Annotated in this window: 49 protein-coding genes (2 of these 49 cut by a window edge); 34 read left to right on the forward strand and 15 right to left on the reverse strand. The window is 70.1% G+C overall.

What is annotated here, in order from left to right; translation table 11 throughout:
- A protein-coding gene (locus tag WMF29_RS29005; protein WP_437323382.1) for an AgmX/PglI C-terminal domain-containing protein crosses the window boundary here: on the forward strand, positions 1–1,304 show its 3' portion. It extends 2,230 nt beyond the left edge of the window; the window shows 1,304 of its 3,534 coding nt (coding positions 2,231–3,534); its start codon lies beyond the left edge, outside the window; its stop codon occupies positions 1,302–1,304.
- Positions 1,305–1,448: 144 nt separating this feature from the next.
- Here WMF29_RS29005 and WMF29_RS29010 read toward each other — a convergent pair whose 3' ends face one another.
- Together WMF29_RS29010 and WMF29_RS29015 are read right to left on the reverse strand one after the other, a co-directional pair.
- On the reverse strand, positions 1,449–3,884 hold the full coding sequence (locus WMF29_RS29010) for a right-handed parallel beta-helix repeat-containing protein (RefSeq protein ID WP_437323383.1): 2,436 nt from the start codon (positions 3,882–3,884) through the stop codon (positions 1,449–1,451).
- A gap of 666 nt (positions 3,885–4,550) precedes the next feature.
- A complete protein-coding gene (locus tag WMF29_RS29015; RefSeq protein ID WP_437323384.1) occupies positions 4,551–5,591 on the reverse strand; it encodes a Gfo/Idh/MocA family protein in 1,041 nt (346 codons plus the stop codon).
- Between the two features lie 599 nt (positions 5,592–6,190).
- Here WMF29_RS29015 and WMF29_RS29020 point away from each other — a divergent pair.
- Both WMF29_RS29020 and WMF29_RS29025 read left to right on the forward strand, forming a co-directional pair.
- Positions 6,191–6,961 carry a hypothetical protein gene (locus WMF29_RS29020; protein ID WP_437323385.1) on the forward strand — a complete coding sequence of 257 codons (771 nt, stop codon included), beginning with the start codon at positions 6,191–6,193 and terminating at the stop codon, positions 6,959–6,961.
- A 179-nt stretch (positions 6,962–7,140) separates the two neighbouring features.
- Entirely contained in the window at positions 7,141–7,311 is a 171-nt protein-coding gene (locus WMF29_RS29025; protein ID WP_437323386.1) for a transposase DNA-binding-containing protein, read from the forward strand.
- A gap of 152 nt (positions 7,312–7,463) precedes the next feature.
- Here the strand turns inward: WMF29_RS29025 and WMF29_RS29030 are convergent, their stop codons facing one another.
- Both WMF29_RS29030 and WMF29_RS29035 read right to left on the reverse strand, forming a co-directional pair.
- Positions 7,464–8,501, reverse strand: a complete 1,038-nt coding sequence (locus WMF29_RS29030) for a hypothetical protein (RefSeq protein ID WP_437323387.1) — start codon at positions 8,499–8,501, stop codon at positions 7,464–7,466.
- 159 nt (positions 8,502–8,660) lie between these two features.
- Positions 8,661–11,666, reverse strand: a complete 3,006-nt coding sequence (locus WMF29_RS29035) for a PEP/pyruvate-binding domain-containing protein (protein WP_437323388.1) — start codon at positions 11,664–11,666, stop codon at positions 8,661–8,663.
- Between the two features lie 368 nt (positions 11,667–12,034).
- Here WMF29_RS29035 and WMF29_RS29040 point away from each other — a divergent pair, with 368 nt between their 5' ends.
- Entirely contained in the window at positions 12,035–12,958 is a 924-nt protein-coding gene (locus WMF29_RS29040) for a hypothetical protein (protein ID WP_437323389.1), read from the forward strand.
- A gap of 44 nt (positions 12,959–13,002) precedes the next feature.
- Here the strand turns inward: WMF29_RS29040 and WMF29_RS29045 are convergent, their stop codons facing one another.
- The gene (locus WMF29_RS29045; protein WP_437323390.1) at positions 13,003–14,223 is read right to left on the reverse strand and encodes a lanthionine synthetase C family protein; all 1,221 of its coding nucleotides are present in this window, start codon (positions 14,221–14,223) and stop codon (positions 13,003–13,005) included.
- Between the two features lie 57 nt (positions 14,224–14,280).
- On the reverse strand, positions 14,281–15,108 hold the full coding sequence (locus WMF29_RS29050; RefSeq protein ID WP_437323391.1) for an SDR family oxidoreductase: 828 nt from the start codon (positions 15,106–15,108) through the stop codon (positions 14,281–14,283).
- Positions 15,109–15,364: 256 nt separating this feature from the next.
- Here WMF29_RS29050 and WMF29_RS29055 point away from each other — a divergent pair, with 256 nt between their 5' ends.
- From WMF29_RS29055 to WMF29_RS29065, 3 genes are all read left to right on the forward strand, one after another.
- The gene (locus WMF29_RS29055; protein ID WP_437323392.1) at positions 15,365–19,663 is read left to right on the forward strand and encodes a CARDB domain-containing protein; all 4,299 of its coding nucleotides are present in this window, start codon (positions 15,365–15,367) and stop codon (positions 19,661–19,663) included.
- A gap of 110 nt (positions 19,664–19,773) precedes the next feature.
- Positions 19,774–20,145, forward strand: a complete 372-nt coding sequence (locus WMF29_RS29060; RefSeq protein ID WP_437323393.1) for a hypothetical protein — start codon at positions 19,774–19,776, stop codon at positions 20,143–20,145.
- Positions 20,146–20,203: 58 nt separating this feature from the next.
- A complete protein-coding gene (locus WMF29_RS29065; protein ID WP_437323394.1) occupies positions 20,204–21,061 on the forward strand; it encodes a hypothetical protein in 858 nt (285 codons plus the stop codon).
- A 16-nt stretch (positions 21,062–21,077) separates the two neighbouring features.
- Here the strand turns inward: WMF29_RS29065 and WMF29_RS29070 are convergent, their stop codons facing one another.
- Positions 21,078–21,632: an RBBP9/YdeN family alpha/beta hydrolase gene (locus WMF29_RS29070; RefSeq protein ID WP_437323395.1), complete on the reverse strand. Its 555-nt coding sequence runs from the start codon at positions 21,630–21,632 to the stop codon at positions 21,078–21,080.
- 448 nt (positions 21,633–22,080) lie between these two features.
- Between WMF29_RS29070 and WMF29_RS29075 the strand changes: the two genes are divergently transcribed.
- Positions 22,081–22,410, forward strand: coding sequence for a hypothetical protein (locus WMF29_RS29075; RefSeq protein ID WP_437323396.1), 330 nt, complete (start codon positions 22,081–22,083; stop codon positions 22,408–22,410).
- Between the two features lie 24 nt (positions 22,411–22,434).
- Here WMF29_RS29075 and WMF29_RS29080 read toward each other — a convergent pair whose 3' ends face one another.
- Positions 22,435–23,193 (reverse strand): SDR family oxidoreductase, encoded by a 759-nt coding sequence (locus tag WMF29_RS29080; protein ID WP_437323397.1) that lies wholly within the window; start codon positions 23,191–23,193, stop codon positions 22,435–22,437.
- 158 nt (positions 23,194–23,351) lie between these two features.
- Entirely contained in the window at positions 23,352–24,386 is a 1,035-nt protein-coding gene (locus WMF29_RS29085; protein ID WP_437323398.1) for a zinc-dependent alcohol dehydrogenase, read from the reverse strand.
- Positions 24,387–24,522: 136 nt separating this feature from the next.
- On the opposite strand from WMF29_RS29085, the gene WMF29_RS29090 reads away from it, so the two are divergent.
- Both WMF29_RS29090 and WMF29_RS29095 read left to right on the forward strand, forming a co-directional pair.
- A complete protein-coding gene (locus tag WMF29_RS29090; RefSeq protein ID WP_437323399.1) occupies positions 24,523–26,049 on the forward strand; it encodes a xylulokinase in 1,527 nt (508 codons plus the stop codon).
- Between the two features lie 76 nt (positions 26,050–26,125).
- The gene (locus WMF29_RS29095; protein WP_437323400.1) at positions 26,126–26,362 is read left to right on the forward strand and encodes a DUF433 domain-containing protein; all 237 of its coding nucleotides are present in this window, start codon (positions 26,126–26,128) and stop codon (positions 26,360–26,362) included.
- 24 nt (positions 26,363–26,386) lie between these two features.
- Here the strand turns inward: WMF29_RS29095 and WMF29_RS29100 are convergent, their stop codons facing one another.
- Positions 26,387–27,751 carry a serpin family protein gene (locus WMF29_RS29100; protein WP_437323401.1) on the reverse strand — a complete coding sequence of 455 codons (1,365 nt, stop codon included), beginning with the start codon at positions 27,749–27,751 and terminating at the stop codon, positions 26,387–26,389.
- A 303-nt stretch (positions 27,752–28,054) separates the two neighbouring features.
- Here WMF29_RS29100 and WMF29_RS29105 point away from each other — a divergent pair, with 303 nt between their 5' ends.
- From WMF29_RS29105 to WMF29_RS29140, 8 genes are all read left to right on the forward strand, one after another.
- Positions 28,055–28,450: a type II toxin-antitoxin system PemK/MazF family toxin gene (locus tag WMF29_RS29105; protein WP_437331178.1), complete on the forward strand. Its 396-nt coding sequence runs from the start codon at positions 28,055–28,057 to the stop codon at positions 28,448–28,450.
- A 373-nt stretch (positions 28,451–28,823) separates the two neighbouring features.
- The gene (locus WMF29_RS29110) at positions 28,824–29,273 is read left to right on the forward strand and encodes a HEAT repeat domain-containing protein (protein WP_437323402.1); all 450 of its coding nucleotides are present in this window, start codon (positions 28,824–28,826) and stop codon (positions 29,271–29,273) included.
- 62 nt (positions 29,274–29,335) lie between these two features.
- Positions 29,336–30,658 (forward strand): hypothetical protein, encoded by a 1,323-nt coding sequence (locus WMF29_RS29115; protein WP_437323403.1) that lies wholly within the window; start codon positions 29,336–29,338, stop codon positions 30,656–30,658.
- Between the two features lie 107 nt (positions 30,659–30,765).
- Positions 30,766–31,230 (forward strand): MarR family winged helix-turn-helix transcriptional regulator, encoded by a 465-nt coding sequence (locus WMF29_RS29120; RefSeq protein WP_437323404.1) that lies wholly within the window; start codon positions 30,766–30,768, stop codon positions 31,228–31,230.
- Positions 31,231–31,305: 75 nt separating this feature from the next.
- Entirely contained in the window at positions 31,306–31,845 is a 540-nt protein-coding gene (locus tag WMF29_RS29125; RefSeq protein WP_437323405.1) for a carboxymuconolactone decarboxylase family protein, read from the forward strand.
- Between the two features lie 9 nt (positions 31,846–31,854).
- Positions 31,855–32,058, forward strand: coding sequence for a DUF6210 family protein (locus tag WMF29_RS29130; protein ID WP_437323406.1), 204 nt, complete (start codon positions 31,855–31,857; stop codon positions 32,056–32,058).
- Positions 32,059–32,226: 168 nt separating this feature from the next.
- On the forward strand, positions 32,227–32,634 hold the full coding sequence (locus WMF29_RS29135) for a VOC family protein (RefSeq protein ID WP_437323407.1): 408 nt from the start codon (positions 32,227–32,229) through the stop codon (positions 32,632–32,634).
- Positions 32,635–32,730: 96 nt separating this feature from the next.
- Positions 32,731–33,360, forward strand: coding sequence for an SGNH/GDSL hydrolase family protein (locus WMF29_RS29140; RefSeq protein ID WP_437323408.1), 630 nt, complete (start codon positions 32,731–32,733; stop codon positions 33,358–33,360).
- A gap of 41 nt (positions 33,361–33,401) precedes the next feature.
- Here WMF29_RS29140 and WMF29_RS29145 read toward each other — a convergent pair whose 3' ends face one another.
- Positions 33,402–34,667 (reverse strand): WD40 repeat domain-containing protein, encoded by a 1,266-nt coding sequence (locus WMF29_RS29145; protein WP_437323409.1) that lies wholly within the window; start codon positions 34,665–34,667, stop codon positions 33,402–33,404.
- A 122-nt stretch (positions 34,668–34,789) separates the two neighbouring features.
- Between WMF29_RS29145 and msrB the strand changes: the two genes are divergently transcribed.
- Positions 34,790–35,188 (forward strand): peptide-methionine (R)-S-oxide reductase MsrB, encoded by a 399-nt coding sequence (gene msrB, locus WMF29_RS29150; protein ID WP_437331179.1) that lies wholly within the window; start codon positions 34,790–34,792, stop codon positions 35,186–35,188.
- A 99-nt stretch (positions 35,189–35,287) separates the two neighbouring features.
- On the opposite strand, the gene WMF29_RS29155 is transcribed toward msrB, so the two are convergent.
- Positions 35,288–36,034, reverse strand: coding sequence for an ATP-grasp domain-containing protein (locus tag WMF29_RS29155; protein ID WP_437323410.1), 747 nt, complete (start codon positions 36,032–36,034; stop codon positions 35,288–35,290).
- Between the two features lie 187 nt (positions 36,035–36,221).
- Here WMF29_RS29155 and WMF29_RS29160 point away from each other — a divergent pair, with 187 nt between their 5' ends.
- The 8 genes from WMF29_RS29160 to WMF29_RS29195 all read left to right on the forward strand — a co-directional run bounded on the left by WMF29_RS29160 (position 36,222) and on the right by WMF29_RS29195 (position 44,160).
- Positions 36,222–37,199, forward strand: coding sequence for a phosphotransferase family protein (locus WMF29_RS29160; protein ID WP_437323411.1), 978 nt, complete (start codon positions 36,222–36,224; stop codon positions 37,197–37,199).
- A gap of 6 nt (positions 37,200–37,205) precedes the next feature.
- Entirely contained in the window at positions 37,206–38,570 is a 1,365-nt protein-coding gene (locus WMF29_RS29165) for an MATE family efflux transporter (protein WP_437323412.1), read from the forward strand.
- Between the two features lie 205 nt (positions 38,571–38,775).
- Positions 38,776–39,399: a glutathione S-transferase family protein gene (locus WMF29_RS29170; protein ID WP_437323413.1), complete on the forward strand. Its 624-nt coding sequence runs from the start codon at positions 38,776–38,778 to the stop codon at positions 39,397–39,399.
- Positions 39,400–39,596: 197 nt separating this feature from the next.
- The gene (gene xseA, locus WMF29_RS29175; RefSeq protein WP_437323414.1) at positions 39,597–41,240 is read left to right on the forward strand and encodes an exodeoxyribonuclease VII large subunit; all 1,644 of its coding nucleotides are present in this window, start codon (positions 39,597–39,599) and stop codon (positions 41,238–41,240) included.
- A 4-nt stretch (positions 41,241–41,244) separates the two neighbouring features.
- Positions 41,245–41,562 (forward strand): exodeoxyribonuclease VII small subunit, encoded by a 318-nt coding sequence (gene xseB, locus WMF29_RS29180; protein WP_437323415.1) that lies wholly within the window; start codon positions 41,245–41,247, stop codon positions 41,560–41,562.
- Positions 41,563–41,580: 18 nt separating this feature from the next.
- Entirely contained in the window at positions 41,581–42,126 is a 546-nt protein-coding gene (locus tag WMF29_RS29185; RefSeq protein WP_437323416.1) for a tyrosine-protein phosphatase, read from the forward strand.
- 370 nt (positions 42,127–42,496) lie between these two features.
- Entirely contained in the window at positions 42,497–42,841 is a 345-nt protein-coding gene (locus tag WMF29_RS29190; protein ID WP_437323417.1) for a hypothetical protein, read from the forward strand.
- A gap of 230 nt (positions 42,842–43,071) precedes the next feature.
- Positions 43,072–44,160, forward strand: coding sequence for a HisA/HisF-related TIM barrel protein (locus WMF29_RS29195; RefSeq protein ID WP_437323418.1), 1,089 nt, complete (start codon positions 43,072–43,074; stop codon positions 44,158–44,160).
- Between the two features lie 73 nt (positions 44,161–44,233).
- Here the strand turns inward: WMF29_RS29195 and WMF29_RS29200 are convergent, their stop codons facing one another.
- Positions 44,234–45,784, reverse strand: a complete 1,551-nt coding sequence (locus WMF29_RS29200; RefSeq protein ID WP_437323419.1) for an outer membrane protein assembly factor BamB family protein — start codon at positions 45,782–45,784, stop codon at positions 44,234–44,236.
- Positions 45,785–45,875: 91 nt separating this feature from the next.
- Positions 45,876–46,145, reverse strand: coding sequence for a hypothetical protein (locus WMF29_RS29205; protein WP_272094323.1), 270 nt, complete (start codon positions 46,143–46,145; stop codon positions 45,876–45,878).
- A gap of 22 nt (positions 46,146–46,167) precedes the next feature.
- On the opposite strand from WMF29_RS29205, the gene WMF29_RS29210 reads away from it, so the two are divergent.
- From WMF29_RS29210 to WMF29_RS29230, 5 genes are all read left to right on the forward strand, one after another.
- The gene (locus WMF29_RS29210) at positions 46,168–47,037 is read left to right on the forward strand and encodes a hypothetical protein (protein ID WP_437323420.1); all 870 of its coding nucleotides are present in this window, start codon (positions 46,168–46,170) and stop codon (positions 47,035–47,037) included.
- Positions 47,034–49,232 carry a hypothetical protein gene (locus WMF29_RS29215; RefSeq protein ID WP_437323421.1) on the forward strand — a complete coding sequence of 733 codons (2,199 nt, stop codon included), beginning with the start codon at positions 47,034–47,036 and terminating at the stop codon, positions 49,230–49,232. Before WMF29_RS29210 ends, WMF29_RS29215 begins: the two co-directional genes overlap by 4 nt.
- A 5-nt stretch (positions 49,233–49,237) precedes the next feature.
- Positions 49,238–51,691 (forward strand): helicase HerA-like domain-containing protein, encoded by a 2,454-nt coding sequence (locus WMF29_RS29220; RefSeq protein ID WP_437323422.1) that lies wholly within the window; start codon positions 49,238–49,240, stop codon positions 51,689–51,691.
- A gap of 97 nt (positions 51,692–51,788) precedes the next feature.
- On the forward strand, positions 51,789–52,136 hold the full coding sequence (locus tag WMF29_RS29225) for a tetratricopeptide repeat protein (RefSeq protein WP_437323423.1): 348 nt from the start codon (positions 51,789–51,791) through the stop codon (positions 52,134–52,136).
- A 465-nt stretch (positions 52,137–52,601) separates the two neighbouring features.
- Positions 52,602–53,033: a hypothetical protein gene (locus WMF29_RS29230; RefSeq protein WP_437323424.1), complete on the forward strand. Its 432-nt coding sequence runs from the start codon at positions 52,602–52,604 to the stop codon at positions 53,031–53,033.
- Positions 53,034–53,177: 144 nt separating this feature from the next.
- Here WMF29_RS29230 and WMF29_RS29235 read toward each other — a convergent pair whose 3' ends face one another.
- Entirely contained in the window at positions 53,178–54,029 is an 852-nt protein-coding gene (locus WMF29_RS29235; protein WP_437323425.1) for a helix-turn-helix domain-containing protein, read from the reverse strand.
- Between the two features lie 471 nt (positions 54,030–54,500).
- Here WMF29_RS29235 and WMF29_RS29240 point away from each other — a divergent pair, with 471 nt between their 5' ends.
- Positions 54,501–55,751, forward strand: a complete 1,251-nt coding sequence (locus WMF29_RS29240) for a hypothetical protein (RefSeq protein ID WP_437323426.1) — start codon at positions 54,501–54,503, stop codon at positions 55,749–55,751.
- Positions 55,752–55,967: 216 nt separating this feature from the next.
- A protein-coding gene (locus WMF29_RS29245; RefSeq protein WP_437323427.1) for an alpha/beta fold hydrolase crosses the window boundary here: on the forward strand, positions 55,968–57,132 show its 5' portion. 509 nt of this gene lie beyond the right edge of the window; the window shows 1,165 of its 1,674 coding nt (coding positions 1–1,165); the start codon lies at positions 55,968–55,970; the stop codon falls past the right edge of the window.

The raw sequence follows: 57,132 nt of genomic DNA on the forward strand, positions 1-57,132 counted from the left end.
TGGGCGCCACCCAGGTGAGCGGCCGCCTCCCGCCGGAGGTGATCCAGCGCATCGTCCGCCAGAACTTCGGCCGCTTCCGCCTCTGCTACGAGCGCGGGCTCCAGCGCGACGCGGACTTGCAAGGCCGCGTCACCGTGCGCTTCACCATCGACCCGAGCGGCGCGCTCGCCAACGCGCGCGACGGCGGGTCCGATCTGCCCGACAGCGCCACGGTCTCCTGCGTGGTCCGCGCCTTCCGCGACCTCACCTTCCCCGCGCCCGAGGGCGGCAGCGTCGACGTGGTGTACCCGATCCTGTTCGCCCCGCCCCCGGACGCCGCGCCCGCGCCCGACGCGCCCGACGCGCCGGACGCGCCCGACGGCGCCGCGCCCCCTCGATCGGAGCCGTATACCGGCCGCTTCAAGCAGATCCACGACACCCTCGCCCGGGGCGACGCGCCGGCCGCGGTGCGCGACGCCCGGGCCTGGCACGCCGAGGCCCCCGGCGACGTGCTCGCGCTCGTCGCGCTCGGCGAGGCGCTCGAGGCGGCGGGCGACACGCCGGGCGCCGCCCGCGCGTACGGCTCGCTCATCGATCTGTTCCCGGCGCGCGCGGACCTCCGCCGCTTCGCCGGCGCGCGCCTGGAGCGGCTCGCGGGCGGCGCCGGCCTGGAGCTGGCGGTCGACACGTACGAGAAGGCGCGCGAGCAGCGCCCCGATCACCCCGCGAGCCACCGCTTGCTCGCGTTCGCCCGCCTCAAGCGGGGCGAGCACGCCGCCGCCTTCGACGCCCTCGAGGCGGGCATCGCGCGCCGCTACCCGCCGGGGCGCTTCTCGGGCGTGGAGGGCATCCTGCGCGAGGATCTCGGCCTGGTCGCCGCGGCGTGGCTCAAGGCGGAGCCCGCGCGCCGGGCGGCCATCCTGGCCCGGCTCGCGAAGGCCGGCGCCGCGCTCGAAGACGCGCCCTCGCTCCGCTTCGTGCTGAACTGGGAGACCGACGCCAACGACGTCGACTTCCACATCCGGGACGACCGCGGCGGCCACGCCTATTACGGCGACCCGACGCTGCCAGGCGGCGGGCACCTCTACGCCGACGTGACCACCGGCTACGGGCCCGAGTGCTTCACCATCCGCGCGCCCCGGGAGCAGCGGGCCAGCCGGTACACCCTGCAGGCGCACTACTACGCGCGCGGGCCGATGGGTTACGGCATGGGGAAGCTCCAGATCGTCGACCACGACGGCAAGGGCGGTCTGACCTTCGACGAGCGCCCCTTCGTGGTCATGACCGACGGAGCGTTCGTGGAGCTCGGCGCCGTCACGCGCTGACGCGCGATGGGGCGGGCGACCGTGGACATCCAACCCGGCGACCACGTGCACACGCACAACCTGGCCACCGCGCTCTCCGGCCTCCTAGAACTCCAGACGCTGGCGCAGCCCTGTTGCCGCCCGCGCCGCGCACACCGCGGCGCGTCAGCGCACCCGCAGCTGCGCCGCCGATTCTCCGAGCTTTTCGCCCTGCGCATCGACGACATACAGCTTGTACGTTCCGGCGCTGGCCGGCACGGCGATGGACGTAGCGTCTCCCGCCGCCTTCGTCATCGTCACGCCCTCCGCGAACGTGCCGGTGCCGGCCGGCGCGAGCCAGACGGCGTTGGTCGCCGCGCCGGTGCTCCTGATCTTGATTGTCTTGGTGCCGGATGCCACCGAGGCGCTCGCCGGGAACACGTAGTCTTGGACCGCGAGCAGGCTGCTGGGAACGATGCCCCGGTGCTCTTCCTGGACGCCGGAGCTCAGGCAGAGTTCGTATTGCGACGCCGGCCACATGTTGTCCGGCACCGCGACCGGCGGGTCGATCCTGCTATCGGGCGGGTTGATGCCCATCTTGTTCACGGTGGCGTACGTCCTCAGGATGGTGAGATGGTGCTTGGCCCCGAAATCCTCGCAGTTGATCGTGTATTTTACGCCGGGGTCGATGTCGAGCACGTTGTCGTTCTGCGTGATGTACGCGCTGCCCTCGTCGTTGTGCAGGCCGTACGTGGGGCCGCTCGTCGCGGGCGGAATGCCCTTGACGTAGTTCTCGTTGATGGTCGTGCCAGGCATCTGACCTAGCGTATAGATCGCGCCGCTGTCGTGCAGCCTGCTCAAGGTATCGATGAAGCGATTGTTGTTGATCGCGTTGTCTTTGCAGGTGGTCGAGTCGGGGAAGTTCCGCCAGCCCCAGCCCAGGTTGATGCCGTTGTAGGCCGTCTTCTGGATCTGGTTGTAGGTGATCTTCAGGCCATCGACGAAGAACGCGGTGATGCCCGAATGGCCACCGAAGCCCGGCAGTGAGCTCACGTCGTACAGCAGGTTGTTGCTGATGGTGTCGTTTTTACAGATGCCTTCGACACCCGAGCCGAACCTGTGGTGAGGGCCGGTGTCGCCCACGTACACGTGCTGCGGGTGGCCGACCGTGATGCCGCTGCCGGCCATGTCGGTGATGTAGTTGCCGAGGATGCTGGAATTCACGACGTCGTTGATGAAGGAAATGCCCTCATTACCGCTGTGCTTCACCACGTTGCCGATGAAGTCGATCGAGTCGGCGTTGTTGACCGTGATCATCCCGGGCAGCGTGTCGATGATCTCGTACTTGCTGTTGTGCCAGTTGCCGTCGCCGTAGGCGACGTAGACGGTGGCGCCCTGGACCGTCGCTTTGCCGCGCGACTCGTCCACGCTGTACAGGTTGTAGTCGGTGTTGGCGAAGGTGATGCCCTGGAAGGTGAGATTTTTGACGCGGCTAGCGGTGGAGGCGCCGGCGATGTCGATCAGCTTTTCTGCGATCGGCGCCTGCACGTCGGCTTGAGCCATGTCCTCGCCCTGCCGCGGGTAGTAGTAGAGGGTGCCGGTCGTCTTGTCGAAATAGAACTGACCGGGCGAGCTCAAGAACTCGCGCGCGTTGTAAATTGTGTGGGTACCGGAGACGCTGAAGCCCGAATTCCAACCGGGGGTCTGCGCAATGGCGCCGTAGGGCTGTTGAAAGAGCAGCGCGCGGAGGTTGTCTGGTGTGGTGGTGACATCGCGAACGCAAACGATATTCTCGTTCCACGTGGTGCCGTTCACGATCTCGAGGTCGTCTTTGTTGCTGGCGATGGCGGGCACCGCGTCGATATCGTACTTGGCGCCGTCACTCGCGCTGCCGCTCGCCCAGGCCCAGCTGTGTTGCCCGGCCGTCACGCTGTACGTCCCGACCCCTCCGCGCGACGTGACCCGCTTGCTCGTCATCAGGGCACGCGCGTCGTTCACGTACAGGTTGCGCAGCTTCGTCGTTCGGTCGAGCTTCGCCTTGTAGATATTGCCTGCGTCCGGCGTCCATCCGGTCACCTTCGTCGCGCCGTTCAAAACGGGCTTTTCCCCGGGGTAAGCCTGATAGTAGATGCGATGGCCGTTCGTGCCCGAGTCCGATGGCGTGAAGGCGATGGCCTCGGTGAGGCTGTACGTGCCAGCTCGGAGGTAAACGTAGATGTCACCGGTCATGTCGGCGTTGACGGTGCGGACGACGTCGCGCGCCTTGGCGACCGTCTTGAACGGCGCGCTGGCCGTGCCTGGATTGCCATCGCTGCCGGAAGGCGACACGTAGTACGCCGCTTGCCGCGTCCCGGTCTCGTCCGGAACCTCGCCGCCGTCGCCGGCCGCTCCGCCGCCGGCCATCGCGCCCGAGCTGCCGCCGCCCCCGTCCGCTACCGCCCCTCCGGCTCCTTCAGTGGCGTCGGCTCCGCCGGTTGCGCCGCCGCCGGCCGAGCTGCCGCCACCAGCCAGGTTGGGGCTCGCTCCGTCCGACGAACAAGCAGCCAACCCAGCGAACGCCGTGAGTGATGCGGCAACCAGCACCTTGACGTGACGAACGGTGGAATCGTGACGCTCACGCATGATTTTTTGCCTCGAATGCAAGGTGAGCCGGCCGCCGACGCGGAGCACAGCGCCGCTTCCAGATCACGTCAACTCAGGAAGGAACCGACCCGCAGCGATGCTGCCGGAAGCGCTGCTGGGGCCTCGCGAAGCAGCGGGATGTCACGAAGCAGCGATGCCAGCCGAGCGGGTGAGCCGGCACGCTCCTCCCCCTGCATGCGCCTCACCTGGAGCCAGCAGCCCGGCCTGCACGGTGAACGCGCATGAAGAGAAAGGCCTGGTGCGCATGACGCACCTCTCCGAGACGACGCGAAAGAATGACGGGGGCCAAATGTGAACGTTCACATAGCTGGTGTCAATCGAAATGGACGGCGCGCGGATGTCGTCGATCCGGAGGGGTGCGTAGCGGCGGCCGGCCGAGGCGCCCGCATGAGCCGTCCTACGAGCCCGGCTCGTGCGAGCTCGTGGGTTTCCGGGGGGACCTGGGCGGTGCTCGTGCGCAGGACCAGCTCGGCCTCGACGGCGGCGCAGCCGTCGAGGCGCTGTTCGGCCGTCGGGCCTGGACCTGCCTTCACCGTCGCCGGGGTCGCCGCCGCTGCCGCCTTCGCCCCCTCGCCGCTGTCGCCGCCGTGGGCGCAGCAAACGTTGGTGACCGCCTGGCTCGGCGACGCCGGGCGCAGCACGCCGCTAGACCCCCTCCCACCGCCCGCTCTCGGCGGAGCGGAAGAGCGCGTCGATGACCCGCATGTTGCCGACCGCGACCTCGATCGAGTTCTCGACCGGGCCTCCCGCGCGGATGGCGCGCGAGAACGCCTCGCTCTGCAGGTGGTACTGGTCGACGGCGGGGAACGAGGTGACCCTGGCCGAGCTGCCGTTCAGCGTCGAGCCGTCATCGAGGAAGGCCTTGCACGGCTGGTCGGCGGGGGCGTTGAACGGGATCTCGATCTCGATGCGGCCCTTGGTACCGAGCGCGTTCACGCGCTGGTAGGCCGCCGCCTGCGTGCTGCACGTGAACGTCAGGTGCGCGCCGCCGTAGTCGAGCAGGCCCGAGGTCAAGCGATCGGTGCCGAACTCGGGATCGCGCTCGACGAGCGCGATGGCCCGCACGGGCTCCCGTCCGAACAGGAAGCGCGACGTGTTCAGCGCGTAGCAGCCGATGTCGTAGAGCGCGCCGCCCCCGACTTCCTTCTTGTTGCGGATGTTGGCGGCGTCGCGGTTGAAGTACGAGAACGCCGTCTGGACGCTGACAAGGTCGCCTATCTGGCCGCCTCTCACCCAGTCCCTGGCCTGCTGCCACTGCGGGTGGTTGCGGATCATGAACGCTTCGGCGATCAGCTTGCCCGTCTCGCGCTGGACGTCGACCAGCGCCTCGGCGTCCTTGGCGCTGAGCGCGATCGGCTTCTCGCACAGGACGTGCTTGCCGGCGCGGGCCGCGCGCGCCGTCCACTTCACGTGCAGGTGGTTGGGCAGCGGGTTGTAGACGGCATCGATCTCCGGATCCTCGAGCAGCTCATCGTAGCTGCCGTACGCCTTCGGGATCCCGAGCGATCGCGCGGCGTCGCGCGCCTTGCCGGCGTCGCGCGACGCCAGCGCGGTGAGCTGGGTCAGGGGCCCCCGCTTCATGCCGGGTAGGCTGACCGCCAACGCGAAGGCGCTCGCCCCGAGGACGCCCCAGCGCACGGGGGTGAGGGATTGGTTGGACTCCGGACCTTGGGCAGATGTGGACATAGGCACCTCGCTGCTCGCGAAGCTAACGGTCGACGGCGCGCCTGTAAACGCTCGACTTGACGATGGCCTGATGTACGGGCTCGACGCCTTGGCGGCCTGCGTCATCGGAGGCGCCCCCGACACCAGGCGGCATCGGGACCGCCGGCGGCCTCCTGACCGGAGTGCTCCTCTTCGAGGTCCTCGACAAGGGCCCTGGCACCCTCGACATGTCCCCTCGCTGACAGCAGATCATCAACGCCATCCTCCTCGCGGCCGTCTCCGTCGAACTCCGCACGTGCCTGCAGAAGCGCCGGGGCGCCGCCGCAGGGAGCGGCCCTCGATCTCCTCGCTGCCAATGACGTACTCGAGATCGATCAGGGGCGGAACAGAGCACGCCATCGAGGTCCCCTTCACGCTCCAGACGTCTCCGTCCGTCGGACGTCAGGTGAATACTTCCGCTCTCCCGCTCGACAGCACCAGCAAACTCTGCCACTATTACCAAAATTGCAGCCTTTCAGTGGGGGACTGATATGGCGCGAAATTCCATGCTATGTCTCATACCGCTCATCGTTCTGGCCGGAACCGGATGCGGCGAGGACGGAGAGTGGCTGGAAGGGCCCTTGGGCGAAGCGAAGAGCGCGCTGGAGGCCGGAAATGCGCTGAACCCCAACGCGCTGAACCCCAACGCGCTCAATCCCAACGCGCTGAAGCCCAACGCGCTGGCTGTCGGCGCCTTGAGCCTCGTCGCCCTTGCTCCGCAGGCGCTGACCGCGATCCTGGACCCCGGGCCGGACGGCGCCCTCTCACGCGAGCACCTGAGGTACACCGTGGAATGCGCTCTCGAAAGCTCGCAATCGTTCCGTTTCGGTTGGATCGACGCCTCCGGCGTCTATCACGACGAGATCTACACAGGCGTGCTCGGACTCGTGAGGAGCTGGGCGTGGGGCCCGCTGGATGGTGAGGGACAGCGCTGGATCTCGGCGTGCCTCGCGGCGCGCACGAACTACTACAGTGTCCCCGTCATGCTCTCTTCGCGTGGACCTACCAAGGCGATCAACAAACAAAACTCGCCGGAATTGTCGACGTTCACGAGGGAGGAGGGTGCATTCTGGGGCAACCTCTACGGGAGCTCGCCGGCGCTCTATGCCTGCCATGTTCCAGAGAACGACGCGGGCTCACGCGCGGCCCTCCGTGACTGCGCCGCCGGGCACATCGACCCGACGACCGGCTCCATCCAAGCGTGCGGGGCGATCCAGCGTCTTGGCTCGTGTGACACCTATTGCGAGCCCATCGCCCCCAAGAACGGCATCTATCACCCTTCCTGTTTCACGGATCCGGCGAACCGCTCGGCCACCATGAACCTCCAGCCGATCACGGTCTTCCTCGAATGAGAGCGAGGCGTCGCGTCTAGAGCGGTTTCCGCCCACCTCTGCGACATGCAGAGCAGAGCGGCGGTCTCCCGCACAGGAAACGGGCCCAGATCGGCGTTTTCGGCGCGCAAGCGCACTCCGGTCTCAGGATCCTACACATCTCGCTTGATGTGTGCTGGGCGACGTGCTCAAAGCTGCGGATGGGTTCACCTGCAGCAGAGCACGCAGCGGCGCTCGCCGAGGAGATGAGCGACGCGCACTTCGGCGATGCGCGGCTGTCGAAGCGCCAGACCAAGCTGGTGCAGAAGCTGGCGCAGGCGCCGGACGCTGGAGCGCCGCGAGGGAGGTGGGGGAAATATGATCAATCCTGAGCCTGCTGTAGCCGACGATGCCGCGCTTCTCCTTGGTCGAGATCGTCCGGCTGAGCTCGCGTAACCTCTTGTACTGGCCTACTCCCCCCGCGGCGCTCCGTTGCACGAAACCACGGACGATCCAGCGGGAGGTGTGGGCGCGCCGGGCACGATCACAAGAGGTCGTTACAAGAGTACACGACACCGTTGTCGCAGGTCTTCGCGCACGAGCCGTTCGCGACGGCGATGGTGCAGCCGGCGTAAACGACGTCCTCGTACCCGCCTTCCTCGACGTAGACGGGCACGCATATCCTCGCTGATCCGGCCCCCGTGCCATCGGCCTCGACAGTGAAATCGTCCCAGGGAACGCACCACTCATAGACATGACGGATGTAGCGGTGGAGCGAGCCGTCGCGAGCGCGCGCGTCTGTGCCCCACACGTACTCGTCGCCCCAGTTTCTCTCCCAGTAGATCAGTGTGTTCCCGTCCGCGTCGCCGCTCCAGCTTTCATAGACATCTGACCAGCCGTACCGCCCCTCATAGGATTCGGTCCACGACCCGTCCGCCTGCAGGTGCCCGTCGAGCTGGATCCGCCCGCCGTGCGTGCGCGAGATCCGCTCCTGCGTGTAAGAGAGTGACGCGCCGTCCCACTCTCCCTGCTGCGTCAGCCAGTCGAGATCACTGCCGCCCGCACGGCGCGTCCTCCGCGTGAGCAGACAGCTCTGGAACGTCTCGCCGCCCTCGGTGCGCTCCACGGGTTGAAACGTCTCCTCAACCTCCGTGACGTGCACCGCGCCGCTGTCCTCGATCGTCTCCCGGTCGTACGTCGCCAAGGCCCCGTTCGCGGTCCGGGTGACGCTCCCCTCCGCCTTGATCTTGCGCAGATAGCTGTCCGCGGCGGGCGTCTCCTTCCAGCTGATCGCACCCCGGTGCGGCGTATAGCGGCCGTGGATGCGATCCACCGCGAGCCCGGGTGGATCATAGTCGAAATGAGCTCGCCCCACGTGCGGCAGGTGCTGTCCCACCGTCCCCGGGATCGCGCAGAGCGCGAGCGAGGCGGGCGTGACGCCCTCCTCCACGGAGCACTGGAGAGCCGTCGACGCCACTCCGCCGTCCTGCGTCGGCGCCTCGCCGCCGCAGCCCACGAGCATACCCGCCGCCGTCATCGCGCGGAGGCACATCCATCCCTGAAGACGTCCGCTGCTGGCCATGCGTTTCCTCGCTTTCCGTCCAAGAATGTCATCCAGCATACGCTAGATCGTGCGGAGCGGACACGCGAAACGGCGGCGCACATCCTCGGATAGGGTGACGCACATCCTCGGATATATCAGGTGCTGGAGGAGAGGCTGGTGCGCTGGCGGGAGCGCGGACTAGTATTCACGGCAGTCGCCTGGCGCCGCCAGCGTGCCGAAGCTGTAGGGCCGCGCCTGCTTGACCAGCAGCCGGCGCTCCGGGCCGATCAGCTTCCATTCGATCTGCATCGCGTAGAGGTGGTTCTCCCCCTTCGGGTCGACCAGCGGCCGGTAATGAGCGTGGACGGACTCGAGCACGCACCCGAGCCGCTGGATCTCCGGGAACGACAGCACGTCGCGCCCGCGCGACAGGCTCGAGCGCGTGTGGTACTCCGCCTTGATCGTGCGAGGCGGCGGCGTGTACACGATCTCGTCGCTGGTCACGCCGGGCGCGGGGTTGGTGACCGAGGCCTCCCCGATCTGCGCGTTGATGTAGTACTGGCTGTCGCGGGTGGCGTCGAGCGCGTTGCGGCTGATGGCCACGCCCTGCGCGCGCTCCGATTGCCAGGCCTGGTGCACAAGCACGGCCATGGCCGCGCGCGCCTGGTCGACGTGGCCGAACTCGCGCTCGTCGTAAGCGCGCGTGTTCCACAGGCTCGACCAGACCGTGCGCAGCGCGTCCTCGATGGAGCTCGACTCGGCGTCCAGGTCGCCGCTCGTCGACGTGTGCAGGCCCGCGCCGTTGAAGGTCGCGAGATCCTCGGTGTTGCTGCTGCTGCGCAGGCGCACGCGGTCGCCGCCGAAGCGCTGTTCGATCGCGCCCGTGACCTCGCGCAAAATCGCGGGGTCCACCGGGTGCGCAAGCATCCGCGCCCGCACCTCGGCCAGGCCCTCGGCGTGCGCGTGCGGATCGGCGCGGAACTCGGGATCCTGCTCGAGCTCGGCCAGGAGCTCCGCCGCGCCGCTCGCCTCGAAATGGTCCATGTAGTGCGAGAACGGGATCGCGAACGCGGCGGGCGGCACGTACAGCGGCAGCAGGTCGAGCGGGCAATACTGCCCCACGCCGCTCACGCGGTACAGCTCGGCCATGCCTGCCGCCTTGGAGCCGATGCTGTCGCCCATGGCGTAGCCCGCGGCGTCGAGCGGCACGATCCCGCGCACGGAGAGGTCGAGCGCCGGCGACAGCCGCTCGCCGGTCGGCTTGCGCTTCTCCCAGTAAGCGTCCGCCTCCTGCGCGGTGGCCTCGCGGATGTCGAAGTCCGACGCGCGCACCTCGAGCCGCACCAGCTTGCCGAAGAGGGCCTTGAGGCGCTCGTCGTCGCGCGCGCCGCGCAGGGCCATGTTCGGCGTGCCCCGGCCGCGCGCCAGCACGTTCACGTGCGCCAGCGGCGTCTGGAACGCTTCTGTGATGAGGCCGCCCATGAACGCGGTCTCGTTCGGCACGTCGTCGGTCACCACGATCACGTTCGGTCCGAGCTCGGCCGACTCCAGATCGCGCGCCGGGACGAACGTCAGCGTGCCAAAGCCCTCGGCCGGGTTGAGCGACTGGTACGTGAGCCCCTTGTACGGCGCGTTCGGCCCCACGATGGGCGCGGTCCCCTCGATCTTCCGCAGCTCGATGATCTGGCGCCCTTCGGTGGGCCGTATCGCCCACGCCTCCGGGTCGGGCACCGCCTTCATGGCCGCGAAGAACGCGCGCCGCATCTGCTCGCCGACGATCTGGTCGCCGGGCGAGAACTCGACGGTCCTGGCGCCGTTGGTGTGCTCGACCAGGGTGCCGAGGAGGTAGCGGCGGCCCTCGGACCGGAAGTACTCGGTCTGGCTGAACAACCCCCAGCCGACGTTGAACTCCGCGGCTTGCTCCGGGTCGCAGCGATCGAGGTGCGGCTCCTTCCGGATCTGCTCGCGAACCCAGGTGTAGTGGAGCGCCCACTGGCGCGTGCTCAGGAGGTGCACCGTGTCGTTCGCTGCCATGTCGACCACGAACTTGACGCCGAGCTCGCCGACCGCGGTGCCGCCCTCGGCCAGCTCGGCGAAGTCCGCCGCCGTCTCCAGCCGGTGCGCGCGCCCGCTCGCGAGCTCGCGCCCCGGGAGCTCGGCGCAGCCCTCGTTCGCGGCGCCGGGGCTCGCAGCCCCGCAGAAGCGCGGCGCCCCGGTGGCGTCGGGCACGCGGGCCAGCGACGCGCCTTCGGGCCAGGCCATGAAGTCGATGCGATCGCTCGGCTCCGGCGTGTCCTCGCGCCACAGCGTCGCCACGCCCTCGAACTCCGGCGAGGCCTCGAGGTCGGCCGTCTCGCTGGCGCTCACCGGGACGCTCACCCGCTCCCCGGGCGCGAGCGTGGCGGACGGCTCGGGCCACGCGATCAGCACGCCCGCATCGGCGCCGGGCAGCGCTTGCCCCGGAGCGAGCGCCGCGAGGCGCAGCGCGAAGCCGTCGAGCGCGACGGGCGCGCCGCTCGCGTTCAGCACCTCGACGAACCCCGCCGGCCGCAGCGAGAGCTCGGAGATGACCAGCGGCCCGGCGATGGCCGGGAACGGCTCGGGCCACTCGAAAGGCGCGAAGCGGATGCTGTCGTCGAGGTTCGGCGGATCCGGCGGGCCGCAGGTCTCGCCGTTCTCCCGGTCGGGCGTGGCATAGCGGCAGATCGACAGCTCGCCCGTGCCGTCGGGCAAGCGCGCGTAGCTCTCGGATCGCGGCAGCTCCGGCACGTTCACCAGGTCGGCGAGCTGGCACGACGCCGACCACAGCGCCACGCGCGCGCCCGAGTTCGAGAGCTTGAACGGCAGGTGCAGCGGGCCCTGCTCCGGTGTGTCGTCGGCCCAGAGCAGCACCCCTCGCCCCGGCTCGATCGTCATCCGCGGCAGCGGCGTCGCCTTGCCGGACTTGTCGCTCACCGAGTACTCGCCGAGATCGAGCGCGCGCTGGCCGATGTTTATCAGCTCGATGAAGTCGTCCGTCTCGCCGACCTCGTCGACCCAGGCGCCGTCGTTGCCCGTCATCACCTCGTTGATGCGGAGATCGCCGCTCAGCGCGGGCGCGGCGGCCACGGGAAGCTCGAAGTCGCACACCTCCGGCTTCGGCGGCTGCTCCTCCGTCGGGAGCTGGGTCTCGCCCGAGCAGCCGACGCCAAGGGCGAGCGACAAGAGGGCCGCACCCACGCGCGGCTGAGACAAAGGATGAACGTGGTGATTGCTGGGTGAGCGCTCCGTCATGTGTGCTCCCGTGGTGCCTGCTCCGTCATGCCCGCCCCATCATCTCCGCTCCGCCAGCACGCAGCGTGCCGCAACCACCGGCGCCTGGCCCGGCGCAGAAAACGCATGGAACCAAGCCGCACGGCCACACCGCCTGGCCCGCCCTGCGCCGGGCTGTGCCAGCCCCTGCGCCGTCACCGCCAGGGGGCTGCGCCGGCTCACACGGTCAACTGCCCATTCCGCCGGCGCGCGACTTGGATGCTGGCTTGAGCTCATGTAGCATCGCGCGCATGCGTGAAAGCGTGCCTGGACGAGCTGTGTTGATCGCTCTCCTCACCTGCGCCCTGGCCGCCTGTTCGGAGTCGCCGGCCGACGAGGGCGGCGCGGGCGGCGGCGGCGCGGGTCCAGCCGGCAGCGGCGGCTCCGGCGGCGCCGCGGAGGCCAGCTCGAGCGCGGCCGAGGGCGCGACCTCCAGCGCCGCGACGGGCGCCGGGGCCGGCGGCGGCGGCGGCGGCGGAGAGCCCGAGGGCGGGTGCGGGAGCGTCTCGGAGGTGCCGCCCGAGCTGGGATTCGACCCTTTCTACGAGAAGTACATCGACGCCGCCGGGATTCCCGTCATCAGCTCCGAGAAGGTGCCCGACGCGGCGCTGCTGCGCGCGTGCTCGGTGGTCGTCCGCATGCTCGGCCACCGCGACGACGTGCGTCAGGCGATGATCGAGAACCACACGCGCGTCGCCGTGATGGCGGAGACGGAGGTGACAACCGACATCCCCGAGCACAGCGACCTGTACGAGGCGTTCCCGGGGACGGACTGGGACACGCGCGCCCGCGGCCTCGGCGCGACCCCCGCCCGGCCCGCGAGCTCCTGCGCGGAGGAAAACGTCCTGTGTTATCCGAGCGATCCGTACCTCGGCGAGGACATCCTGGTGCACGAGTTCTCGCACGCCATCGCGATCATGGGCATCGCCTTCGTCGAGCCGACGTTCGACAGGGAGCTCGAGGACGTCTTCGATGCCGCGCTCCAGGCCGGGAAATGGGAGAACACCTACGCGGCGACGAACAAGGACGAATACTGGGCCGAGGGGGTCCAGTCCTGGTTCGACGCCAACACCGAGGCGATCCCCACGAACGGGATCCACAACGAGATCGACACCCGGGCCGAGCTGCGCGACTACGATCGCCCGCTCCACGATCTCATCGCCAGGTACTTCGCCGACGACGCGTGGCGGCCGAGCTGCCCCTGAGGCCTCGTGAGCCGGGCGAGAGCCGCAGTGCCTCCAGGGCTCCGCTACGCGGGCGGATAGAAGACATCGAGCGTCGGGAAAGCTGGTTTGGCCCGGATGCAGTCCCAGAGGTAGATCGCGAACCCCAGATCGCCCGTCCAGAGCGAGTAGCGCAGCTGTCCGTACCGGCGCGCGTCCTCCTTCGTCTGAAGGATGCCGTGCATCGCGAAGGCGCGCGCGCGATGGAGCCAGAGCGCGTCGCCCGTGCGCGCGTGGAGCTTGAGGAAGGCGTAGCCGTTTCCGCCCGTGCCATGGCAAAGGTTCGAGCCTTTGCAAAGCGGCCCGGCCGCCCACGTCGCCTCGCCGGCGGCCAAGAGGAGCTCGTCGAGCGCGGGGCCGGGGAGCTCGGCAAGACAGATGACGAAGCCGGGCGCGCCATGGCAGAACTGCATGAGCCGGGGGTACGGGGCATCGCTTTGTAAAGCCAGCTGCGCCGGCCAGCTGGCCATTCTGCCTTCTCGCGTGGCTGTCCGCCCGATCGTGGTGGCGATGACGTGCTCCCAGGCTGCCCAGTCGCCCGCGTCCAGCAGGCGCCGGCCGTGGAGGAGCGCGCGCGCGGTCGCGACGAACCCGTGGACGGCGTCGAGATAGGTGCTCCGGCGGCCGTAGAGGTCCTGCGACCAGTAATGGCAGCCGTGCTCGTCGGACCACTGGAGCTGCGACCAGAGGCGCGCGGCGGTGCGGCGGAAGAGATCGGCCCAGCGCGCGTCGCCGAAGCGCCCGTGCAGGAACGACGCCGCCAGCATGGTGCCGGGCGCCCCCCACATCAGCTCGCGCGCCGGGTGGTCGAGGTTGCCCTCGATGAGCGCCGCGAGCCGGTCGGCTCGTTCCTCGGTGGGCCGCTCGCCCTGCGCCATCAGGAGGATGGGCGTGTCCCCCATCATGAACGCGGCGCTCTCGTCACCCGGCATCGAGGCCAGCCATGCGCGGTTGCGAAGCAAGAGCGCGTCGAGCTGCCCCGTGGTGCGCCTCGCGCCCGGCGCCGCCCCCACCTGATGCAGGTAGCGCAGCGCCCAGATGACGCCTGCAGCGCCGTGGTAGAGCGGCAGCGCCGGCTGGCTCGGGTCGTCGCCGGGCTCGACGTCCTTCGGGTGCAGCGGCCAGTACGCGTCGTCCGAGGAGCGCCCCTCGGTGTCGCGAACGATGTCCTCGATGGCATCGCGGGCGACGTCCTCGTCCCATGCGACGGACGTCAATGCCTCGTGGCGCTCGGGTTCGTGCAGCATACGGTGCCTTTGCCTGCTCTGCGAGCGTCGCGCTCGACCGCGGGCCGCCGCGCGGCGCTACGCCGCCAGCGCCTCGGTCAGCGCCCAGAGCCGCTCCTGCGCGGCCTCGTCGAGCGCCTCCGCCGCCGCCGGCTTGATACGGCTCTTCTCGAAGTATTCGCCCGTCACCCCGGCCAGCTCCGGCGCCGTGGCCACGTGCAGCGAGCACTCGGCCCCTTGCTCGGGCGTGAGCAGGAACAGGGTGAAGATCTTCACAAGGAGCTTTGGATAATCGCGCATCAGCTCCGTCCTGACCACGCCCGGATGGACGGCGTTGACCGTGACGCCGGTGCCCTCGAGCCGTCGGGCCAGCGCCTTGGTGAAGAGCACGTTCGCGAGCTTCGACTGCGCGTACGCCGCGGTCGTGCCGTACTTCCGCCGCTCGAACTGCAGGTCCTCCCAGTCCATCCGGCCGCGGTAATGCAGCTTCGAGGACAGGACGACGACCCGCGACGGCGCGCTCTTCTTCAGGAGCGGCAGGAGGTCCTGCGTGAGCAGCCACGTCCCCACGTGGTTCACCCCGAACGTCGCCTCGAGCCCCTCCTCGGTCGTGCCGCGCGAGCTCCGCCACACCCCGGCGTTGTTCACCAGGACGTCCAGGCGCTCGTGCGCCGCGCTGAAGCGCTCCCCGAAGGCGCGGATGCTCGCCTTGCTCCCGAGATCCAGCGCGATCACCTCCACGTCCTTGCGGCCGGTGGAGCGGGCGATGTCGTCGCGCGCCGCCTCCCCTCTGGCGGTGTCGCGGCACGCCAGCACCACCTTCGCGCCGCGCTGAGCGAGGCCGCGGGCCGTCTCCTTGCCAATGCCCGTGTTGCCCCCGGTAACGATGCAGACCTTCCCGTTCATGATGCTCCTCTCTCAGGTTCCTGCGGTGGGCGCAAGGCGCAAGGTCACCGCGCTCGCGCCACGGAAACGGAAGACGTCACGGAAGACGCCGGGGAAGCGAGGCGCCCCCACCTCGTGACGGCGTAACGTCCTTATCCCGCGAAACTCCGGCAAGAACCTGCGACCCCCTTGACGTGGACGCGCCCCCAGCTTCTCCTGATTCTCTATGCTCAGCCTAAGAGTATCTCTTGTGCGACGGGCGTGCTTTGTGTTCGGCATGCTGGCGATGACCGTGGGGTGCGGGAGCGGCGGACCCCCAGACGATCCCGAGCCGATCGGGGCCGCGATCGGGGCGCTCACAGGCGACGAGCCGGACCTCGTGATCTCGAGCGTGAGCGCGCCCCGGAGCGCCGTGCCGGGCAGCTATTTCACGACGTCCGTCACTGTGTGCAACCAGGGCAACTCGGCGAGCTACGGCACCCATGTCGAGGTGCGCCTGTCGAACGACGACATCATCACACCATCGGATCCCGCCGTCGGCTATGCGCCGCTGGGGTACCTGGGCCCGGGGCAATGCGTCGACGTCGGCGCTCAGACCGCGGCCGCCGTGCCCGACGGCGCCTACACGCTCGGCGTCGTGGTGGACCAGCTCGACCAGGTGATCGAGCTCTCGGAGTCCAACAACACGGCGCTGGCAGGCGAGATCGGCGTCGGCTACGGCCCGGATCTCATCGTCTCGGCCGTGAGCGGGCCGCCGAGCCAGGTGCCCGGCGCCTGGTTCGACGCCTCGGTCACCGTCTGCAACCAGGGCACGCAGACGAGCTATGGCAGCAACGTGGAGCTGTACCTCTCCTCGGACGCGATCATCACGGCGGCCGACGTGCCCATCGGCGGCGAGCCGGTGCCGTACCTCGATCCGGGGCAGTGCACCACGCGGACGGTCCACGTGGGCGCTTACGCGCCTGACGGCGCCTACCACCTGGGCGCGATCGTCGATCGGTACGGCGGGGTTCCCGAGCTCATCGAGAGCAACAACGCCGCAGCTGGCGACGTGATCGGCATCGGCCATCGGCCGGATCTCATCGTCTCCTCGGTGAGCGCCCCGCCGAGCGCCCTTCCGGGCAGCGGCTTCGGCGCCACCGTCACCGTCTGCAACCAGGGCACGACCCCGAGCTACAGCACCGCCCTGGAGCTGCGCCTGTCAGCCGACGAGACCATCACGGGGACCGACCCGCCCGCCGGCGGCGCCCAGGCGCCGTACCTGGATCCCGGGCAATGCGCGGCGGTGACCATCCCTGCGAGCGCGTACGTACCTGACGGCGTCTATCACCTCGGCGCGATCGTCGATCTGTACAACTGGCAAGAAGAGCTGAATGAGGCCAATAACACCGCGTCGGGCAGCCTGATCGGCGTCGGCCATGGCCCCGATCTCGTCGTCTCCGCCGTGAGCGGGCCGCCCAGCGTCTTCCCCGGCGGAGGCTTCGACGCGTCGGTCACCGTCTGCAATCAGGGCACACAGACGAGCTACGGCGCCCAGGTGGAGCTGCGCCTCTCCGCGGATGCGACGCTCACGACCGCCGACTTCCTCGCCGGCGGCGGTCCTGTGCCGTACCTGGATCCGGGCCAGTGCGCCACCGTGACCTTTCCGGCGAACGCTTATGTGCCCGAGGGTGCCCACCACCTCGGCGCGATCGTCGACCCGCACGGCTGGGTCCCCGAGCTCATCGAGACCAACAACGCGGGCTCAGGCTCTCTGATCGGCGTCGGATACTGGCCTGACTTCATCGTCGCCTCCGTGAGCGGCCCGCCCAGCGTCCTGCCGGGCAGCGGCTTCGACGCGGAGATCACCGTCTGCAACCAGGGCACGACCCCGGGCTCCAGCATGGTGGAGCTGCGCCTGTCCGCCGACGCCACGATCACACAGGCCGATACGCTCGCGGGCAGCGCTCCGACGCCTTACCTGGATCCTGGCCGGTGCGCGGCCGTGACGATCCCCGCCGGCGTCTACGTGGCGGACGGCGCCTATCACCTCGGCGGGATCGTCGATCCGCACGGCTGGCAGCCCGAGTTGATCGAGACCAACAACGCGACGCCGGGCGACCTGATCGGCGTCGGCTATGGGCCCGACCTCGTCGTCTCTGCCGTGAGCGGGCCGTCGAGCGTCACGCCCGGCAGCGGCTTCAACGCCGCCGTCACCGTCTGCAATCAGGGCACGACCCCGAGCTACGGCGTCGACGTCGAGCTGCTCCTGTCGGGCGACGGGGCGATCACGCCCTCGGACACCCACGCCGGGAGCGGCTATGTCCCCGGGCTGAGCCCCGGGCAGTGCGCCTCCGTCGCCGTGCCCGCGAGCGCCTATGTGCCCGACGGCGCTCACCACCTCGGCGCGATCGTGGACCCGAACGGCGTGATCGCCGAGCTCATCGAGACCAACAACGCCGCGGCGGGCAGCGTGATCGGCGTCGGTTACGCGCCGGATCTCGTCGTCTCCGCCGTGAGCGGGCCGCCGAGCATGATCCCTGGCGGAAGCTTCGACGCGTCGGTCACGGTCTGCAACCAGGGCACACAGACGAGCTACGGCGCCCAGGTGGAGCTTCTCCTCTCCGCCGACGCGACCCTCACGTCGGCCGACTCCCCTGCTGGCAGCGGTCCGGTGCCGTACCTGGATCCGGGTCAGTGCGCCACCGTGACCTTCCCGGCGAGCGCGTACGTGTCCGACGGCGCCTACCACCTGGGCGCGATCGTCGACCGGAACAACTGGATTCCCGAGCTCATCGAGACGAACAACGCCGCGGTGAGCGCCGTGATCGGCGTCGGCTACTTGCCCGACCTCATCGTCTCCGCGGTCGACGGCCCGCCCAGCGCCATGCCGGGGAGCGGATTCGATGCCTCCGTCACCGTCTGCAACCAGGGCACGCAGCCGAGCTACGGCGCCGACGTGGATCTCTACCTGTCCGCCGACGCCACGATCACGCACGACGACACACCGGCAGGACACGGCATGGTCCCCTTCCTGGCGCCCGGGCAGTGCGCCTCCGTGCTCGTCTTCGCGAGCGCCTATGTTCCCGATGGCGCCTATCACCTCGGAGCGATCGTCGACGCGTACGACTGGCAAGAAGAGCTGATCGAGTCCAACAACGCCGCCTCGGGCGACCTCATCGGCGTGGGCTTCCAGCCCGACCTCGTCGTCTCGGCGGTCAGCGGCCCGCCCAGCGCCCTGCCGGGCAGCGGATTCGACGCTTCCGTCACCGTCTGCAACCAGGGGACGTCCCCGAGCTACGGCGTCGATGTCGAGGTGTTCCTGTCGAGCGACGACGCGATCACGCCCTCGGACGTCCACGCGGGGAGCGGCTATGTGCCCGGGCTGAGCCCTGGACAGTGCACCTCCGTGCACGTCGCCGCGAGCGCCCATGGCTCCGACGGCGCCCACCGCCTCGGGGCGATCGTGGACCCGGGCGAATCGCTCGTCGAGCTCATCGAGAGCAACAACGCTGCGGCGGGCGGCGTGCTCGGCGTCGGCTTCGGGCCGGATTTCATCGTCTCCGCGGTGAGCGGGCCGCCGAGCCTCGCCCCGGGTGAAAGCTTCGACGCCGAGGTCACCGTCTGCAATCAGGGCACGCAGCCGGGCTACGGCGGCGACGTGGAGCTCCGGCTCTCGTCGGATGCGACCATCACGACGGCCGACTTCCTGGCCGGCAACGGGCCGGTGCCTTACCTGGCGCCGGGCCAGTGCGCCACCGTGACCTTCCCGGCGAACGCTTACGTGCCTGAAGGCGCCTACCACCTGGGCGCGATCGTCGATCCGCACGGCTGGACTCCCGAGCTCATCGAGACCAACAACGCCGCGGCGAGCAGCGCGATCGGCGTCGGCCATCGACCGGACCTCATCGTCTCGGCGGTGGCGGGCCCGCCCAGCGCCCTCCCGGGCAGCAGCTTCGACGCCGCGGTCACCGTCTGCAACCAGGGCACGCAGCCGAGCTACGGCACCGACGTGGAGCTGCGCCTGGCGGCCGGCGACCAGGAGGCCAACACCGGGTTCTATGCCGGAAGCGCGCCGGTGCCGTACCTGGATCGCGGCCAGTGCACGGTCGTGACGATCCCCACCTACCTGGCGGCGCCCGACGGCGCCTATCGCCTCGCCGCCGCGGTGGACCCCAACGGCTGGATGCAGGAGCTCATCGAGACCAACAACACGAACACAAGCAGCGTGTTCGGCGTCGGCTACCGGCCGGATCTCATCGCGTCCGTGAGCGGCCCATCGACCGCCGCGCCGGGCAGCGTCTTCGACGCCGTCGTCACCGTGTGCAACCAGGGCACGGCCCCGAGCTACGGCACCCTGGTGGAGGTCCGGCTGTCGGCCGACGCGACGATCACGACGGCCGACTTCCTCGCCGGAGGCGCCTGGGTGCCGAGCCTCGCCGCAGGCCAGTGCGAGAGCCTCGTTGTCCCCTCTGACGCCTACGTCCCCGTGGACACCTATACGCTCGGCGTCATCGTGGACGCCTACGGCGAAGTCCCCGAGCTCCTCGAGGGCAACAACGCCACGGCCGGCGGCGAGCTCCTCGTCAGCTTCTGATCACCCGCTTCCACAGCTCGCCGACGTGACGGCGCTCCCCCGGCTCGAGGCGGAGAACCAAGGCCGTCTCCACGCTTCCCAACCCCGGTGCGCCCCGGTAGTCTCGCCGCATGCCCCTCGACCCGCAGCGCCTCGCCCGTGTTCGCGCCCATTTCCTGGCGGCCGCCGCGCTCGTCACCGGGTGCGGCGGGAGCTCCGCGCCCGACCACACCATCAACGAACGGGCTCCCGTCGACCACGTCCCGCCAGCGCCGACCGCAGCGCCCACCGAGTCCTCGTCCCCCGCGACCCCGCCGGAAGCTCCGCAGACCGATCCGAGCGACGCCACACCCAAGCTGCCGGTGAACGTGAACACGCCCCCGACTGCGCCGCCGACGGCGCCCCCTGCGTCGTCCTCCGCGACCGTGGGTCGTCCTCCGCCCGGCCAACCCCCGCCGACGTCGCCGGTGCACATCAACACGCCGTCGCGCACGAAGCCGTGACGCGAGCGGCATCCCCCGCCGCCCCCCTCGCTCGGCGACGGCCGCGCCGCATCCCCTCATGAACACCGCGTTCCCTCTCGGCACGACCGAGCGGCTCTTCGCGACGCTCCACCGCCGCTTCCTCGATCGCCATTACCCCGCGCCCCCGTGGGACCGCCTCGACCCGGCGTCGCTCCCGCCGGCCGACGTCGAGATCGCCCGCCAGGCGTGGGCCGCGCGCGCGGTCGCCGAATACCGCTCCATGATCGTCTTCGGCGAGCTCATCGCCCGCTTCGCCGAGCTGCGCTTGCCCCTGGAGGTCACGACCGCGGCCTCGCGCCTCCTCCAGGACGAGGCTCGCCACACCGAGCTGTGCGCGCGCGCGGCCGAGGCGCTCGGCGGCAACCACGGAGCGACCCTCGCCCCCTCGGATCTCCAGCTCCCGCGAAACGGCCTTCCGGCCCATCTCTTCGTCGCCCGATGGACAGCATCGATGTTCTGCGTGGGCGAATCCGCGTCCGTCGGCATCCTCGACGTCCTCCAGCAGCACACCACCGATCCTTGCCTGCAGGTCGTCGTGGGCACCCTCCTCCGGGACGAGATCCTCCACGACCGCTTCGGCTGGGCGCTCGCGCGCCTCGTCTTTCCGCGCCTCACCGAGGACGAGCGCGACTGGCTCGCCGCCGATCTGGCGTTCTCGCTCGCGCACTACGACCGCATCCACGCCGGCGCCTCGCGGGCCGACGGCGACCCGTTGCCCGACGCGCCGCCGCCCTCCGGCCCGAACCTCGGGATCCCCTCGCGCCCGGCCGCGGCGCGCGCCTTCTACGAGCGGATCGACCGCGTGATCCTCCCCTCATTCGCCGCGCTCGGCGTGCCGGCGTACGAGGCATGGGCGTTGCGCCTCGAGGTCCCGGCCCAGGCCGAGGACCGCTGAGACGGCGCTCGCCGCCTCAAGCGCGAAACACCCGAGAGACGGGCTCGCCTATCAGCGCAGCGAGGAGCCGCTCGCCCTCGGGCCAGGGCCCGAAGCCGGCGTCGACGTTGATGTGCCCGCACGGCCCCGCATGGACGAAGCGGCTCCCCCAGGCGCGCGCGAAGGCTTCGGCTCGCTCCGGGGTGCAGTACGGGTCGTTCGAGCTCGCGACGACCATCGAGGGGAACGGGAGCCTGACGCTGGGCAACGGGTGGAACGTCGACGCCTCGCGCGGGTAGCTCGGAGATTCGGTGTCGGCCGGCGCGACGAGCAGCGCGGCGCGCACGGGTCGCGCGCCCAGCGCCGCCCAGTGGACCGCCGTGCTGACGCCGCAGCTGTGCGCGACGAGCACCGGGGGCTCGGCGCTGGCGGCGACCGCCCGGTCGAGCGCCTCGACCCACGCACGTCGGTCAGGGTGATCCCAGTCGGGCATCTCCACGCGGCGCGCGAAGGAGAGCTTCTGCTCCCAGAGCGTCTGCCAGTGGCGAGGGCCGGAGCCGCTGTAGCCAGGGACGATGAGCAGCGAAAGCATCGTGAGAAGACCTCCCCGCGAACGAGGAGGGTACAGAGGAAGCGGGTCAAAATCACCTCGTCGCCACCCCGCAGACCCCGGAGCGGAGTCGACCCCTTCGACGCATGGACAAGCCGTTGATATGGCTCGCTTTTCCAGCAAGGAGGCGGGGCGCGTAGAAAAAGTTGCGTTCGGCCGTGCGCGGGTCGCCCCGGGGCGTCGCGGCTCATGTCGCATGCCAGACGCCTTCGACGTTCTCCTCCTCCTGGCTCGCGAGGCGCAGTCGCCGCCGGGACGCCATCCCCCGCCGGCGGCGATCAAGCTGCCCCTGCAGCTCCCGCATGGGACTTCCATGTCCCTCGATTCCTGTGTAAATATACGAGATGCTGGCGGCGCTGGATGTCGAATCGCCGCCGGCAGGATTCTCTTGGTTGAAACAACGTGTGACCTGACCGCGAAAGGGGTTTCAATGAATCAAGGATCGTCTTCGGGGCGTCTGCCCAGGAGCCGCATCGGGAGCTCGCTCTCTGTGTTTCTCTGCGTGCCCGTGGTGGCGCTCGCGCTCGCCGGTTGCGGCGCCACGGATCCCTCCTCCTCGTCCGAAGCTGGCGAGTCCACGCCGAACGGAGACGAAATCATGAGCTGGGAGGAGTTCAAGGCGAACGTTTACCGCGACCCGCAGCGCGGGGTCTACATCGTCGACGACGAGCAGGGGCTCAACGACGCGGAGCTGCGTGTCGTCTACGAGCGCTATGTCAAGACCGGGGCGCTCGTCGTGAAGCCGCTCGAACGGCGCTGATTACACCTCACAGACTCGAATGCCTCACGCCGCGCCAGCCAGCGACAGGGCGAGCCAGTCGTCGAAGCGCGTCGGCATGACGCGCGCGCCGTCGTCGGGGGTGAGCGACCGATCGTCGATCCGGACGCCGAAATAGGTCGCCTCCGCGTCGGCGATCACCTCGCGGCGGTCCTTCTTCGCGCTCAGGTACTTGCCGACGAACTCGGCGAGCGGGCGTTTCTCCGGGCCGGCCACCTCGACGATGCCGTTCACGGGCGCCCCGAGCGTGACGTCGGCCAGGGCCTCGGCGACGTCCTCGGACGCGATCGGCTGCAGGTGCGCCGACGAGAGGCGGACCCGCTCCGCGTCGGCGCTGGAGCGCGCGATCCCGTCCATGAACTCGAAGAACTGCGTGGCCCGCAGGAGGGTGTAGGGGATCCCGGAGGCCACGATCAGCGCCTCCTGCGCCATCTTCGCGCGAAAATAGCCGCTGACGAGCATTCGATCGGTGCCGACCACCGAGAGCGCCACATGATGTCTGACGCCCGCGGCGGCCTCGGCGGCGAGCAGGTTGCGGCCCGAGGTCTCGAAGAAGTCGAGGACCGCCTTGTCCTCGAACGACGGCGAGTTCGCCACATCGACAACGACCTCGGCTCCTGCGAGCGCTCCGGCGAGCCCTTCGCCCGTGAGGCAGTTGACGCCCGTGGAGGGCGACGCCGCGACGACCTCATGGCCCTGCTGGCGGAGCCTGCGTACGAGCTTCTTCCCGATCAGACCGGTTCCACCGATAACCACGATCTTCATGTCTTTCTCCCTTGTCCGTCGCGCGAGCGACCGGCGCCTTGCTCCTGTGACCCCGCGCTCACCGTCGATGACGAAGTGGGTCTAGCTCGTGTGACAGGAGGCGAAGGAAAATGACAGCCGCGCTCCCTCCGTCCGGAGATCCCGCGCGACGACCCGGATCAGAACGGCGTGTCGCCTTCGTCCGGAACGATGATCGACTTCAGCGCGCCGTCCTGGCAATCCGCCTGCAGGCGGAAGCCCTTCTCGGCCTCGGACAGGTCGAACCGGTGGGTGACGATCGACTCGACGTCCACCGCCCCCTCGGCGACCAGGCGGATCGCCCGCGGGTACACGTGCCCCATGCGGCGGGAAAACTTGATCTTCAGCCCCTTGCGGCGGCACAGCGCCGCCGGCAGCGCGTAGCGGTCGCCGTCGGGGATGCCCGCCAGCAGGATCCGCCCGCCGACGCGCGCGGCCTCGGCCGCGTGGTGGAAGCCCTCGGGCGAGTTCGTCGCCTCGAGCACGAGGTCGACGCCGCGGCCGCCCGTCCACTCCGCGACGGCCGCGAAGCTCGGCGCCGCGTCGTGCGCGCCCAGCCGGCGCGCGGCCTCGGCCCTGTACGTGACGGGGTCGACCGCGAAGACGCGCGCGACGCCGGCCAGGCGCGCGAGCTGGACCAGGCACAGGCCGATCGGGCCGCACCCCAGCACCACCACCGTCTCCTGCAGGTGGGGCCGCGCCAGGTCGATCGCGTGGACGGCGACGCCCAGCGGCTCCAGCATCACGGCCTTTCGCACCGAGAAGCCGCGGGGGACCGGCACGACCTGGTCGGGGCGCACCGCCAGCCGCTCCGCCATGCCGCCGTGGAGCGGCGGCGCGCCCAGGAACTCCACGTGCGGGCACAGGTTCACGTGGCCGCGGTGGCACCACTCGCAGCGGCCGCAGGCGTGCGCGGGGTCGACGGCGACGAGCTGCCCCCTCGAGAGGCCCAGCTCCGGGTGGTCGTCGACGACCCAGCCGGCGAACTCGTGCCCTGGCACGAAGGGGTCCCGGACCTGCGCCGCGCCGATCCCGCCCTCCAGGTAGTAGTGCAGATCGCTGCCGCAGATCCCGCAGCCCGCGACCTGGATCGTCACCATGCCCTCGCGCGGCCGCGGAGGTTCGACCTCGCCCAGCCGCACATCGCGGATACCGTGAATGAAGGTTGCGCGCACCGTTCCAGGCTCCCTTTCAAGACGCCGCCGGCTCCCCGGCAGGGCCGCGCTGGACGATTGTGCCGGCGCGATTCCCTACTGTAGTCTGCGCCCGTGATCGCTTGTCAATCCTGCGTTCCGGGGCGCTGACGGCGCCATGCGGGCCGACCTCGTCCTCGGGATCGATCTGAGCACCACCGCCGCCAAGGCGGCGGCCTTCGACGTCCAGGGGCGCCTGCACGCCGCCGGCCGCGCCCCGCTCTCGCTGGCCCGGCCAGCTCCTGAGCGATTCGAGCAGGATCCCCGGGACTGGTGGGCCGCCCTGTGCCAGGCGGTCGCCGGCGTCACCGCTGCGGTGGACCCGGGCCGCATCGCGGGCCTCTCCATCGCGCACCAGCGCGAGACCTTCGCCTGCCTCGGTCCCGACGGCGAGCCGCTCCGCCCCGCCATGCTCTGGCTGGACGGCCGCGCGCGCGGGCACCTCGGCGCGGTCGTCGCTCGCATCGACCGCATCGGGCAAGACCGCCTGAGGGCGCTGTCCGGCAAGGCCGCGGACTTCGGCCCGGCGCTGCCCAAGATCGCCTGGCTGGCCAGCGAGGAGCCGGAGACCCACCGCCGCACCGCCCTCTTCTGCGACGTGCAGGCCTACCTCGTGCAGGCGCTGACCGGGCGCGCCCGCACCAGCTGGGCGAGCGCCGATCCGCTCGCGCTCTTCGACATCGGCGCGCACCGCTGGTCCGAGGAGCTCTGCGCCGCCGCCGGCATCACGCCCGCCCGGCTGCCGGAGGCGCTCCCTCCCGGCGCGCCGCTCGGCGCGGTGTCCGCGGCCGCAGCGGCGGCCACCGGGCTGCGCGAGGGCACGCCGGTGCTGGCCGGCGGCGGCGATGGCCAGATGGCCGGGCTCGGCGTCGACGCCCTGGACCCGCGGCGCGCCTACCTGAACCTCGGCACGGCGGTGGTCTTCGGCGTCTTTTCCCCCGAGCCGCGGCAGGACCCGGCGTGGCGGACCATGACGAGCGCCTCCGGCCGCGGCTACGTGCTGGAGAGCAGCCTGCGCAGCGGGGCGCTGCTCTCGGACTGGTACCTGCGCCGCCAGCTGGGCGTCGATCCGCGCGACGGCGCCGCCATGGCCGCGCTCGAGGCCGAGGCGGCGTCGCTGCCGCCCGGCAGCGGCGGCCTGCTGCTCTTGCCTTACTGGGAGGGCGCCATGAACCCCCACTGGGATCCCGACGCCCGCGGCGCGATCCTGGGCCTCACGGACGCGCACGGGCGCGGCCACGTCTACCGCGCCCTCATCGAGGGCGTCGCGCTGGAGCAGGCGCTGGTGCTGGACCTGATGCGGGGCGCGGCGGGGATCGAGGTCGCGGAGTTCGCCGCGGTCGGCGGCGTGGCCGCGAGCGACCTCTGGTGTGCCGTGATGGCCGATGCGACGGGCGTCGCCATCGAGCGGTCCGAGACGGTCGAGGCCGCCTGTCTGGGCGCCGCCATGTGTGCGGCCGCCGGCGCCGGTCTGGCCGGGAGCATCGAGGCGGCCGCCAAGGCGATGCGCGGGAACGCCACGGCGACGTTCCATCCCGATCCCGCGCGCCGGGAGCGCTACGCGGCGCTGCTGGAGATCTACCGGGACATGTATCCGCAGCTCTCGGGGCTGCTGCGCCGCCTCTCGGCCTTCACGAGGGACTAGCCGCGGCGCGCGCTCCTCTCCCGAAGGAGCGAGCTGGGCCGGTGCCATGCGCCCGAGGACAGGGCACCTCCAGGGCATGGCGACGGAACTGCTCGCGAGGATCACTCAGGACGCCGCAGTGATGGGAGGCCGCGCGTGCATCCGGGGGATGAGGGTCACGGTGGGCACGATCCTAGGACTGCTGGCGGCCGGACACTGCGTGGAGAAGGTGCTGGATCTCTACCCATACCTCGAGAAGGACGATGTGCTGGCGGCGCTCACGTATGCAGCCTGGCGCACCGAGGAGGTCGAGCTTCCACTGAAGGCGTCATGAAGATTCCGCCTGCCTCACGTCTCCTCAGTGCGCTGTCGGATCGTTGACGCGCCCCGCGAAGAGGAGCGCCCCCGTCGGCAGATCGCTGATGAAGAAGAAGAACGGCCGGTCCAGCACGATCTCCGCGGGCTCCGGGAAGAAGCCCGCGCCCGTGGCGGCGATGAGGACCGCCGTCGCCGCCGCGGCTTTGGTCCCGGCCTCGTCCACGTCGATGACCGCCTTGTGGATGACGTCCTGGATCTGGACCCCTCCACCCGGAATGATGCCCGAGAAGTCGGCGCTGGGGCCAAAGGCGACGCCCATGCCGAGATCCACAAGCGCCTTCTTGAGAGAAGCCGAGGTGCCGAACGAGAACTTCGGCATCGTGATATCGACCGACCGCGACTGCGTCGAGGCGATGATCGTCTCGAGCCCCGCGCCGTCGAGCGACTCCGCCAGCGCGTCCGCGTTCCCCTCGGCAGGCAGGACGAGGAACATCGAGACAGGGGTGCCCGCATAGGGGATCTCCACGGCTTCCCAGCCGTCGCCGGCGCCGTAGCGCGTCTCCTGTGTGCCGTGCATCATCTGGGCGGTGACGCTCGTGCCGTCGCCGCGCTGGAACGCGCCGGGCTTGGTCGCGCCCTCGCTGAACGGCGTGTGCCACGCGGCGTCGAAGTAGATGGCGTTGGTGAGCACGACGCGCGTCTCCGGGGTCACGTTGTTGTCGAGGAGCTTCGGAATCATGCCCTCCGTCTGGTCCTTCACCCACGCGTTGATGAGGCTCTCGGCCTCCTTCGGGGCATCGAAGTCGGCGAGCCGCACGCGCGCCCCGTAGCTCTCACCGAGCACCTTCAAGAACGGCTGTTCGAGCGCGAGATCGACGTGCGACCAGATGGCGTTGGCCGTGTGGAGCCGGAAGCCGCCCCCCTCGACGTTGCTGGAGCCCTCGGCGCGCTTGTGGAGCTCGAGATCCACGTAGTTGAACGCCGGGTGCAGCCGCTCCTGCGGGAGCTCGAACCGCATCGTCGCGGCCATCGCCTGCTCCGTGGTGGTCCGCGCGCCCGCGTACGTCATGGCGAGCGCCGTCGAGATGCTGTAAGGCGAGTAGACGACGTTCCCGTTCGCGCTGGGGAGCACGCGGCCGAGGTCGAGCGCAAAGCTCGCGTTGTTGCGCGTCAGCAACACCTGATCTTCCTCCGAGACGACCGGGTTTTCGATCCGCGCCGCGTCCGACGGCAGCACGCAGCCAGCCTTCTTCTCGAAGCACTCGACGGCCGAGCCGCCCCCTCCCGGGCCCGAGCCGCCCTCTCCCTGATCCGGGCCACCACCGCCGGTGCCGCCTCCATCGTTCGAGCTGCACCCCGCGAGAGCCGACATGAGCACGGTCGCCAAGACAATTGATGTTCTCATGATGCCAGGGATTAGCAGCCTGCGTGCCAGAGCGCTTTTGCGCCGAAAACTCGCCTGTTTGTCCTGGGGAGACGCGCACACCCGGCAAGCCTGGAGCAGATTGTGCCAAGATGAGCCTTCAGCGGAGCTCACGGGTGGGCGGGGAGGGCCCGGTGACGCCGAAACCGATGGATCGGCGCGGTCGATGTGCCTGTGCCACCTCGGCAGATCCCGTGGTGGGCCGGGAAGATCGTGCCGCGCGAGCGGGTTGCGCCGAGGTGCGCCACGGACCATCCTTCCTGCCGACGCGCGAGGCACATGAAGATGGACGAGGGCGCAGGAGAACCGACTGGCACGCGCTCGGCGCGGATCGATCGCGGCGATGTGTTCTGGATAGGGCCCGACGACTCGCGGGGGCCTGTCCCGAGCTACTCCCATCCCCATGTGGTGGTCCAGGACGACGTCTTCAACCACTCGCGCATCACGACCGTGGTCGTGTGCGCGCTGACGTCGAACTTGCACCGGGCGAACGAGCCTGGGAATGTCCTGCTCGATGTGGGCGAAGGGAACCTCCCCAGGCAGAGCGTCGTGGTCGTGTCGCAGATCTCCTCGGTCGAGAAGGCCCGCCTTGGCGAGCGGATCGGGTCGCTGTCCGACGCACGGGTGGATCAGATCCTGGCCGGCCTGCGCTTCCAGCAGGCGTCGTTCTTCAGGCGGTAGCGAGCAGGTGCGCCTCGTGGGGCAGGTCGACGTCACCGAGGCAGCGACGTTGGGCGAGCCCGGCTCCTGGGGAGGAGGATGAATGCCTCACCACGGCGACCCGGAGGTGGCCTTCAGAGAGACGCTTGCCCGGGATCGGGCGCGAATCGATGCAGCGATCGAGCGGCTCTCCGGGGAAGAGACGAAGGCTGAGCGGTTCCTGCTCGCGCTCGCCGGGGCGTGGGGCCGCCCGGTTCCATGTCGGGTGCCGCTCGGACGGCGGCTGCCGCCGGTCGCCCCGACCGAGCGTGGTGTGAAGTGCGTGGCACGCTGGGTATCTGCGGCCAGTCCAGACGTCCAGCGGGCCGCCCTCTCCGCCCTCGAGAAGGCCGGGGTGGTCGCCCGGCCGGTTCTGGGTACGGTCGCCGACGCGCTCGCGAGCAAGGAGCCCGTCGTGCGGCTCGCCGCAGCCCGCGTGCTCGCGCGCGCTGCGCCGTGTCCCGAGCAGGCGCCGGCGCTCCGTCGTGCGCTCTCCGACGAGCTGTTCACGGTGCGCTGGCTGGCGGTGGAGGCGCTCGCGCGCAGCGGCGATGAACATCCGCTGGCGCCGGTCCTTGCGGCGTCGCGTCCACGGCTCGACGCTCGGCTTGCTGCCTATCGGCTCGAGAGCTGGCTGCGCGCGGTCGCCACCGTTGGACGGGATGCGTCCGCGCTGTTGCCCGAGATGAACGAGCTCCTGGACCGGATCTCCGCGCTCAGCCGGAGCGATACCTCGTGGCACGAATCGAGATTCATGATCGAGCGACTCGTACGGGAGCTTCGTGCGACCCAGGGTGCCCCCTGAACGGCTTCATTTCACGCACACGCGAGGCCGTGCCAGCGCCTCCGTCCATGGACGACATGATCATGCTCCGACGACCGAGCGCCTGCCTGCGGACCGCCGTGCTCGCGCTCTCCGCTGCCGGTTGCGGCGGCGTGGCGGGGACCTCCGCCGCCAACATCCCTTGCCCGCCCCCCACAGCGCCTCCGGCGGCCTCGTCGGCCGATTCCGGCGGCAAGCCTGGCCGCACGAAGCTCAGCGTGGCCCTCGTCCCCTGGATTCCAGATGCCGCCGGCGATGCCTTCGCGTCCCTGCGAACGATGATCGAGGACGCGTTCGAATCGGAGCATGCGGCGATCGATCTCGACCTGCGCCTCGTCAAGTCCGATGACAGCTACCACAATCCAACGCGCCTCGCCGGATGGCTTGCGTCCGGTCGCTACGATCTGGTCGAGATCGACACTGTGGTTCTGGGAGATCTGATCGACGCGGACGTCCTCGAGCCGTGGCCTTCGGTGCCGGAGCGCGACTACCTCGCCGCAGCCAGGTCAGGCAGCATCGAGATCGATGGAAGCGGCAAGCCCGTCTGGTGGGGTGTCCCCCACCTCACCTGCGGGTTCTTCCTGGTCACGAGATCCGAGAAGCTCGATGCCGCTTCCAGCATCGTCGGCCTCGTGAAGGCCGCGCGCGAGAGCGGGAAGCCCCTGCTCGGGAACTTCGTGAGCAGCTGGGATCTACCCGCCCTCTACCTGGACGCACGTGTCGACAACGGGCTCGATGCCACGAATCCAGCGGCCCTGAGCAATGCCCTGAAGCCGCCCCTCGAGGCCGCCAGCACAGCGGCGCTCAAGCAGCTTGCCGAGCTCTGTCGGCAGGGTGACAACAACCCATGCATCGACGGCACGTACGACGAGACGCAGGATGCTCCGGTCGATGAGTTCGTGAAGGGCAGCGCGATCGGGTACTGGGGATTCAGCGAGCGCCTGCATCGGACCGTCGCGCTCATGAAGGCTCAGGGCATGCCCGTGGCGGGGCTGCGTGTATCGACGATCCCGCTCGGGACCAGCGCCACGCCCCTCCTGTTCACCGACGCCTTCGTGCGGCGAAAGGGATGCTCCGGCGATCCAGCCTGCAATGCCGCGGCCGCCGCGTGGGCGGAGTTCATCACCCGCGACGACGTGATGCGCGATCTGCTCGTCTCCAGGGATGCCGGGCCGGCCGCGGTGCCGCGCTACCTGTTGCCGGCCACGAGCTCGGCGTTCCAGGTCGAGCCGATCGCCAGGGACGCCCTCTACGCGGAGCTCCGTCCTCTGGCCCAGTCGGGGAGATCGTTTCCGTCGCACGCGTCGATGTACGAGCGGCGGGGCGCGCTGGTGCACCTGCTCGAGACCCAGCTCGCGGCGCGCTGAGAGCCATGTCGCTCGAGAGGCTGGTCGGCTCGCATCGCTCGGGCCGTGCGGCGCATCACGATTTGGTTGCATTGACAACCAAATCCTTCGTGGTATGCTGGGCCATCATGCGCGACCAGTTCACGGCCGAAGGGGGGATCGTCCTCGACAACGCGCTCAGCTACTGGGTGGCGCGCGTCTACCTCGCTTCCCGCGCCGCGATGTACCGGCGCTTCCGCGCGCACGGCGTCGAGATCACGCCCGAGCAGTGGATGGTCCTCGTCCGCCTGTGGGAGCAGGAGGGCGTCACGCAGACGCACCTGGCCGAGCGCACCTTCCGGGACGTGCCCACGATGAGCCGGATCGTCGCGCTCATGGAGCGCGACGGGCTCGTCGAGCGCCGGCTCGACCCGACGGATCGGCGCGCGCGGCTCGTCTACCTCACCGCGCGCGGGCGAACGCTGCGCAAGGCCCTGTCGGGCGAGGCCATGGCCCTCGTGGACACGCTGCGCGCCGGCATCCCGGAGGAGGATCTCCTCACGACCCGGCGCACGCTGCAGCGCATCCTCGCGAACATCGAGCCCGAGGGCTGAAAGGATCCCGGCCCTCCGAGCCGCCTTCTTCACGATCAATTAATTGCATAGACAACCAATTCAGGAGACACCCGCATGAGCCAGACCGCTGCTTCCCCTCACTTTCCTGCGCACACGCTCGACACGGCGCCCGCGGCGGCCCGCCCCGCGCTGGAGCGGACCTCGCGGAAGTTCGGCTTCCTGCCGCTGCCCTCCGCGCGTTTCGCGACGTCGCCGCTCCTGGTGCGCGCCTTCGACGAGCTCCTCTCGGTCTTCGAGGGGGCCACGCTCTCTCCGGTCGAGCGCGAGGTCGTGGTGATGGTCGTCGCCGGCGAGAACGGCTGTGATCTCTGCCGCACGATGCACCGCGGGCTGCTCCTCCGTGCGGGGGCTTCCCCCGAGGTCGCCGCGGCGCTGTTCGAGCGAAGGCCTGCGCCCGACGCGCGCCTCCAGGCGCTCGCGGCGTTCACCGAGGCGACGCTGCGCGAGAGGGGAGAGGTGCCGGACGCCGATCTCGACGCCTTCCTCCGCGCGGGCTTCACCGCCGAGCAGGCCCTGGAGGTGATCGTCGGTATCGGCACCTACACGCTGTCGACGTTCGCGAACCGGATGACCCGCACCCACGCGCTGCGCTGAGCCGCGCAGATGCACGGGGCCGAGAGCGACGTCGTTGATCGCATCCTGCGCGAGTGTCGCATTGCTGGCATCGTGACCGACCGGGCACGCCTCGTGGACTCGCACGAAGCGTGCGTGCACGTTGTGATAGAAGGCGAACCGGACTGGAGTCCTTTCACCGGGTTCGGACCGTACCCGCGTCCTGGGATTCTCACCTGGCCCAATTCCGGCTGAGCGGCGCCCCGCTCGTCGGGCGGAGCTGCTCGTCGGTGAACACCAGGCGCATCGTGTCCTCGGCAGTCTTCGGCTGCCTGCTCGGCACCGGTCTCTCCGGCGCGTTCGTACAGCGCCTCCTGCGCCTTCTCGCTTGCCGCAGACGACCGCAAGAGGTACCTCGTACCCATGCCCAAGGACGCCAGAGTCTTCGTATTCGATCACGTTTCGGTCGGTGTCGAGAACCTCGAGCGTGCTGCGGAGTTCTACGACGCCTGTCTGGCGCCCCTCGGTTTTGTCCGGCTCTCGCAAAACGCCCGTAGCGTGGGGTACGGGCCCGAGGGATACGAAGCTGAGCCGCCCTTCGCCATCGTCGCGACCGGTCCCGACGCGAAGGCTCCTGGTCGCGGCTTCCACCTCGCCTTTGTTGCCCCGAGCCGCGAGGCGGTCGATCGCTTCCATGCGGAGGCCCTCAGCAAGGGCGGTGTCGATGAAGGGCCGCCCGGCATTCGCGAGAACTACGAACCCGGCTACTATGCGTCCTTCGTTCGCGACCCCGACGGCCACCGGCTGGAGGCGGTGCTGCACGAACATTGACCGTGCGGGCCATGCGAGCTCGCCGGGCTCTCGTCGTTCCGGCGACCCGACCGACCACCGAACCAGCCGCTCCGCCTCATTTCACGGGAGGGAATCATGTCGTCTGTCGTTCTCCTGGGCGATTCAATCTTCGACAATGGTTCGTATACCAACGGCGAGCCCGACGTCGCCTCGCACCTCCGCGCGCTCTTACCCTCCTGGCGAGTCACCCTGTGTGCCGTCGACGGTACGACCACTTCCGATATCGGACCCCAGCTCGATCGAATACCGAAGGACGCGACCCACGTCCTCCTCTCGCTTGGCGGAAACGACGCGCTCTCCAACGCTGAGATTCTCGGGCTGCCCGTCCGCTCGACGGCCGAGGCTCTCGACCTGTTCCGCGAACGCGTGGATGCGTTTGAGCAGTCCTACTCGTGGGCGCTCGAGGCCGTCGTCGCGCTCGGTCGCCCGACCACGGTCTGCACGATCTACAACGGCAACCTCGCTCCCGATGAGGCCGAGCGAGCTCGCATCGCCTTGATGATGTTCAACGACGTGATCCTTCGCCAAGCTTTCTCGCGCGCGCTCGACGTCGTCGATCTCCGCCTTGTTTGCTCGGAGGCGGGGGACTTCGCGAACGCCATCGAGCCGTCGGGCGCCGGCGGCTTGAAGATCGCACAGGCGCTCGTCCGCGCCCTGGGCGCCGCCGCGGTCCAGAAGCGAGCGACGACCGTGACCGCCGGCTGACTGCAGGGCGCTGGGCGGACCTTCGTCCGCTCGCCTCATGCTCAGGGCGACGGGCAGTCGGAGGCGCTCGGCGCGGCGCGGACGATGGTCTCGCCTTCGAGGCGAAGCGGCACGTAGCAGCGCACGAGACGGCCGATCGCCTCGTGAGGGCGAGCCTCGAGGTGAACATCCCAGATGCGCGCGGTCTGATCGCCGGCGGTCACGAGGCGCTCGCCATCGGGGCTGAACGACGCCGAGGAGACGCGCTCTCCGTGACCTTCGAGCCGCGCCAGCTCCCTGCCGCTCCGCGCGTCCCAGATGCGCGCCGTCCTGTCATCGCTGGCCGTGACGATGCGCGCGCCATCCGGGCTGAACGAGGCCGACCACACCTGATCTTGATGGCCCTCCAGACGGACCAGCTCCTTGCCGCTCCCTGCGTCCCAGATCTGCGCCGCGGCGCTCACTCCAGCGGTGACGACGCGCTTGCCGTCGGGGCTGAAGGACGATGTCCAGATCATCTCGCTATCGCTCTTGAGCTGGGACACCTCTTTGCCGCTCGCCGCGTCCCACAGCCGGCTGGCCACGTCTTTGCCGGAGGTGAGCACGCGCGTGCCATCGGGGCTGAACGACGCCGCGAACAACGGCCCAGCGTGGCCCTGGAGGCGTATCAGCTCCTTGCCGCTCTGCGCGTCCCAGATGCGCGCGGTCGTGTCCCAGCCCGCGGTGACGATCCGTGTGCCATCCGGGCTGAACGCCGCCGCCTCCACGTGATCGGCGTGCCCTTCGAGGCGCGCCAGCTCCTTGCCGCTCTGCGCGTCCCAGATGCGCGCAGTCTTGTCCCAGCTCGCGGTGACGACGCGTGTGCCGTCGGGGCCGAACGATGCCACCGTCCGCTCTCCATCGGCGTGGCCCTCGAGGCGCGCGAGCTCCTTGCCGCTCTTCGCGTCCCAGAGACGTGCGGTCCCGTCGTCGCTCGCGGTGAGGACGCGCGCGCCGTCGGGACTGAAGGCCACCGAATACAGGCGCCTGGTGTGGCCCTCGAGGCGTGCGAGCTCCTTGCCGCTCCTCGCGTCCCACAGGCGCGCAATCGTGTCGAGGCCGACGGTGGCGACGCGCTCTCCATCGGGGCTGAAGGCCGCCGACCACAGCTTGTCCGTGTGCCCCTCCAGGTGGGCCACCTCGCGTCCCGTGAGGGCCCCAGGCAGGGCGCGCGCCAGCAGGAAGCGCGTCGTGGGCTCGGCCGGCCGATCCTTGTACGCCGCGTCGAGATAGACCGCAGCGCGCGCCGGCCGGCCGGCCAGGTACTCCTCGCGCCGCAGCGCCCGCACGAGCGTGATCTGTGCTTCGTCGTTGCGCTCGCAATGTGCGAGCGAATAGCATAAAATTCATGTGGGCCGCCGACGCCGAGCCGAGCGCGCACGACGTCACGACCCAACGACGGGATCGAGCGATGGCGGACAGAAAGATCTCCAAGACCGAACCCGAGTGGCTGTTGCTGCTCGGGCCGCACCGCTACCGAATGCTCCGCTACGGCAACACCGAACGTCCGCATACGGGGCAGTACTGGAACCACCACGGTACGGGCATCTATCGATGCGCCGGCTGCGGCACCCAGCTCTTTTCGTCGCAGACGAAATTCGACTCTGGGACCGGATGGCCCAGCTTCAGCGCAGTGCTCGACGAGAAGCGGATTGAGCGCCGGGCCGATCGGAAGCATGGCCTCGATCGGGTGGAGGTCGTATGCGCCCGCTGTGATGGACATCTGGGGCACGTCTTCGACGACGGGCCAGCGCCGACGAGCGAGCGCTTCTGCATCAATTCCGCCTGCCTCGAGTTCGAGAGCGAATGATTCGCGAGACGGCAAACATCGCGCCGACGCCGTGCCATGGCGGGGTGAGGCTGGAGGCACTCACCGACGACGCCGGAACAGGATGCGAGGGGTCGGCCACTACCCGAGCAGCCATACGGCCGGGCTCTGCTCGACACGTTCGCCGGCGAGCGTCGCAGCGCTGTCGAGGATCTGGGTCCACGGCAACGCTGGGTACCCGGCACGGTGCGCGAGGTCGGCGCCGAGCGCAGCGACAAGCAGGGCGTGCGCGGAGGGCACGTTGTAACCCGCGGCATAGAGCGGGTTGAGCTCAAGAACCACCGGCCGGCCGTCTCGAGCGAAGGCCACGTCAGCCACGTAGTTCGCAGGGAGATCAGCCGTGAGGAGCGCTGGGGCAAGGGCGCGAGCCGCCCGCTGCACCACCTCGCTCCTGGCGGTGAGTTCACCGGAGAGGAGCCGGCGCGCGTCGTCGATGAGAACGTCGAAGGGGCCGTGGTAGCTGGCCATGAGGAGACGGCCACCCAGCACCGTCAGCCGCACTTCGAAGGGCACCCGGATGGGGTGGCGGTCGCCGGGCAGGGTGGCGAGCTCGATGCGCTCGAGGTGGAGGTGCTCGCGCAAGGCGAGGCCACCGACATCGAGAGCGACACGCAGGCGGCGGACCACCTCGAAGACCGTGGCCTCGATGTCCACCTGGTTGCTGCCGTAGTAGAGCTCGGGGTTGGCGGACTTGGCCGATGAGATGGCCCGCCGCGAGGGCGGACGTGACCAGGAACGAACCGCAGAAGACGCGACGAGCGCAGGGCGCATTGACGCGCATGGTGAGCCCCCGGGACTCCAGCTCTCCTCGGCGTCGTATGTCGGCATAGGGCGCAGGATAACACGATAACCCGCGTGAGCCCCCGCCGGCTACGCGGGCGCCGCTGGTCCCTCCTGCCCCTCCTGCTCCGGGCCCCGGCACGACTCCAGGCCGCGACTTGACAGCTTCCCAGGATCCAGCACAATGGACGCCATTTCGCTCATCACAAGGGCCGCCAATCGACGAAGGAAGACCGTGGAGAGCAAGACCAAGAACACAAAGTCACGCCCGCAGATCGCCGCCATGGTCGCCAGAGCGTTCGGCGGCATGGCGCTCGCGGACGGCGAAGACGCCGTGGTGGAGCTGAAAGACGGCTGGTTCAATGCGGCTTACAGCGTCCGGCTCGCCGATGGCCGGGAGGTCATCCTCAAGATCGCGCCGCCAAGAGATGCGGAGGTCATGTTCTATGAGAAGAACATCATGACCACCGAGGTCGCCGCCATGCGCCTGGTCCGGCGAAACCCGGCCATCCCGGTGCCCCAGATCTACCATTTCGACGACGCTCGCGACCTGTGCGACTCGGACTACTTCTTCATGGAGAAGATCGCCGGGGACAACCTCGAGCACGTGAAGTCGAGCCTCTCCCCCGAGACGCAGGCGTCCATCGACCTGCACATCGGCGAGATCGTCCGGGAGATCAACGGCTTCACCGGCACCTATTTTGGTTACGATGGGAACCCGGACCTGCGCGCGAGCACCTGGAGAGAGGCGTTCATCAAGATCATGGAGTCGGTGCTGGAAGACGGCGCCCGGAAAGGCGTTGTGTATGACCAGGGCTACGACGAGATCCGCGCCGCCGTCCTCAGGCACGCCCCCGCGCTGGAGGAGGTCGCCACGCCGCGCCTGGTCCACTGGGACGTCTGGAACCCCAATGTCTTCGTCAAGGAAGGCAGGGTCACCGGCATCATCGACTTCGAGAGGGCGCTCTGGGCGGATCCCTTGATGGAATCCCAGTTCCGGCTGCTCTCCGCCGAGGGCATCACCAGCAGCATGCGCGGCTATGGCAAGACCTCCTTCACCCTCGAAGAAGAGCGAAGGTGCCGCCTCTACTCGCTGCACCTCGCCCTCGTCATGAACACGGAGTGTTATTACCGCAACTACGACACCAACTCCGTCCTCGACCTCTCCAGGCAGTGGATGGGCGAACACATGGCCTGGCTGGGCGCGAACTGAACGCTCATGGGCGAGAGCTCCAGGGTTGAAAGTCTGGGGACCGAGCGGGTCGGGAAGCTGCTGCTGGAGATGTCTTCCCAGACCACGCTCTCGCTGCTGGTCTATGCCATCTACAGCCTCACGGACATCTACTTTCTCTCCGTGGGCGTCAACTCGCTGGCCGCCGCCGCGGCCTCGATCATCTCGCCGGTCCTGATCGCCCTCGGCGCCGTCGCCACGACCGTCGGAGCCGGCGGCGCCTCGGTGGTCTCCAGGGCGCTCGGCGAGCAGGACATCGAGAAGGCCTCCCGGACGGTGGCAAACACCTTCCTGATCTTCTGGACGGCGGCGATCACCATCTCGGTCCTGGGCTCGGTCTTCATCGAGCCGATCGTCCATCTGCTCGGGGCCACCGACAGCATCGCGCCCTATGCCATCGAGTACGGGCGGATCATCTTCCTCGGCGCCATCGCCGCCACCGGCTACTCGGCCATCGTCAGGGCGGACGGCAACGCCAGGTACTCGACCGCCCAGTGGATCATCCCCATCTGCGTCAACATCGCCCTGTGCTGGCTCTTCATCATCGTCTTGCAGATGGGCGTCTCGGGCGCCGCCCTGGCGACGGTCTGTTGCCAGGCCACCTCGGCCGGCATGGGTGTCCACTTCTTCTTTTTCAGGAAGAACCGCTCCTATCGCATCAAGGCGTCTTATTTCAAGCCGGACTGGCCCATCATCGTCGAGGTGGTGACGATCGGGTCCCCCTCGCTCATCAAGAGCGCCAGCGTCGGCCTGATCGCCGTCGTCACCAACAACCTGCTCAGGCTGATCGGCGGCGACAGCGCCCTGAGCGTGTTCGCGATCGTGGGCCGGCTCTACTCCGGGCTGCTCGCGCCGCTCACCGGCATCGTCCAGGGGATGCAGCCGCTGGTGGGGTACAACTTCGGCCAGAAGAAGCTCGAGCGGGTACGGGAGGCCATCCGGCTCTCCCTTGGCGCCGCGGTCGTCTATGGATCGCTCGTCTGCGGCGTCTGCCTGGTGATGCCGGCAGGGCTGATCGCCCTGCTCTCGAAGGAGAGCGCGATCATCGCCGAAGGGCAGACCGCGTTGCGGCTGCTGGCGCTCTCCTACCCGCTTACCGGCGTGGCCATGGTCACGGCGGCCTCGTTCCAGTCGGTCGGCCGGGCCAGGGAGGCGCTGCTGCTCACCCTCGGGGGCATCCTCCTGGTCAAGCTGCCGGTGCTGCTGGTGGCCTCCCGCCTGTTCTCCCTGACCGGGATCTGGGCCTCCGAGGCGATCTCGGAGCTGATTCTTTGCATCGTCTCCTTCCTTCTTCTGAAGAATGCCCACGCTGGTTCTGGGCATGGCATGGCAAGAGCGCCTGACGCCGGCTGAGCCTGGCTCCAGGCCACCGAAATGCGGCGCAGAGGCCGTCTGCGCACCGCGAATGTGTTCGTTGACACTCGTCGCAAGGTGCGGCTATACACTCGGCCATTCACCTGCTGGCCGACACCGTTCATTCAAAAACACAGCAGGTCCGGACGTAAGTAAACAGAAGCAACGAACCAGCCGCGGCGCGCGGCTGAGGAGGGAGGCATCGATGAAGCTCTATGAGTTCGCTCCTACCCGCTCGATCCGTGTGCGCTGGGCGCTCCAGGAGCTGGGCGTGGACTTCGAGACCGTTCAGGTCAACCTCCGGGCCGGCGAGAATCGCCGCCCCGAGTTCCTCAAGCTCAACCCTGCCGGCAAGCTCCCCGTGCTCGTCGACGGCGACCTCGTGCTCACCGAGTCCGTTGCCATCGTGCTTTACCTGGCCGAGAAGTACCCCGAGAAGGGCCTGCTCCCGGCAGACCCCAGGGAGCGGGCCAAGGTCAACCAGTGGCTGCTGTTCGCGGCGACCGAGCTGGAGCAGCCGCTGTGGCGCATCGCGCGTCACAAGTTTCTGTATCCGGAGGACAAACGCCAGCCTGGCGACATCCCCGTCGCCTGCGAGGACTTCAAGGCCATGGCCGACGTGCTGGAGAAGCACATGGAGCAGCGGCAGTTCGTCGTCGGCGACAGCGTGACGGTCGCCGATCTCGTGATGGCCTACACCCTCGACTGGGCCAACGAGATCCACCTCCTGGAAGGCTTTCCGCAGCTCCGGGCCTACATGGATCGGATGTACGCCCGTCCGCACGCGGCCCCGCGCATCGCCCAGGCGTTCGCCAGCCTCAAGGCGTGAGGGGCGGCTGGCTGGAGGAGCTCTCGTCCTCCAGTCCGAGAGCCCGCTCGTCGTCGCCATGGCGCGTGCCCTGGCGCGGCGCGCGCCCGGCCGCCACGCAGCGCACGCTCGGCCACCGCACGCCCGGTCGGCCGGGAGATCCCCCGCGATGCCCGTGCGCGACCCGCGATGCCCGCCCGCGATGATAGAGTGGCGCGATGAGCCGCCGCGTCAGCAGCGACGGGACCGGGACCCTCCAGATCCACTTCGCCTTCGATCGCAGGCTGGTGGACGTCGTGAAGTCGCTCCCGTCCCGCCGCTGGAATCCCGAACAGAAGACCTGGCGCGTCCCGGAGACACACGTGGTCGCGGTGGTGGAGGTGCTGCACGCCGAAGGGTTCGGCTTCTGCGAGGTGACGCAGCGCCTCTACCGGGAACGCGGCGGGGCCCTCGCCCTCGACGAAGGGGGCGTCACGCCGATCCCCACCGGGGAGCCGGCCCGAGCCGATGAGCCGCGCGACGGGGACGCTCGGCCGAGGCCAGCGGTGGCCGCGTCCGACTTCACCGTCTCGAAGCTCAACGGGCAGGTCCGCGCCGCGCTCGAGGCGGCGTTTCCAGCCTCGATCTGGCTGGTGGGCGAGGTCTGCGGGTACAACCGGGCCGCCCACAAGAGCATCGTCGGCTTCGAGCTCGTCGAGCGCGACGCCAACGGAAAGGAGATCGCCCAGGTCAAGGCGACCCTCTTCGAGAGCGCGCGCGCCGAGATCGAGCGGCGCCTCGCAGCGGCGGGCGACCCGTTCCAGATCGAGGACGAGATCCAGATCCGCGTGCGCGGGCGCGTCGAGCTGTACGTCCCCTGGGGCTCGTACCGGTTCCTGATCGAGGACCTCGACGTGGGCTACACGCTCGGCGAGGCCGCCCGGCGGAGAGAGGAGATCGTCCGCCGGCTCGCCGAGGAAGGGCTGCTCGATCGGAACCGCTCGCTGCCCTTCCCCGCCCTGCCCCTCCGCGTCGGCCTCGTGACCAGCCTGGGCTCGGACGCCTACAACGACGTGCTCGGCACGTTCAGGGAGTCAGGCTTCGCGTTCCGCGTCGTGGCGCACGGGGTGCGCGTCCAGGGGCGGCAGACGGAGCCGTCGGTCCTGAACGCCCTCGACTACTTCCGGGCGCGCGCCGCGGAGCTCGACGTGCTGCTGATCTGCCGCGGCGGCGGCTCGCGCACCGACCTCGCCTGGTTCGACTCGGAGCCGATTGCCCGCGCCGTCGCCACGTTCCCCCTCCCCGTGGTCGTCGGCATCGGCCATGAGCGAGACATCTCCGCGCTCGACTTCGTGGGCTTTCGCGAGAAGACCCCGACCGCCGCGGCCGCGATGCTCGTCAAGCGGGTCTCGGACGCGAGGGATGAGGTCGAGTCGTCGCTCCTGAGCATCCTCGATCAGGGCCGGCGGGTCCTCCGGTCGGCCTCGTCGGATCTCACCCGCCGGGCGGCCCGGGTCCCGCGCTCCGCGTCGCTGCTGATCGCGCGCCGGGCGGGCCAGCTCCAGGAGGCGGTCCGCCAGCTTCGACAGGGGGCGAGGCGCGATCTCGACGCCGCGTCGCATCGGGTCGACGAGATGGCCTCGCTCCTCGGGCCGCGCTCGTCCCGGAGGCTCGCGCTCGAATCCGAGCGCCTCGAGTCGCGCGAGCGGCGCCTGCGCCTCCTCGATCCGCGGCGCGTCGTGGAGCGGGGATATGCGATCCTGCGCACGACGGAAGGGGCGGTGCTCACCGACGCGGCGCGCGCGCCCCAGGGGACGACGCTCATCGCCGAGCTGAAGCAGGGCGTGCTGCGGCTTCGCTCGGACGGATCGGAGGAGACATAGGGTCATGGCAAAGCCGAAGCGCGGGACGAAGGAGCTGTCCGACGGGGACACGACGAGCCCGCAGCGCGCCGCAAAAGAGGCCTCGTATGGCGAGGCGTCGTCGCGCATCGAGGAGATCTTGCAGAACATCGAGGAAGGTCAGGTCGACATCGACGCGCTCTCCGCGCTCGTGAAGGAGGCCGCGGATCTGGTGACGCTCTGCCGCCAGAAGATCCATGCCGCCGAGATCCAGGTGCAGACCATCACCGAGCAGCTCGAGCGCGAGGCACCGGAAACGACGACCACGGACGCAGACGACGAAGACGACGAAGACGACGAGTAGGCGGCGAAGGCGATCCGTATGAGCGCGACGTTCCGGCCCGCCAACTACCGGGATGTCGGCGAGATGCTCGGGCTCTGGCTCGACGTCTCGCCGATCCCTGCCGGCCGCCTGCTCCGCGGCGGGCGATTCGACGTCATGACGACGGCGAGCGATCTCGGATTCCCCGGGACGATACTGAACCTCCGGCGCGGCGCCGATCCTGGTCACCTCACGGGAGTCAACGTCATCCACGTCGCCGCGGAGGACGACATCGAGAACTACGACACGCGGCAGCGACGGGTGAGGAGCTGGATCGGAAAGGCTCTTTCCTCGCTCGCGGCCCCCGCCCTCCCCTGGCCCGTCTACGTCCATTGCACGTCGGGGAGGGACCGGACCGGGGTCGTCATCGCGGCGGCCCTGCTCGGGATCGACGTGCCGCCGCAGGTCGTCGCGGAGGAGTACATGCTCAGCGAGGGCGCGGACCGCATCGCCATCGCTCGGGCCATCGAGGGCATCCTGGAGTGGCTGCCGTCCGCCGAAGTCGACAGGGCAAGGCTGCGGGGAGCGCTCACCTGGCGCACGTGACAGCCCACGGACGCTGAACGATCCGACCCAGGTTGGGGTCTGGCGGCGTCCGCGGTGACAAGCACCCGGGGCGGCTCCTCGCGCTCACGGAGCGGCTCGATTCAGCGCTATTTTCCAGGCAGGCGCCGCGAGCACCGTGACTAACCGAGCGTTCCCGAGGCGGCTTGCCTCCAGGAAGCACCCATGCAAAGCGAAATGGTGGACGATATGGAGGGGATCGACGAGCCGGACGGAAGAGTTGAACATCGATAGAGCCGACGGCCGGCGCGCACGGCCACGGTGGCGCAGCGGAAGATGCGCAGCAGGGATCCATTCGACGTAACCAGGAGGCGCTCCAAGGAGCGCAGAAAAATCCATGAGCATACTAACAGTGGAAGAGTTTCAGGAGATAATCAAGGCCACTTTCAATCAATGGCTCGACAGCAAAGCAGAGAGCTTTACCGTTGGCGATGTACAGGTAGATGTATCGCGGGGCGTCGTCAGCTTCGATTGCGGCGTCCCTGGGCATTGCCTTGACAACAACGACGCGGAGCGCCTCAAGGAGTGGGTCAACGGCCACCAATTTGATTCCCACGGCTGGAACCCGAAGATGCGTGGCTGCAAGATCGTGGGCAACACCTGCCAGTTGAATGTCTTTCTGAACGCGAGCGTGAGCTTCAACTTCCACGTGAACCTTTCGGGGAAATGCTCACCAGGTCGCCACATATCCACGTGAGGTCTCGGTCCAGGCGAACACCTACGGGTTCCCTCTCACGCGGGAGGAAGGGGAGCAGGACGCAGAGGGCGAGCAGACGGGACGCGGCGCTGGCCGGATCGGCGGGCGCGCGTTGCTGCGGCCGCAGCAGGATGCGGGATCCCTGCCCGGCGCGCAGCACGGGGCGCGCGCGGTCGCGCCCGCGCGCAGCAGGCAGCCCGCGTGGCCCGGCGAGTGCTAATCATCTCCCCGTGACCTCACCGCTGCTCTCTCCTTTCTCGTTCCCCAACGGCCTCACCGCCAGGAACCGCGTCTGGCTCGCCCCGCTCACGAACGGGCAAAGCCATGACGATGGCTCTCTGGGCGACGACGAGCTGCGCTGGCTCTCCTACCGCGCCCGAGGCGGCTTCGGCGTCGTCGAGACCTGCGCCGCCCACGTGGCCGAGGACGGCCAGGGCTGGAAGGGCGAGCTCGGCGTCTTCGCCGACCGGCTGCTGCCCGGCCTCCGCCGCCTCGCGACCGAGATCGCCGCCCAGGGCGCGCTGGGCCTCGTCCAGCTCTTTCACGGCGGCCTCCGCGCCAATCCCCAGGTCTCCGGCCTGCCGACGTGGAGCGCCAGCGCCGTCGCCGAGCCGGACCTCCCCGTCCCTCGCGCCGCCACCGAGCAGGACATCCTCGCGGTGGTAGGCCGCTTCCGCGACGCCGCGACGCGGGCGCACGCCGCCGGCTTCGCGGGCGTGGAGCTGCACGGCGCCCACGGCTACCTCCTCGGCCAGTTCCTGTCCGCCACCCAGAACCTGCGCACGGATCGCTGGGGCGGCGCGTGGGAGAACCGGGCTCGCCTCCTGCGCGAGACCCTTCGGGCGGTCCGCGCCGCGGTGCCCGCGTCCTTCGTGGTCGGCGTGCGCCTGTCGCCCGAGGACTGGGGCCAGGCCAAGGGGCTCGACCTCGACGAGAACCTGACGCTCGCGCGCTGGCTGGCCGAGGACGGCGCCGACTTCCTCCACCTGTCGCTGTGGGACTCGAGCAAGCGCTCGCAGAAGCGCGGCGACACGCACCCGCTGCCGCTGTTCCGCGAGGCGGTTGGGGCGAGCCTGCCGCTCGTGGTCGCCGGCGGGGTCTGGACGCGCGCCGAGGCCGAGGCGCTCCTCGACAAGGGCGCCACCGCGGTCGCGCTGGGGCGCGCCGCCATCACCAACCCCGACTGGCCGCAGCGGATCGCCGACCCCGCCTGGCAACCGCGGAGACCGCCGCTCACGCGCGCCGAGCTGTACGAGCGCGGCGTCTCGGAGACGTTCGCCGGGTACCTGCGGAGGTGGAAAGGCTTCGTGGCCGACTGACGGCCACCGGCGCCCGCGCCTGGCACAACGGCACGGCCGGGCTCCGGCGTCCGCCGTCCGGCGGCGGGCAGCGCTACGGCAAGTCGAACGCGAAGAGCGTGTTGCCCGGCGTGCCGATGCCGAAGCTCTCGTAGCCGCTCCCCCAGAACACCATACCGCGCGTCACCGCCGGCCCGGCGTTGACGGAGCCGTCGGCCGGATGGCTCCAGAGGACGTCGCCCGTCTCGGCGTCGAGCGCGTGGAAGTCGCCGCTCATCGAGCCGCCGTAGACCACGCCGTTCGCGACCGTCAGCGGCCCCCTGGTCTGCGCGCCCGGCGTGGGATCGGGCGTCTGCCACAGGATGTCGCCCGTGGCGGCGTCGAGCGCGCTCCACGAACCCCAGTTGATGACCTCCCCGGAGGGCTGCAGCGTGTACTCGACCTGGCCGTTGTTGCCGATCGGCACGTAAATCCTGCTCTCGTCGACGGCGACTCCCCACATGATGCCGCCCAGCTCCCCGCCGGGACCGACCAGCGTGCTCCACACCACGCTCCCGTCGTCCCGATCGAGCGCCCAGAAGATACCGCTCTTCTGGCCGGCGCCGACCAGATCGCGGCGCTCCGCCCCCTCGCCGGCCGTGAAGAGCGTGGCGCCCGTGCCGAAGTCGTAATCCGGGCCCGCCGGATCGGGGCACCAGTTGCCGCCGAAGTAGCAGGCTCCCGTCCAGGCGTCGAAGCCCTGGAGCCGCCGCGCCCACTTCAGCGCGCCGGTGCGGAGGTCGAGCGCGAGGACGGCGTCGATATAGTCGTCCGGCGCAAGGCAGGCCTCGGCGGCGACGGTGTCGTCTCCGGCGGCCTCCACGCACGCGGAGACGGACGGCGGAACGGTGTAGTTGTTGCCGGTGGTCACGTACAGCGTGCGGCGCTTGAGGTCGAGCGCGGGCGCGCCGCCCCAGACTGCGCCGCCGGTGTAGCCGGCCGGAACCGTGTAGCGCTTCCAGAGCACCGCCCCGGTCCCCGCGTCGAGCGCGACAACGCTGCCGCGGAAGCTGCAACACGGATATGCGTTGTCCGCCGCGAAGAGCTCCTCGCGCGAGGAGACACCCACGTACACGCGGCCGCCATGCACGACGGGAGACTGCGTGAGGATCGCCGCGGGGTGCGTGTCGAGCTGCCTCTTCCACAAGAGCGCCCCGGTGCGCGTGTCCACGGCGATCATGTGCGCGCCGGCCAGGGTGCTGAGGAACAGCGTGTGGCCGTGGAGCGCGGGGGTCGTGCGCGAGACGGCGCCGGCCGTGCCCGTGAGGCTCGCGATCGTGCGCGTCCAGATCGGGTGCCCGGTCCTGGCGTCGAGCTTGTACAGCTTGCCGCCCCCGTCCGGAAAGTAGACCGCGCCGTGGTCGACGGCCGGCGTCGCGGGGACGATGCCGGTCGTGGTGAAGGCCCACTTCACGGCGAGCGATGCGACGTTCGATGGCCCGATATCGTGCTCGTCGCGCGCGTAGTGGGTGTTGGCGAGATCGTAGCCATAGACGGTCCAGCGCCCGGCACCCGTGCCCATGGCCGTGCTCCCCAGGACGACAGTGAGCAAGACAAGACAGACGGCGGCCCCGATCGCGGACCGGACCCAGAAGATACGCTTCATGGTGCTCCTCCCGGGGCCTCGAGGTGAGCGGCGATCGGCAGCCCGACGCGCCAGTTCCGTCGCCTCTGCAGCACGAGGCCCCGAGTCTAGGTCACGCGGAATCGAGCTGGGCGTCAATCGGATAGAGAAAGGCGGCGCGGCGGCGCGGAGCCCCTTCCCATGGCTGGATACCGGGGTAATCTCGGCCACTCGGGAGGTGGGCCACGAACCGGAACAGCGCATCGAGTCCGCGCTCGCGGGCGACGACCACGAAGACCACTGCAGCGAGGAAGAGCAGCGCCGAGGAGCCGAAGAAGGCCGCCGCGCCGCGGAAGGCCGCCGCGCCGAAGGCTCCCGCGAGGCAGAAGGGCGCGGCGCGCAAGAAGGAGCCGCCGCCCTCGCCGGTGCCGAGGCTCCTCGGCGTCCTGGAGTCCCAGAAGCAGCTCGGCGGCGCGTCGTACCCGCCGACGCTCGAGCGGCTGACGGAGCTGACCGGTGACACGCTCGCGGTGACGAGCAAGGCGCTGACGACCAAGGAGGCGAAGGGGCGCGTGCTGCTCTCCCGCGCCGCTGGAGGCAAGAAGAAGCCAGCCCCCAGCGCCACGCTGGTGCTGCTCGCGGAGGACCTGGAGGCGATCGCGCAGTCCGATCGGCTCCTGGAGGTGCAGCTCCAGTCGGCGCGGACGGCCGACGCTCCCGCGGTCGGCCTGGCGCAGCTCCCCAAGGGCCTGGTGTCTCCGCTGGGCGGCGCGTTCAAGGCAGCGCTCGCTCAGCGCCTCGCCGAGCGCCGGCTCCCCCGCACCATCGGCGCCTTGATCGGGAAGAAGCCGCTGTTCTTCTTCCTCGCAGACGCCGTCCTCCCGGCCGCCGGCGCGCCGGCGCGGCCCGCCGCGATCGCGACGGACGGCGCTGCCCGCCCGACGGCCGCCGACGGCCCCGGCACGTCGGCCCCCAGCAGCGCCGGCAGCGCGGCCCAGAGCGGCCCCGGCGTGCCGGCCGTCTCCTTCGCCGATCGCTTCGACGCCGCCTTCTCCTCGCTCGACCGCGCGTCCGGCCGCCTCAACTACGTCACCCTCCACGCGCTGCGCACCGCGCTGCCCGACATCCCGCGCGCCACGTTCGACGAGGAGCTCGGCGCGCTCCGGCGGCAGCGGCGCTACTCGCTCGACCCGTCCGACGGGCGCCACCACCAGATGGCCGAGGCCGAGCGCGAGGCCGGCATCATGGAGGCCGGGAACCTGTTCGTCTACGTGGCGCGGAGGGACGACGCATGAGCGAGGAGCCGACGTTCGAGCGCTTCCTGGCGGCGGTCCGGGGCACCAACCCGTTCCGCAGCCACCGCATCACCGACGTCGGGGGCGGCGAGGCCACGGTCGAGTCGATCCACAAGAACGCCTTCACCAAGCTCGTGCGCGTCGTGCAGGACGCCGCGAAGGAGCCGATCAGCATCGGCGCGCTGCTCATCGGCGCGCCCGGCGTCGGCAAGAGCCACCTGCTCGCGCGGCTGTTCCAGTGGGCCGGGGAAGACAAGGCGACGGTCGTCTACCTGCACAACATCCTCGCCTCGCCCGAGCGGATGCTCCGGTACGTGCTCAGCGCGACCGTCAGCGATCTCGCGGGGCACCGCGGCAGCGACTACACACAGTCGCGCCTGTACACGGTCCTCAACCGCGCCGTCATCCGGACGGGCGCGCTCAAGGGCCGCAAGATGATGACGGGGCCCAGGGAGATCGACGCGCGCAAGGAGGCGCTGGCCCGCCTCGGCGCCAAGATCGACCCGCAGAACGCGGTCATCCCCGTGCTCAACGCGTTCCTCACCGGGACCTCGCACGCGAGCCTCGGCGACGCCGGCGCCGAGAAGCGCGCCCAGGCGGCGGTGCTGTGGCTCTCCGGCGAGACCCTCGGGCCCGACGAGGCGCGCCTGCTCGACCAGGCGGCCGGGGAGGACGGCCTCGCCCTCGCGGACGACGCCGCGGTGGAGCGCGTCCTCCACGTCCTCTCGCACCTGTGCGCCCTCGCCGAGCTCCCGCTCGTGCTCTGCCTCGACCAGATCGACAACCTCGACGCCGACGCCGTGCGCGCCCTGATGTCCTACGCGCACGCGCTGCTCGACCGCGCGAAGCACCTCGTCGTGATCGTCTCCGGCGTGAAGCAGTCGATGCTCTCCCTGCGCACCGGCGAGGTGATCCCGGCGGCCGCGTGGGACCGCATCGCCGAGCGGATCCTCGAGCTGCACATGATCTCGCCGGAGGAGGCCCGCGCCATCCTCGAGGGGCGGCTCGACGCCGCGCTCTCCGGCTTCGAGGAGAAGGAGATCGAGGAGCTCATGGCCGCGCGCAAGCGCGATCGGCTCTTCCCGCTCGGCAGCGCGTGGCTCGAGCGGCGCCTCGACGGCGTGCAGGAGCTCCGGCCGCGGGACGCGATCCTCTGGGCGCGCGACCGCTGGGAGGCGCAGCAGGATCGGCTCGCGGCCGTCGGCGGCAAGCGCTGGCTCAAGGAGTGGCCCGGCCCGGAGATCGGGCCGAATCCGCCGCCGGCTCCGAAGCTGGAGGACGTCATCGACGCCGAGGTGAAGAAGAAGCTCGTCGAGGGCACGACCCGCCGCCGGCTGCAGCAGGCGTCGCTGCCGCCCGACGAGGACAACCTCGCTAGCCTGACGCACCACCTCCTCGCCAGGTGCGCCGGAAAGGGCGCCTCGACGCTCCTGAGCGTCGAGCACGCGACCGCGAAGAAGCGCGGCAAGGCCGCCCCCGCGCACCACCTCGTGGCGAAGGAGAAGCGCGCGGACGGCGTCATCGTGACCACCGGCGTGACGTTCCTCTGCGCGCCGAGCGGGCACGGCGCGCGGCTGCCGCTCCAGCGCATGGTCGAGGACACGAAGCACACGGACAAGCGCATCCTGGTCACCGACGAGGAGCGCCGGCCGCTGCGGCTCGGCGGCGCCGGCAAGGCCGCGTACGACGCGCTCTGCAAGCTGGGCCGCCAGCGCTTCCTCCACCTCCACCTCGACTTCGCCGGGCACGCGGAGCTCGACTCGCTCGTGGGGCTGCTCGGCGCCGCGAGGAGCCACGACCTCGAGATCGAGCACCCGCGCGGGCAGTACCGCAAGGTGACCGAGGCCGAGGTGCTGGCGTCCTTCGAGCGCCAGAGCCTCCTGCTCGCGCACCCGCTGCTGCGCGAGCTGCTCACCGAGGAGATCGTGAAGGGCGGCGGGGACTCGACGCCGCCCCCGGCGTGGGATCCGCAGCAGACGCGGGAGCACATCATGGCCGAGCTGTCGTGGCGCCTCGGCCTGATGGCGAAGGAGCTCGCGCAGATCTTCGCGAGCCGGAAGAAGCTGCAGGAGAAGCGCTTCCCGGAGGTGTGGTCGCACATCAAGAAGACGGCGCAGGCGCTCCACGACGAGGGCCACGTCCACGCGACCGCGACCGACGACGACCTCTTCGTCCAGCTGCGGGGCAAGAGGTGAGGCTCGTGCACGTCAACGTGACCCAGCTCCGCGTCGCGGCGACGTGCCCGAGGCTCCACTGGTTCGACGCGCGCGCCACGGCCGAGCGGCAGGACGGGCGGACGGTCGTGAGCCGCATCTGGCGCAAGGGCGGCGAGGCGCCCGGATGCGGCGCGCTGTTCCACACCGCGGTGGAGCGCTTCAACGCCGCCGCGGCGAGCTCGGACGAGGTGCTGGCGGCGCTGGAGGCCGCCGGCGACGCCCCGGGCCTCCAGCAGGCGCTGATGCGCTGGTTCAACGCCTCCTGCCTGAACCTCGACGCGCTCGCGGCGCGCCCCGTGCCGCTGCGGCTGGGCTTCATCTCGGCGGTGCAGCTCTACATGGAGGAGCTCGCGCGGCTCGCGGCGCACGCGAGGGCGGCGGGCCTGCCCGCGGCGGAGCTCCGGGCGCAGCTCTTCGGGGACTCGCGCAAGCGGGTCGACGTGACGTTCCACGTGGGGGAGGACGTCCACGTCCACGTCACCGGGGCGATCGACTACGTGTACTTCGATCCGCGGCTCGGGAAGCACCGCATCGTGGACTACAAGCTCACGCCCGCGACCTCCCCGAACAGCGATCTCTTCCAGGTCTTCACGTACGCGCTGATGCACCACCACCAGCACGGCACGCGGCCGGACGTGGCGGTGTTCTACCTGCACCCCACGCGCAGCGTCCGGGAGGCGCGCTGGGAGGAGATCGAGGCGAAGCGCGGCAAGGTCTACGAGCTCATCGCCAGCATGGTGGCCTGGTCCGACCACGCGGTGGGCGCGGGCGGGCTCCCGCCGCCGGGCGACCGCGCGTACTGCGGCGGCTGCAAGCACGAGCGCTCCGGGGCCTGCGTCGCGCAGCTCGGCCACAAGGACGTGGGCGCGTGGGACAGGCGCTGGACGGCGCTCGAGGCCACGCGCGGCGGCGGAGCGCCTGAGGGGAGCGAGCGCGCCGCCGCCAGCGCGCCGGCGGCGGACGAGCCGGCGGCGGACGAGCCGATGGTGGAGGACGATCCCGAGCTCGACGAGGCGCTGGCGGTCGTGAAGCCGGCCGTCGAGCGCCCGAAGCCGGCGCCGGCGCGGGGCCGCGGGCGAAAGGCGCCCGCGGAGGCGCCGCCGGGCGGTACCAGCGCGAGGCCGCCGGAGGCCCGCGCCGCGAACGTCACCGGCATGCTTCTCGGCTTCGACGACGGCGGCGCGCCCGTCTGCGTGGACCCTGCGGTGCTCCGGACGCACGTCTCGGTCGTCGGCGCGGCGGGGAGCGGCAAGACGTGGATGGCCAAGGTCATCGCGGAGGAGGCGCTGCGCGCCGGTGTCCCCGTCGTCGCGATCGACCCCCAGGGCGATCTCGTCCAGATGATGGAGGCGCGCCCGCCGTCCGATGTGCCGCCGGAGCTGCACCGCGCCTGGGAGGAGCTGAGGGAGCGCATGGAGCCGCGCATCCTCACGCCCGGGTCCTCGCACGGCCTGCGGCTCTGCCTCGACCCCCTGCGGCTCCCGAGCGCGGGCGAGCTCTCGCACATCGCGAACCCCGCGCTCCGCGCCGAGGAGGAGGAGGGCTTGCTCGTGGCGGTGGCGGCCAACCTCGTCAGCCTCTGCGCGTGCGGCGGCGAGGAGGAGTCGCAGCGCACGTTCCTCTACCAGGTGCTGCGGCACCTGCCGCGCGCGGCGCCGGTCCGGCTGAGGGACATCGTCGCCGCCGTCACCGCGCCCGAGGACCTGGGCATCGACGACGTCGACAGCTTGATCCGCAAGTCCGAGCGCGAGCGGCTCGCGCGCAAGCTCAACACGTTCGTGCAGGGCCCGTCCGCGAGGCTCTTCTCGGGGGGAACGCGCCTCGACTTCACCGAGCTGCTCCGGCCCTCGAAGCCGGGGCGCGTCCCGCTCAACGTCGTTTACCTGAACGCGCTCAGCAACGACGACGAGAAGCACTTCTTCCTCGCCGCCCTCGCGACGGAGCTGTACCGCTGGATGATCACGACCGTGGACGCGACCTCCGGCGGCGTGAACCTCCTCTTCTACATCGACGAGGCGCGCGACTGGATCCCTGCCGGCGGCAGCAAGCCGCCCGCCAAGCAGCCGCTGATCCGGCTCTTCACCCAGGGCCGCAAGTACGGCGTGGGCTGCTTGCTGTGCACCCAGAGCCCTCGATCCGTGGATTACAACGTGTTCGGCAACACGAGCACGAAGCTCATCGGGCGGCTCGAGGCGGCCCAGGACGTGGAGCGCGTGATCGACTGGTTCACCATCGAGGGCGGGGCCCCTCCGTGGGTCGCCGCGCGCAAGGGGGCGCCGAAGGGGAGCTTCGTCGCGCGCTGGCCCGACATGCCCGCGGAGCTCGCGGGCCGCGCGTTCAAGGGGCGAACGCTCTTCACGCGCCACGCCGGCGCGTGGTCGCCCGACCGCGTGGAGCGGGCCGTCACCGAGGCGGGGCTCCGTGGCACAGGCGGGTGACGCGCCGGGCGCGGGCGGGGTCGAGGCCTCCTCACCAGCAAGCCGCTCCCCGGGATCGAGGTAGGCACGACGGTGGTGCATGGACCTAGATAATCCCGTGATTCGACTCTGCGCGGAGGGCACCCGGGCGGAGTTCGAAGGCAGGAAAGAAGATGCCCGGGAGCTCTACCGTCAGGCGTGGGCTGTCTGCAAAGACGACTACGACGCCTGCGTGGCGGCGCACTACGTCGCACGGTTTCAGGACACGCCAGAGGAGGCGATGTCGTGGAATCGAGAGGCGCTCGTTCGCGCAAGGAAGGTCGACGATGAACGTGTCCAGAGCTTCTACCCTTCGTTGTATGTGAACCTCGGCCGCTCCCATGAGCTGCTTGGCAACCGAGAGGAGGCGGAGCACTTCTACCGGCTCGCGGCCGAGCTCGGCCTCGAGCATCAGCCGGACGTCTAGAGATCATGACATCCCCGGAAGGCCCGCGACACGAGGTGCTCGCATGAAGAGCGCGCTCGAAAGAAGGACTCGGTTTCCTCTGATGCTGCTCGCCCTGCTTCCTCATCGTCGAGGCCCAGGGCTCGGATCCGCTGCCGCCCGAGGCCGATCGGCTGCGCTTCCTCCAGTCGCTCAAGCGGACAGGAAAGGCGGTCTGGTGAGGTTGCCCCGCGTATCGCTCGCCTCTGTGGTGGACAGCCAGGGACGAGCAGCTCCCTGAACCCGGTCGCCGAGGCGCTCGTTCAGATGGCTGCCATGGGTCGCAGCGCGATCGCGCGCGGTCAATCCGCTGCCGTCGCGGAGCTTGCGGTCAGCGACGTGGGCCCGTTGCCGAGCACGCGCGACACGAGCGCGAGCAGCATCTCGCGCGCCTGGCCGCCGTCGACGGCTGGATCGTGCAGCCGGATCGCCTTGCAGCCATCCTGAATGGGCGTGGATCACCCGCCCTGCTTGCCGGCGCGCCCGCGGCGTGCCTTGATCGCGCGCGTGACGACGGGGTTCTTCGAGGCGCGTGGCTTTCGTTTCCGGCTCGATCGCGAGGGCGCCGAGGTGAGCGGGGCGCCGACGCGCGCGGTCCAGGCCACCATCGAGCCCGACCAGGCGAACCTCGACGGTGACGAGCCGCTGGCAGAGCTCCTGGGCCGCCGGCTGTCGGCGCTGCTCGGCGCGCCGGTGAGCGACGAGGAGGGGATCTTCGACCTGGCGGTCGAGCGGGATGGGGCCGTGGTCGCGGCCGTACAGCTCTCGTGCGGCGAGGACGACGAGGATGTGCTCGAGCTGCTCGGCGAGCGGTCGCCCTCGCTCCCGGTGCGCGCGCTGGTCGAGGCGCTGGTCGAAGCGCTGCGGGGCCCGGGGTGACGGCGCGCGCGGCGCGCCAGCACGCCGTGTCGGTCCAGGTGAAGCCGATCGAGGACGGTCGCGTCAGAAGCGCGCCGCGCCCCGGGGCTCCCGGCGCTCGAACCGGCCGGAAATCGCGCTCGGCGTGACAGGCCTCGCGAACAATCACGCAGGGCGAGGCAGCGCGCGCTCGCGGGCGCGCCACGCGGCCGGGGCCACGCCGTGGCGGCGGCGGAAGAGGCGGCTGAACTGGCTGGCGTCGGCATAGCCGACCCGCTCGGCGATGATCTCGACGAGCTCGTCCGTGTCGCGCAGGCGACGCCGCGCCTCGGCGAGGCGGCCTTCGAGGATCCACGCCACCACGGAGCGCCCCGTCGACCGCTTCACCGCGGTCGTGACGTACGCGGGAGATCGGCGCACCGCGCGGGCGACCTCACCGAGGGTCAGCGGCCCCAGACAGCGCGCCTCGATCACGGCGAGCGCCTGGGCGACGATCGACGGGGCATCGGGCAGAGCGGCGTCGCGCGGGGCGGCGCGCACGATCTCGGCGAGCAGGAGCCCGAGGAGGCTCTCGGCCACGACGGGCAGCATGCCCGAGGACCGCGACAGCTCGCGCTCTAGCTCCTCGAGCAGGCCGAGCACGTGGGGCTGCCTGCTGGTGGGCAGCTCGACGACCGGGAAAGCCCCGCGCCGGACGCGATCGAGCGGGGCGAGCAGCTCCTGAAAGCGATCCTGGGGCAGGCACGAGCGACAGAAGGCCACGCCGCGCAGATCCGCCTTGCTCGCCGTGAGCCACCGGTGGGCATCACCGGCAGGGACGAGGTGGACCTGGCCCGCCGTCAGCTCCAGCTCGCCACGGTGCTCGACACGCACGCGGCCGCCGAGGTGAAAGGCGAGGACCGAATAGGTGTGCACGGCAGCGCGCCGCATCGGGCGGATCTCCGGCGCGCGACAGGCACGCACGTGGATCACGCCGTTCTCGAGGGCGTCAATTGTAAGCTGCGACTCCATGGCCATCGTCGGAGGGTAACACGCGCCGACCGCGCAGGATCCCGAAGGATCCCCCGCGCGCGCCGTCGGAAGATGGCTCCGGGCGCGACGACAGGGAATGGCGGGGTCTTCGATCGGCCTGGCCAGGCTTTCGAGGCTCCGTCGGTGCGACGTCAGAGGCGTCTGCGGCGTCACAAAAAGAGCAGAACGCGGCGTGCGTGGGCGCCCCGACATGCACACATGTAGAACGGACAAGAAATGGTTGAGCTCGCTTGACAGCCAGGAAGTCCTTCGTTCTTCTGAATACCTGCGAGGTCACCCGGGGGTCCTTATCGCGGCGCGCCGCAACCTCGCGCGGACGCCCGAATTCACCATGATCTAGATCGAACATGATGGCTGCGCGCTCGGCATGGGCGCGCGTCTCTCGACCGGCGCGATCACGACACCGGGATCGTGCCGGGCGATGCTCCCCTGTCAGTTCATCACCAGGGAGGGTTTATGCAACTCAAGTTCAATTCCCATCAAGGCGTGTTCTTGGCCTGTCTCTTCTTCCTTGTCCCGCTGCTGGGGGCCGGCGCCGCGGGTTGCGTCGGGCAGGAGGAGGAGTGGAACCCCGAAGAGGCCGTCGCGGTCGCCGCCCAGGCGCATCGGGTCCAGAGCGGCGAGCAGCTCTTCGAAAGAGAGACATTCGGCGGCAACGGGCGCCGCTGCGCGACCTGCCACAGTGAGGAGACAGGCACGCTGTCGCCGGCGGACGTGCAGCGGCGGTACGCGGCCAACCCGCACGATCCTCTCTTCCGCCCGATCGACAGCGACGATGGCGTCGGCAACAGCTACACGCGGCTCCTCAACGAGGCCACGATCCGCTACGAGTTCCCGCTGCCGCCGAACATCTGGCTGCACGACGACCCCGCGGCCACGAGCGTGACCGTCTTCCGGGGCATTGCCTCCACCAAGAACTCGCCGGCGCTCGATCCGCTCATCACGTTCGATACCCGTGAGCCCGACCTCGAGACGCAGGCCGCGAACGCGATCCTTGCGCACTTCGAGCCGACGGTCACGCCCACGCGGCGACAGCTCGAGAAGATCGCCGATTACGAGAGGACGCTGTTCAGCTCGCGGGAGCTGCGCCGCTATGCTCACGGCGGGCCCGAGCCCGAGCTGCCTCGTGGCTGCACGCCGTCCGAGAAGCGCGGGCGCAAGCACTTTCTCCCGAACCAACTCTGCGGCCAGTGCCACAGCGGGCCCATGCTGAACACGGCCAGCGACCAGTTCGTCCTCGGGCCGTTCCTTAGGATCACGGGCGTGCTGGCCGGGTTCTCGGGCGAGGTCCTCGGCACCACCGAGACGCGGCCAACGCCCAACCCGATGCGCCGCTACGATATGGTCTGCCCGTCGGACGGGAGCAGCTTCCTCTGCTCCGATCCAGACCAGTTCTTCCCGCTGATCGCCGTCTATCAGCCGCGGCTCGAGAACGGCATCCTCTCGATGCTCGCCGCCGATCCGGCCTACGCCCTGGTCCTCGGCAGCCTGGACGGCCTGGGGGACGGCAAGACCACCTCCCTCTGGGGCATCAACGAGACGGCGCCCTATTTCCACGACAACTCGGCCCATACGCTGGAGGACGTCGTCCACCACTACAAGCTGGTGTTCGAGGCCGCCCCCATCCTGGCCACCCCCCTCGGGGGGCGAACGACCATGACCGCCCAGGAAGAGGCGGACATCGTCGCATACATGAAGCTCCTCTGAGCGGAAGGCCCCCTCCCGGGCGGGCCGCGGGCCTCCTCGGCCCTGCGGCCCGGCCGGAAAAACAGCACCGCCGTTGAGCGAAAACCGGACGAGCGGGCACACAGGGCACGGCGCTCGACCTCCACGCGTTCGACGCCGCCGGCGCCCTGGTCACGACGCACGACCACCGAGACCTCGCGCCGTTCAACGGCCCTCTGGCGATTGCGAGGTTCACGGATGATCGACGATCGTGTCCTTCGGGCGGGGCTCCTCCCCGCAATGCTCGGGCTCACGGCCCTGGCTACGGGCTGCTCCGGCGGCGGAGACCAGGCCAGCGCTGGCACCGCCGGCGCTGGCGGCTCGGGCGACAGCTCGGCGATCCCATGGGGAAGCTGCCCAGACGATTTCCTCTCCGAGTGCGCCGCCGTCCCCCTGCCCCTCGACCCGTCGGCGCCCCACGGCGAAGCGCTGCCCGTCTTCGTATCGCGCCGCCTCGCGCCCGGCGGCGCGGCGAGGGCGCAGGTCTGGCTCCTGCAAGGCGGCCCCGGCGACTCCGGCTCCGTGTTCAAGGACGTCATCGAGCAGCTGTGGCAGGGCGTCATGCCCGACGTCGACTGGTACGTGCTCGAGCACCGCGGCGTCGGGCTCTCGGGCCGCCTCGGCTGCCCGGTCCAGGAGGACCCGGGCTCGGACGGCGGCGAGGACATCACCGCGAGCGAGTGGCCCGCCTGCATCGAGGCGCTGAAGGAGCGATGGGGCGACGATCTCGATCACTTCACGACGTCGGCCGACGCCGAGGATCTCGCGCGCCTCATCGAGCGGACGCGCGAGCCGGGCAAGAAGGTGGTCGTGTATGGCGTCTCCTACGGGACGACGCGCGCGCTGCGCTTCTTGCAGGCGCACCCCGACGGGGCCGACGCCGTCATCCTCGACTCGGTCGCATCGCCGGACGCGCAGCGCCTGTCTCGCTACGATACCCAGTACGATCCGGTGGCGAAGGATCTGTCCGCGATCTGCGCCGCCGACCCGGTATGCGGGGCGAAGCTCGGCCCCGATCCCTGGGCGAAGCTCGACGCGCTCTTCGGCAAGCTCGCAGAAGGCCACTGCGCGGAGCTCGGCGCCGACGTCGCGCTCTTCGCGTCCATCGCTCCGCTCTTCGTGCAGATCCGGAGCCTGCGGACGCACCTCTTCCCGCTCGCTTACCGCATCGACCGCTGCGAGCCCGGCGACGTGCAGGTGGTCGGCCATTACATGCAGACGCTGCTCGAGCTGATGTCGCAGCCCGGCGGAGGCGAGCCGCGGGGCTCGATCCTCCTGGGGACACACGTGGCCCTCTCCGAGCTGTGGGAAGAGCCGGCCCCCACCCCGGCCGAGCTCCAGGCGCGCTGCGATGCGCAGCGCC

It is taken from the genome of Sorangium sp. So ce381 (genome assembly GCF_051473845.1).
GTDB lineage: Bacteria > Myxococcota_A > Polyangia > Polyangiales > Polyangiaceae > Sorangium > Sorangium atrum.

What these genes read in the sequence shown, in the direction of transcription:
- WMF29_RS29025 (WP_437323386.1), top strand. Translation starts at nt 7,141, where the DNA reads ATGGGTTCACCTGCAGCAGAGCACGCAGCGGCGCTCGCCGAGGAGATG.
- WMF29_RS29120 (WP_437323404.1), top strand. Translation starts at nt 30,766, where the DNA reads ATGCGCGACCAGTTCACGGCCGAAGGGGGGATCGTCCTCGACAACGCG.
- WMF29_RS29215 (WP_437323421.1), top strand. Translation starts at nt 47,034, where the DNA reads ATGAGCGAGGAGCCGACGTTCGAGCGCTTCCTGGCGGCGGTCCGGGGC.
- WMF29_RS29090 (WP_437323399.1), top strand. Translation starts at nt 24,523, where the DNA reads ATGCGGGCCGACCTCGTCCTCGGGATCGATCTGAGCACCACCGCCGCC.
- WMF29_RS29235 (WP_437323425.1), bottom strand. Translation starts at nt 54,029, where the DNA reads ATGGCCATGGAGTCGCAGCTTACAATTGACGCCCTCGAGAACGGCGTG.
- WMF29_RS29030 (WP_437323387.1), bottom strand. Translation starts at nt 8,501, where the DNA reads ATGGCCAGCAGCGGACGTCTTCAGGGATGGATGTGCCTCCGCGCGATG.
- WMF29_RS29080 (WP_437323397.1), bottom strand. Translation starts at nt 23,193, where the DNA reads ATGAAGATCGTGGTTATCGGTGGAACCGGTCTGATCGGGAAGAAGCTC.
- WMF29_RS29200 (WP_437323419.1), bottom strand. Translation starts at nt 45,784, where the DNA reads ATGAAGCGTATCTTCTGGGTCCGGTCCGCGATCGGGGCCGCCGTCTGT.
- WMF29_RS29185 (WP_437323416.1), top strand. Translation starts at nt 41,581, where the DNA reads ATGAGCGCGACGTTCCGGCCCGCCAACTACCGGGATGTCGGCGAGATG.
- WMF29_RS29135 (WP_437323407.1), top strand. Translation starts at nt 32,227, where the DNA reads ATGCCCAAGGACGCCAGAGTCTTCGTATTCGATCACGTTTCGGTCGGT.
- WMF29_RS29075 (WP_437323396.1), top strand. Translation starts at nt 22,081, where the DNA reads ATGAATCAAGGATCGTCTTCGGGGCGTCTGCCCAGGAGCCGCATCGGG.
- msrB (WP_437331179.1), top strand. Translation starts at nt 34,790, where the DNA reads ATGGCGGACAGAAAGATCTCCAAGACCGAACCCGAGTGGCTGTTGCTG.
- WMF29_RS29105 (WP_437331178.1), top strand. Translation starts at nt 28,055, where the DNA reads ATGGACGAGGGCGCAGGAGAACCGACTGGCACGCGCTCGGCGCGGATC.
- xseA (WP_437323414.1), top strand. Translation starts at nt 39,597, where the DNA reads ATGAGCCGCCGCGTCAGCAGCGACGGGACCGGGACCCTCCAGATCCAC.
- WMF29_RS29140 (WP_437323408.1), top strand. Translation starts at nt 32,731, where the DNA reads ATGTCGTCTGTCGTTCTCCTGGGCGATTCAATCTTCGACAATGGTTCG.
- WMF29_RS29240 (WP_437323426.1), top strand. Translation starts at nt 54,501, where the DNA reads ATGCAACTCAAGTTCAATTCCCATCAAGGCGTGTTCTTGGCCTGTCTC.
- WMF29_RS29060 (WP_437323393.1), top strand. Translation starts at nt 19,774, where the DNA reads ATGCCCCTCGACCCGCAGCGCCTCGCCCGTGTTCGCGCCCATTTCCTG.
- WMF29_RS29170 (WP_437323413.1), top strand. Translation starts at nt 38,776, where the DNA reads ATGAAGCTCTATGAGTTCGCTCCTACCCGCTCGATCCGTGTGCGCTGG.
- WMF29_RS29115 (WP_437323403.1), top strand. Translation starts at nt 29,336, where the DNA reads ATGCTCCGACGACCGAGCGCCTGCCTGCGGACCGCCGTGCTCGCGCTC.
- WMF29_RS29055 (WP_437323392.1), top strand. Translation starts at nt 15,365, where the DNA reads ATGCTGGCGATGACCGTGGGGTGCGGGAGCGGCGGACCCCCAGACGAT.
- WMF29_RS29010 (WP_437323383.1), bottom strand. Translation starts at nt 3,884, where the DNA reads ATGCGTGAGCGTCACGATTCCACCGTTCGTCACGTCAAGGTGCTGGTT.
- WMF29_RS29070 (WP_437323395.1), bottom strand. Translation starts at nt 21,632, where the DNA reads ATGCTTTCGCTGCTCATCGTCCCTGGCTACAGCGGCTCCGGCCCTCGC.
- xseB (WP_437323415.1), top strand. Translation starts at nt 41,245, where the DNA reads ATGGCAAAGCCGAAGCGCGGGACGAAGGAGCTGTCCGACGGGGACACG.
- WMF29_RS29015 (WP_437323384.1), bottom strand. Translation starts at nt 5,591, where the DNA reads ATGTCCACATCTGCCCAAGGTCCGGAGTCCAACCAATCCCTCACCCCC.
- WMF29_RS29130 (WP_437323406.1), top strand. Translation starts at nt 31,855, where the DNA reads ATGCACGGGGCCGAGAGCGACGTCGTTGATCGCATCCTGCGCGAGTGT.
- WMF29_RS29095 (WP_437323400.1), top strand. Translation starts at nt 26,126, where the DNA reads ATGGCGACGGAACTGCTCGCGAGGATCACTCAGGACGCCGCAGTGATG.
- WMF29_RS29045 (WP_437323390.1), bottom strand. Translation starts at nt 14,223, where the DNA reads ATGCTGCACGAACCCGAGCGCCACGAGGCATTGACGTCCGTCGCATGG.
- WMF29_RS29100 (WP_437323401.1), bottom strand. Translation starts at nt 27,751, where the DNA reads ATGAGAACATCAATTGTCTTGGCGACCGTGCTCATGTCGGCTCTCGCG.
- WMF29_RS29155 (WP_437323410.1), bottom strand. Translation starts at nt 36,034, where the DNA reads ATGCCGACATACGACGCCGAGGAGAGCTGGAGTCCCGGGGGCTCACCA.
- WMF29_RS29230 (WP_437323424.1), top strand. Translation starts at nt 52,602, where the DNA reads ATGGGCGTGGATCACCCGCCCTGCTTGCCGGCGCGCCCGCGGCGTGCC.
- WMF29_RS29050 (WP_437323391.1), bottom strand. Translation starts at nt 15,108, where the DNA reads ATGAACGGGAAGGTCTGCATCGTTACCGGGGGCAACACGGGCATTGGC.
- WMF29_RS29165 (WP_437323412.1), top strand. Translation starts at nt 37,206, where the DNA reads ATGGGCGAGAGCTCCAGGGTTGAAAGTCTGGGGACCGAGCGGGTCGGG.
- WMF29_RS29065 (WP_437323394.1), top strand. Translation starts at nt 20,204, where the DNA reads ATGAACACCGCGTTCCCTCTCGGCACGACCGAGCGGCTCTTCGCGACG.
- WMF29_RS29125 (WP_437323405.1), top strand. Translation starts at nt 31,306, where the DNA reads ATGAGCCAGACCGCTGCTTCCCCTCACTTTCCTGCGCACACGCTCGAC.